A 57671-nucleotide genomic window follows, 5' to 3' on the forward strand; every position below is an offset into this window, starting at 1 on the left:
TTCTAATGCTTTCAAGTATAAATTATAAGAATCCTTTATTTGACCATTATGTCCATAAAAGTCAGCTAAATTGGTATAACTCCATGCTTTTAAATCTTTATTACTAGCTTCTTCTGCTTTTTTCATGGCCTTTTCCATAAATCGAATTGCTGAAGACAAATCTCCTTTATAATCATGCCATTTAGATACTCTTATTAAATAATCAAAGTCAGCATAGTTTTCAATTTTAGCTAAGTATTTAGAAGCTTTATCAGGTGCTCCTAACTCTAAATAAACATCAAACAACATTTTTTGAGTAGCATTTAGGTTCTCTCCATTTACCTCGGCTTTTTTTAGTAATTCTAACGACTCTTTAAATCGATGTTGAGAGATATAGTTTCTTGCTAATGATCGTAAATGTGAAGCTTTGTTATAATTTGTTTTTTGATTGATTTTTAACAGCTTTTTTTCCGCTTCTATCAAATAAGAAATATTTCCTTTTTCTGAGAAAAGTAATGTATTAGCCTTTGCTATTTTGCTTAAATATGGATATTGCGTTGGCTGATCGTTTAGTTTTTTCTGCCAAAAGTCTAGTTCTTTTTGTGCTAACGATTCTGAAATAGTTATTGTATTTTTTATATACTTATTATACTCTTCTTGATTAGCTACTTTTGTTGTTTTTGAAGTTGTACAACTCAATATACTACTACTTAAAATAGCACATATAATTATTTTAACAGTTTTCATTTTAGAAGGATTTTTAGTTAATAGTTTATTTAAAAATTGGTTGCTAAAAAGCAACCAATTTTAACCCCAGGAGGTTTAGTCTTCCCGTTCTACCAAGGACTTGCCAAATATGGGAAAGAACTTGAAAAGTCTTTATCATTTGCATCTACGTTATCATTTAACAATGTTGGGTTCTCAGAAAAATCTTCTCCTCCAAAAATCAATAATAGTTCAACGGTAATCACATCATCTGCTAATGCTCTACCTGTTAATACATTAGTTCCATCGTAAAAAGTTGTTGTACCATCTAATGAAACGGTTAATACATCGGTAGCTAAAACACTCGCAAAAGTTGCAGCGTCTAAGCCTAATGCATTCGTATCACCATCATTTGCATATGCAGGGCTTAACGCTTTTAAATTCGTTTCAAACATTGCTGCAAAATTTGCTCCTTGCTCAGACGGTATTGTTACATTAAATGCATCTTTCATATCGCTATTTACAAAAACAGTATTCACTGCTGGTCTACCCATTTGGTCTTTTTGCATGTAACTTCCTGAGAAGTCAATAGAAGCCATTGGTGGTATGTTATTATCATCATCACTACAACTTGCTAAGGCAAAGATTGATAGGATTGAGATTGCTAAGATTTTTATATTGTTAAGTTTCATGTCTTTGAATTTTAAAGTTGATTGTTTTTTACTGCTTCGTTTTAGTTTCTACCCAAGTATTAATAGTACCTGAGCCTCCAATCATAGATTTTGGCACCTCTACTACTACTGATAATACATTAGTACCTGCAAAAGTATCTGCTCCTGGATCGTTAAAACCACCTGCATTTCCTGCTATGATTTCACCGTATTGAGCAAAATCCATAAAGAAAGGATCATCTCTAGGTCCTGCAAAAAATTGCATTCCTCCTTTACTGCCAACTATAGCACTAGATCCATAAGGAGTTATAGAAACCCCATACTCTGATCCATCTTGTGGTAACGTACTAGTTAAACCTGTAGTTGATGGATTGTATGGACCAAAAAAGTACATTTTTCCATCTCTTGGAATTGCTTGAATTACTAAATCTTCAACTTTGTCATCATTGTTATCGATATTAAATTCAATCAATACATTTTCATCAAAACTTGCTGATACTGTTGCTGAAGGACTTAATAATCCTTGAATATTTGCTACAAAAACAAGATTGCTTGTATTTTCTCCTTGGAAAGCATAAAAGTCTGTAATATCACTTGAGCCTCCTGTTACGTCTGGAGCATCAATGTGATCGGCTGCTAATAAGACTAAACCTATTAATGCTAAAGCACCGGCTCCAATAATTAATTTCATTTTTTTCATGGTTGTAAATTTTAAAGTTAATTACTCATTCAACCATACTTACGAGAAAATAGCAATGACGGTTTTTATTTTTTTAACTTTTTTTTATAAAAACATGAAACCCTCCTATTTTAAAGGGATTACAGGTGATTTTTTTTATACTCTTCTTTTATCTATTCATTTCTTTAAAAATGAATGTTTATTTTTGAGTACTATGGCTACAATATTAATTACAGGCGGAACAGGATTGATTGGAAAAGAGTTAACCAAAAAATTAACTAGTAAAGGGCATGTGGTAAACATTCTTACCCGAACACCTAAAAAGAACAATGAGTTTCGCTGGAATGTAAAAGAAAGTTTTATTGATAAGGATGCTTTTAACAATGTTAGCCATATTATTCACTTAGCTGGAGCAGGTATAGCAGATAAACGATGGACTAATGAAAGAAAGAAAGAATTGATAGATAGCCGTGTAAAAACAGCTAATTTACTGTTCAATAAAGTACAAGAATACCAAGTACCTCTTGAAAAATTTATTTCTGCTTCTGGTATAGGATATTATGGAGCTGTTACTTCTGACAAAATATTTACAGAAAAAGATAGACCTGAAAATGATTTTATCTCTAAAATTTGTGTGAAATGGGAGAATGCTGCTCTTCAATTTGAACAAATAGATATTCCTGTAACCATTTTACGAACTGGTGTCGTTCTTTCAAAAAATGGAGGGGCTTTACAAAAAATGAATACTCCTTTATTTTTATCTGCCTTAGGAAACGGTAAACAATATATGCCTTGGATTCATATTGATGATTTATGTGAACTCTATTCAAAAGCAATAGAAGACAAAGACTTTAATGGTATTTTTAACGCTGTTGCTCCTGAACATCAAACCAACGAAAGTTTTACAAAATTACTTGGAAAAAGCATTAATAAACCAGTGCTTCCAATGAACGCTCCTTCGTTTATTTTAAAAACTGCTTTAGGAGAAATGGCTTATATCTTATTAAAAGGAAGTAGAGTTTCTTCAAAAAAAACAAATAGTAATTATACTTTTATTTTTCCAACCTTAAAAACTGCTTTAACTAATATTTATAATGAATAATAAGCTTGAAAATCCTGTTTGGCATTCGTTGTGTGAAACACATGAAAAATTTGCTGTTAATTATGATGGTGTGAAATTTTATAATCCTACAGTTTGTCCTTTCGGTGCTTTTACTGATGCTTCAAAAACTACAGATGCGCTGAATGAATATTCAAAACTTACAGATCAATTCTTTTTGGTTTCTGAAAATAAAACTCCTACTTACGACAAAGACAAAATTCTTCTGTACAAAAAGATTGATGGCTGTCAAATGGTTTTAGAAAACATAACAGATGTTGACATTACCGAAGAGATTATACCATTAACTGAAAAACATGTTGATGAAATTTATAACCTAGTATGGTTAGTAATGCCTGGTTATTACAGAAAAAGAACATTTGATATGGGAAAGTATTTTGGAATTTTTAAGAATAATAAACTTGTTGCTGTAACTGGACAACGCATGCAAACTGACAATTTTATTGAACTTAGTGCTGTAGTCACTCACCCTGAGCATACCAGAAAAGGATTAGCTAAACAACTTTCTCAACATGTTACTAAAGAAATTTTAAAAGATGAGAAACATCCTATTTTGCATACCAACAAAGGAAACCCTGCAATACAGCTTTATGAAAAACTGGGGTATAAACTAACAAGAGATATGAATTGGTGGTTTTTTCATAAAAAATAAGAGCTCAGAAATTCCTGAGCTCTTTTCTTTTTATTTGGTTAGTTCTGGTACTGATGTATAAATATAATCACCATGTTTACCTGTAAAATACTTACTCATTTTCTTTCCAAACTCTTTTCTTTTTGCTTCGTCAGACCAATGTTCTCTATAAAGCTCATTACTTCTTTTTCCCATTTTATCTAAATCTCCCATTGACTCTATTACATAAGCCCTGGTATACTCTGTTCTGTCAGACCCCCATGCGTGTCCGTGTTGATAAAATCCTTTTATAAATTCATTTTTTTGAATAACATTATCTAAATATTGTTTTGATAATTCATCAAATTCTTTCATTGAGCCATCTTCTGGAAATGCAAAATGCCCTTTTACCACTAACCAAATCATTTCTTTGTTTGAAGGTTGTAACATCTTTGCTCCTCCAATTGGTGCATAAATTTCATCTGAATGATGATGTGTGTAATAAGCATCCTTTTTCTTAAAATATGCAGCTCTTTCATCTTTGTCTGGCCAAGCCTCTTTTGCTAACTCACCACTTCTTTTATAAGCTTTATCTATATTATCCCAAGAAGAATACGTGGTTACAAAAATTATCTCTGTATTATCTGGTGTAAAGCGATGTAAAAACACAAACGACCTTAAGATAAACTCATTCTTTTTTACAACTTTATCTAAAAACTCTTTTTCTACAGCAATCCATTCTCCTTTATCAAAATTTTCATAGTTTAAGTTCCAGTGCCCCGTTGTGACCGTTATATACTCAGGACGTTGATTCTCTTCTTGCGAAAAGATGGTTGATGGAATAACCATAAGTAATAGAAATCCCATTAATAGCTTAAGTTTAACTGTTTTCATAATAGTTAAGTTTTAGTTATGATTGAAAAATGTAATTATGGGTTTGCTTAAGAAATAAATTATAAACTAGCCCCTTTGTGAGAAGTATAATGAGAGTTTTACAAAATTAACAAATTATAACATATTATGAATAAGTATTTTAACTGTATTTATCATAAAAAAAGCTCAGAATAAATTCTGAGCTTTCAAGTAAGTATATGATTAATATGTTTTTAACCTTTAGTAAACTTAGCTGTCATATTAGTTGTTGCATCTTGCCCTTGAATCTTCATTGTCATATTTATATTTGACTCTAAAGGCATACCTGAGTCTCTATCTATATCCATCGCTCCTGTAATATCTCCATCAGCTGCTCCCGTAACTTTTCCTGAAATATCTATTAAAACATTTTTAGAAGATATTGATTTTACTTTGTAGGTAAAACTGAAGTTCATTGCTCCGTCATTCTTAGTTTTTGTCCAAGTATCTCCTACAGCAACTGCCTCTTTAGGGTAAATTACACTACTAGATTGTTTTGTAATATCTTTTGCCCCTTGAATATTACTAGGCTCAACCTTTGTTTCTAAGATATTTCCTAGGTTATCACCTTTAGTCATAATTGTAGCTGATAACATAGGCTGCATTTTAGACTTCATCATTTTTCCTGTCTCATCTAATTCTTCATCCTTTTTAGATGAGTCATATGATATATTCACTGCTCCTTGCTTCATATCCATTACCATTTTGGTAATTTTAGAACTACTTTCATATGTATCGCCTGAAACACCTGTTATATTATATTTCATTTGAATATGCATATTATTTGTCATTATTCCAGTACCTATAACTTGAGCCATTTTCATATCCATAGTGTACTTTTGTCCTTTCTCATAGTTTAAACGAAGTAACACCTTTTCTTGTGCAAAACTCACCATTGTTACACCTAACAAAAGTGCTATTAAAATTTTTCTCATCTTTTTTTGATTTCTATTAGTAGTTAAAGTAGCTAATATAGTTAAAAATAAAAAAGGCTTAGGTGAATACCTAAGCCTTTTAAAATATTATATCGCTTTTTAAAAATCTTGATTTACGTCCCAAGATTCTAAAATTTCTTTTAATGTTTTAATAAACATACCTCCTAAAGCTCCATTTACCACTCTATGATCATAAGAATGTGATACAATCATTTTATGACGTATTCCTATAAAATCTCCTTCTGGAGTTTCAATAACAGCTGGTTTTTTAACAATAGCTCCTAAAGCTAAAATTGCAACTTGAGGTTGGTTAATTATTGGTGTACCTGTAATACTTCCAAAACTACCAACATTCGTTACTGTATAAGTTCCTCCTTGAATTTCGTCTGGTTTTAACTTATTAGCACGAGCTCTACCTGCTAAATCGTTTACTTGCTTAGTCATACCAACTAAATTTAACATATCAGCATTTTTGATTACTGGTACAATTAAATTTCCGTCAGGTAAAGCTGCTGCCATTCCTAAGTTTACATTTCCTCTTTTAATGATTTTATCACCATCAACAGAAATGTTTATCATTGGGTGCTTCTTAATTGTAGAAGCTACAGCTTGCATAAATATTGGTGTAAATGTTAACTTCTCTCCTTCTCTTTGTTGGAAAGCATTTTTAACCTTATTTCTCCAATTAACAATATTTGTTACATCAATTTCGATAAATGACTGTACGTGAGCTGATGTTTGAATAGAATCGACCATGTGTTTAGAGATTAATTTCCCCATACGACTCATTTCTATAATTTCATCTTGACCACTTAATGAAACTGGAGTTGGTGCTGGTGCTGATTGAGGTGCCGATTTTTTCTCTGTTGAAGTTGGCGCTGCAACTGTTGATTGATTTCCTCTATTATCTAAATATGATAAAATATCATTTTTAGTAACTCTTCCTTCTTTACCAGTTCCTTTTATAGTTTCTAACTCTTCAACTGATATTCCTTCTGTTTGTGCAATACTTTTTACTAATGGTGAGTAAAAACGATCACTTGATGAAGTATCAATCGTAGTAGCTACTGTTTCTTTAGCTACTTCAACTGTTTTTTCTACTGTTGCAACAGTTTCTGGTTTAACCTCTTCTTTCTTAGGTGCATCTACTGTAGCTCCCTCTTCTCCTTCTGTTTCTATAATTGCAATAGTTTCACCTACTTGCACAACAGCATCTTTTTCAAATAAGATTTCAACTAAGGTTCCTTCTACTTCACTAGGTACTTCACTATCTACTTTATCTGTAGCTACTTCAACAACGGTATCATCTATATCAATAGTTTCTCCAACTTCTTTTACCCAAGAAGTTATTGTTGCTTCTGCAACGCTTTCGCCCATTTTAGGCAACTTCAATTCGTATCTAGCCATAGTGTATAATTTTAAACGCTTGCGAAGTTACTAAAAAGCAACGATTTTTTCATGATTTTATCCGTTAAATATTTTTGTTTTCTTCTTTACTGATTAGATTATCCTCAATTCAACTATAAAAAACAACAAATAGATTATTGTTATCTCTATAAAAAACAAATATCATTACGAATAATTTAATATCTAATTAAACTTTTGTTTGTTCGCTCAAAATTCTATTTTTGAACTCTTTAACCTAATTAAAAATTGTTGAACGAAGCTATTACCAAACTTAACTTCTTATTTGACTGGAGACCTTATCAAGCAAAAGTGCTTAAAAATTTTTCAGCTCATATACAGGATGATCATTTTCATATAGTTGCGCCGCCTGGTTCTGGGAAAACAATTTTAGGAATAGAAATTATTAAAAGAATAGGTAAAAAAACATTGATTCTAGCTCCCACTTTAACCATTAGAAACCAGTGGGAAGATCGTTTACAAAACTTTTTTACTACCGATTGTAATTTTTCTCAGATTTCATTTGATATTAAACAACCTTCTGATATTACTTTTTCTACATATCAGGCCTTACACAGTTTCTATAAGTCTTTTGATACTAAGGAAGCATATTATAATTTCTTTAAAAAACATCAAATAGAAGTTTTGCTATTAGATGAAGCCCATCACTTAAAAAACGCTTGGTGGAAATGTTTGTTTGATTTAAAAGAGCAGCACATGCAAACGGTAGTGGCTTTAACCGCCACTCCACCTTACGATAGTGATAATGCTGAAATTCAAAAGTATTTTAAGCTGTGTGGAGAGATTGATGATGAAATTGTAGTTCCTGATTTAGTGAAAGAGCAAAATCTTTGTCCGCATCAAGATTTAGTTTTTCTTTCCAAACCTGAAGATCAAGAAATTAATTTTATTACTGATTTTAGGCTTAAAATTTCTCAGTTTGTTACTGACATTTTAAAAGATGAAGAATTTATTTCTTTTCTAAAACAACACAGATTTTATGCTAAAACAGAGGAAAACTTAGAAGAACTCTACAAGTATTCTGATTTCTTTTCTTCTATGTTAATCTTCTTACACGAAGCAGGAGAAACTATTCCTTTGGAAAAGCTACAAGTATTAGGTTTTGATAAAGATGAAGAGATTGATTTTCCTTCAATTGCAAATGAATGGATTCAAATTTTGTTTCAACACTTATTAGTAACTGATCGTGAAAATCTTATTGAAGATGAAGTTTATTTAGATTTCTTAGAAAAAAAACTTCGAAAATTGGCCGTTTTCAGTAAAAACAAAGTCAATTTAGTAGGAAATGAACTTTTTTATAAATCACTCAGTAATAGTCCTAGTAAGTTAAAAAGTATTACCACGATTGTTCAACAAGAACAACAAAATTTACAACACGATTTACGTTGTGTTATTTTATCAGATTATATTAGAAAAGAATACCTAAACTGTTCTTTACCTGAAATAAAAGAAATTAAAAAACTAGGAGTTATTCCTATTTTTCATCATGTTAGAACAACTACTAAAAACAAAAATAGTTTAGCTGTTCTTACAGGTAGTTTAGTAATTATTCACAGTAGTAATATTGCTAAACTTGGTTTGATTGATGCTATTGACAACTACAATTACACTCCTTTAAAATCAGATACTGAGTTTGTAATTCTTACAACTAAAAGTTCATCTAAACATAGTATTGTTGAAGTCATCACTCAACTTTTTGAACTCGGACATATCAAAGTTTTAGTAGGTACAAAATCGTTATTAGGTGAAGGTTGGGACGCTCCATCCATTAATAGCTTAATTTTGGCTTCTGTTGTAGGCTCATTCGTTACTTCAAATCAAATGCGTGGTCGTGCAATTCGAGTAGATAGCAAAAATCCTAATAAAGTAGGGTTGATTTGGCATTTGGCTTGTATTGATATTTCGGATGAGTTTGGAGGACGAGACTTTGAAATTCTTACTCGTCGTTTTAATGCTTTCTTAGGTATTTCCAATGGTAAAAAAGCTGTTATAACTAGCGGAATTGAACGTTTACAGCTTCCTGCTAATTTTATTGATGAAGATATTCAACAACAAAATGAAAAGACTTTAGAGCTTTCTAAAAACAGAAATTTAATTTCTCAACGATGGACAAATGCCATTAGCAATGGAAAAGGAATTATTAAAGAACTTACCTTTTTTAATGAAAAGAATAAACAATATCCTAAACAGAAAAAGTTGTATTATCAAGATATTGTAAAATACACGATTGGTGAAATTATTATTGGTTTATCCTTTTTTCTTCCTGAATTTATCATCAAAAACTTTAATGTTTTATTACAAAAGGGAATTATTTACTTCCTATTTGCTTTGTCTTCTGCCTTAGGACTAACTTTTGGTTATAAAATTTATAAGTCTGTTCAATTGTATGTATACTTCGGATTGATTCATAAAAAAATAGATAAAATCGCATTGGCTATTTTGGAATCTCTTTATGAGCTAAACCTTTTAACAACACCATTAAACGATATACAAGTTCAAACTCAATTATTAGCTAAAGGAAATGTTTCTTGTACTATTCACGGAGCAAACAGGTATGAAAGTACACTATTCATAAAGGCTTTGGATGAGTTGTTACAACCTATCGATAACCCCAAATATTTACTGATAAAAACGAGTTGGTTCCGCAGAAAATTAAAGTTAAATAATTTCTTTCCTGTTCCAGAAATTTTTGGTGTTCGCAAAAAAGAATGTCTGGTTTTTCAATCTAATTGGAGCAAACATCTTGGTAAATCTAAGTTAGTATACACACGAACTTTGGATGGAAGAAAACTGTTACTAAAGGCAAGTCTTTTCCATATTCATAATGTGAATAGTGAACTTACTAAGAAAAATGTTGTTTGGAAATAAGTATTAAATTACACCCAGCTTTTAGGTTTAGCCAATACCTCTAATAATTTAGCTTCTTCAGAACCTTCTTCTGGATGGTGATTGTATTTCCACTGTACCGTTGGTGGTAAACTCATTAAAATACTTTCTATACGTCCGTTCGTTTTTAAACCAAATAAGGTTCCTCTATCATGTACTAAATTAAATTCTACATAACGACCACGACGTACTTCTTGCCAGTCTTTATGTTCTTGAGTGTATGCTATATCTTTTCTTCTCTCAACAATTGGTACATATGAGTTTAAAAAGCTATTTCCTACTTCTGTAACAAAATCATATCGATCTTGCATAGAGAACTCCTCTGTTTCTTTTAAATAGTCAAAGAACAAACCTCCTAAACCACGTGCTTCATTTCTGTGTGCATTCCAAAAGTAGTTATCACAGGTTTCTTTGAACTTTGGATAAAAATCTGGATGGTGCTTATCACAAGCTTCTTTACAAACAGTGTGAAAATGTTTTGCATCTTCTTCAAATAAGTAATACGGAGTTAAATCTTGTCCACCACCAAACCATTGTGTAACAATGTTTCCATCACCATCATACATTTCAAAATAACGCCAGTTAGCGTGTACTGTAGGTACAAATGGATTCTTTGGATGGATTACTAAACTTAATCCACAAGCGAAAAAGTCTCCACTTTCCACTCCAAATTGCTTTCTTAATGCTTCAGGCAACTCACCAAAAACTTTAGATATATTTACACCTCCTTTTTCAAAAATATTTCCATTTTCAATCACACGAGTTCTACCTCCTCCACCTTCAGCACGTTCCCATAAATCTTCTTGAAACTTAGCTTTACCATCTATAGCTTCTAATTTAGATGTTATGGTATCTTGTAATTCTTGAATGTAGGCGTAAAATTGTTCTTTCATGTGTTTGTTTCTGTTGAAGTGCAAAAGTACTTATTCTGGTAATTTTTTAAGCTGTATTTTCTTAATAGTTTCTGTAGTAGCTGCGGTTACTGATAATGGTAATACGAGAATTACTCCGATTACAGGAATTAATAAAAATAGCATAAATACAACTCCATTTCCTATAGCTAACCCCTTGTTTTCTTTTACAAAATTGATACTTTCTCTGTATTTAAAATGACGTTCAAGTGTATAGTCCATATTTCCAAAACCTGCATAGTATGCTTGCATTAAAAAAAGTAACACAGTTGAAACAATACCTATTACTGGGATAAATCCAAGTAATAAAATAGGAATCGTAAAAAATAACTCTCTTGCTAAATTTCTTAGATTGATGCGAATCCCCCTTATGAGTTGTTCTTGAAAAGAAGTTATTCTATGCGTATGATCTTCTCCTCTAAGGTAATCTTCAATTTTTTCTGAAACGGGACTCATAAAAGGTGCAGATAATGCCATTACAATATGTTTGTATAATACCAAACCTATTACCACAATAAGTAATCCACTTATAAAAGTACTAATTACCTCAAAGGTTTGTTTTCCAAATTCCCATTTCCAAAAATTTGCTACATAATGACCTATGTTATCTGAAAATGTATATGCCATAAAACCAACAAATGTTGCTGTTAATAGGCTTATAAACATTGGAATGATAAAATACTTCCATAGCTTTAATTTTGAAATCATTCCAAAAGCTCCAAAATAAGCTTGAATTCCTTTTACAATATTTTGTATCATATATTTTTTTCTGTGAAAATAAAAAACCTCTTTCAATAAAGAAAGAGGCCTGTAAAATATTGTTGAATTTATTTACTTTAAAATTGGCGCTAAAAAGTCTTCAAAATTCTTTGTATTAATTTCGTTTACTTTATCCCAACCTACTTCTTTTGTTGGTGTTGCTGCTCCTCTTTTAACGTTTACAAACTGTTTGTCTTTGTTAATTAGATAAGCTGTAGGGTAATCTAACTTGTGAACAAATCCACTAATATCTAAATAACCTTTTTTAACTTTATCTATTTCTCTTGCAGGTACTAGTTTGATTCTTTTATCTAGTTTTTCAGCCATTCTTTTAACTTTAGCTTCTTTGTCCCAAAAAATCATAACAAACTCTAATTGGTCATTATATTTTTCAACCATTTTGTTTAAAGCTGGCACATCTCCCCAACAAGGAGCTGACCAAGTTGCATTGGCTATAAGCACAATTGGCTTGTTAATTTTGTCAGTACTTACCGTTTTACTATCCATCGTAGTAAAATTATAATTTAACAAATAAGAGCCTTTAATGCACTTATCAATCAAACCTTCAGCACTTTCTTCTACACAATTGTTTACTGCAAAATTGTAATACGTTTTATTTTGTGCGAAAATAACGGTTGTTAAAAAACACATCAAAACAAAATATAATTTCTTCATTTTTAATTATTTAAAGGGGGTTATCTGTCGGCTTTATACTCTTTAACCGCATCAATAAATGCCTTTGCATTATCTAGCGGAATGTTCGGTAAAATTCCGTGCCCCAAGTTAACAATATATTTGTCTTTACCAAACTCATTTATCATTTGGTGTACCATCTTTTTTATTTCAGCTGGTGGAGACAACAATCTTGAAGGATCAAAGTTACCTTGTAAGGTAATATTTCCTCCTGTTAAATAACGAGCATTTCTTGCAGAACATGTCCAATCTACTCCTAAAGCTGAGGCGTTTGATTGTGCCATTTCATGTAAGGCAAACCAACAACCTTTACCAAAAGCAATAACTGGAGCATCATCTTTCAATGCTTCTATTATTTGATTGATGTACTGCCATGAAAATTCTTGATAATCTGTTGGAGATAACATTCCTCCCCAAGAATCAAAAACTTGTACAGCGTTTACACCTGCTTTTACCTTTTCTTTTAAATATGCAATTGTGGTATCTGTAATCTTCTGAAGCAATTCGTGTGCCAAAATTGGTTGAGTGAAACAAAATTCTTTTGCTTTGTCGAAATTTTTGGACCCTTGCCCTTGTACAACGTAACATAAAATTGTCCATGGAGACCCTGCAAAACCTATCAATGGTATTTCATCGTTTAGCTTTTCTTTGGTTGCTTTAATAGCATCCATTACATACCCTAATTCTTCATGAATATCAGGTATAATTACGTTGTCTAACCCTTTTTTATCTCTTACAGGATTTGGCAAATAAGGTCCAAAGTTAGGTTTCATTTCCACTTCAATGTTCATTGCTTGTGGAATTACTAAAATATCTGAGAATAATATCGCAGCATCCATTCCGTATCTACGAATTGGTTGTACTGTAATTTCTGATGCTAATTCTGGAGTTCTACAACGTGTAAAGAAATCGTACTTTTCACGAATTTCCATAAACTCTGGTAAATATCTTCCAGCTTGACGCATCATCCATACTGGTGGACGGTCAACTGTTTCTCCTTTTAAAGCTCTTAAAAATAAATCGTTTTTTATCATGTTATAGCTGTTAATTATTAGCATTTAGCCCATGGCTATTAGCTATTAGCTTTTTATTTTGTTTATTAATGAATTTATCATCTTTGCTTCTTTTTCAAGCAATTCAAAGATAGGTTTCAATTCTTCTGAAGATATAAAACCTAACTCTCCTATAATTATAAGTTGAGTTTCTACTTCAAAAAGTGATCCCATAGAAATTTCTAAAAACCTTTTAAACTCTATTTCACTATTTCTACTAGCTCCTTCAGCAATATTAGAGGGAATAGAAATAGTAGCTCTTGTTATTTGACTTCTTAACCCAAATTTTTCTTCAGAAGGTAATTTTTCAGAAAGATTGTAAACTCGTTTTACAATCTCAATTCCTTGTTTCCAAACATTTAAGTTTCTAAAATTTCTCATTTTTCTTTCTTCTAATAGCTAAAAGCTAACCTCTACAAGCAAGCAACTGCTTCCATCGACTTATCAATGGCATTAGCTACCTTTTGAATATCATTTTCCGTTAAAGCTGATGATAAGAACCAAGCTTCAAACTGACTTGGAGGTAAAAACACACCATTTCTAGTCATCTCCCAAAAGAAAGTAGCATATTTCTTTGTATCTGAAGTTTGTGCTTCTTCAAAGTTGGTTACTTTTTTATTGGTAAAGAATGGATTTATCATCGAACCAAATCGGTTAACTGTAATTTCAACTCCATGCTTTTTTGCTGATTCTAACAAAAATACTTCAATGATCTGAGCAATCTCGTTAAACTTTTCGTAAGGATTTTGTTTCTTTAATTCTGTTAAAGTTGAAATTCCCGCTGCCATGGCAATTGGATTTCCTGATAAAGTTCCTGCTTGGTACATTCCTCCTAATGGAGCTACTGTTTGCATAATTTCATTACGTGCTCCATACGCTCCTACTGGAAAACCTCCTCCAATTACTTTTCCTAAACAAGTAATGTCAGCTTCAACACCTAATACTTCTTGTGCTCCTCCAAACTTAGAACGGAAACCTGTCATTACCTCATCAATAATCAACAAGGCTCCTTTTGAGTTTACATACTCTTTTAATTCTTTTAAGAAATCATTTTGTGGAGTTACTACTCCCATATTTCCTGCAATAGGTTCTAAAATAACTCCTGCAATATCATCATGAGCTTCAAAATGTGCTTTTACACTTTCTAAATCATTGTAGTTTGCAATCAACGTATTTTTCACAGCTCCTTCTGGCACTCCTTTACTTCCTGGTAAACTCAACGTAGCTAAACCTGAACCTGCTGCCACTAATAAGGCATCTTGGTGTCCGTGGTAGCAACCAGCAAACTTTATAATTTTGTCTTTTCCAGTAAACGCTCTCGCTAAACGAATTCCGCTTAATACCGCCTCAGTACCAGAATTTACAAAACGAACTTTGTCCATTCCTGGGAAAGCATCGCAAACAATTTTTGCTAATTTAATTTCACCTTTTGTTGATGCTCCAAAAGAATATCCTTTTTTCAAAGCTTTTCTAATGGCTTTTTCTACTTTTTTATGGCGGTGTCCTAAAATCATTGGACCGTAAGACAATACTAAATCGATGTATGAATTGTTATCTACATCAGTAATCTTGCTTCCTTTCGCTTTTTTTATGAATAAAGGATTCCCTCCTACAGAAGCAAATGCACGTACTGGTGAATTTACTGCTCCTACTAAGTTTTCTAATCCTTTGTTATATAATTCTTGTGATTTCTTAAAGCTCATTCTTCGCTAATTATTAGTTGTTAATTATGAGTTTTTAGTTGATAAACCCATTTTTAAATTATCTCGTTAAAACTCTAGCAGCTTCTTTGGCAAAATAGGTTATGATAATATCTGCTCCCGCTCTTTTCATAGAAAGTAAGCTCTCCATCATTACTTTTTCACCATCAATCCATCCTTTTTCAGCGGCTGCTTTTACCATAGAATATTCTCCACTTACATTATAGCAAGCGATTGGTCTATCAAAATTATTTTTTAAATCCCTAATGATGTCCAAATATGATAGAGCTGGTTTTACCATTAAAATATCTGCTCCTTCTTCATCATCAAAAGTTGCCTCACGTAATCCTTCATCTCTATTAGAAGGATCCATTTGATAAGTTCTTCTATCTCCAAATGATGGTGCTGAATCTACCGCTTCTCTAAAAGGACCGTAAAATCCTGATGCGTATTTTACAGAATATCCCATGATTGGTAAGTTTGTAAAACCAGTATTGTCTAACGATTCACGCATCATAGCGATTGCTCCGTCCATCATTCCTGATGGAGCTACCATATCTGCTCCTGCTTTTGCATGTGATACCGTTTGCTTTGCTAAGTTCACTAAAGTAGCATCGTTATCTACATCATTATCGTGTATAACTCCACAATGACCGTGTGAGGTATATTCACAGAAACACACATCTGTAATTACATATAAACTTGGATAGTTCTTTTTAATGAATCGGATTGCTTGTTGCATAATTCCGTTGTCATTCCAAGTTTCGGTGCCTTCATCATCTTTTTTAGATGGGATCCCAAATAATAAAACTGCTGGGATTTTTAAGGCTACAACTTCGTCTAATTCTTTAGAAATAGTGTCTAATGAATAACGGTTGATTCCTGGCATTGAAGGAATTTCTGTTTCAATACCTGTTCCTTCTTCAATAAATAAAGGATATACAAAATCATCTACCGATAGTTTGTTTTCTCGAACTAAACGACGGATATTTTCTGTTTTTCTTAGTCTGCGTGTTCTAAACATAGTTTATTCTTTTACAAAGTGAAGGTTTACCAACTCTAATACACTTTCTACGGTTGGCATCTTTGCTATTTGTACTTCTTTAAAATGTTTTTTTGCTTCATTAGCAGTACTATCTCCAATACAAAAAGCTATTTTATCAGCAGTGTTTTTTTCCATGTAGCTTTCAACTGTTGATGGACTATAAAATAATACTCCGTTTACTTTTTCATCAACTTTTGCTGGACTGTACATTGTTTTATAAGCTTCGACTTCGTTTACAACAATATCGTTCGCCTTAAGAATAAGTGGTAACGTATCTAATCGTAAATTACTACAGAAATAAGTTACCTCTTGTCCTTTTAATTCTTTAGATAAATACTCAGATAGTTTTTTAGCATTTCTTTCTGAGTGTGTTACCTTCCCGATGCGCTGTTCAATTAACTTTTTAGTTCTTCTTCCAACACAATAAATATTTTTAAATTGTAATTCATCTGAAGTAAATGAGTTTAGTAATGCTTCTACTCCATTTTTACTTGTAATAATTACATTTTCTATTTCTTCTTTTACTACTTTAGGAGCAATTCTGTTAAAACGAATTTTGATAAAATCACTATCCTGAACACTCATATGTGTCGGTAATAATTTCTTTTGTGCTTCAGATAGTTTTTTTGTCGAATAAATTGAAAATTGCTTTTCAATTCCTTCGTCTTCCATCATAATTAACTTTCCTCCTTTATCTATCACATAATTAGCGCAATCTTTTGCTACATATTTATGCTTCCCTACTTTTACTTTTTTACTAACTTCAATTTTCTTTTTACCATCTCTACTTAGTAAAACTCCTTTAAAGTTAATTTCTTCTTCTTTTTCATTTATAAAAGCTAATGCCCCAATAGGTGCTGTACACCCACCTTCTAAACGATTTAAGAACTCACGTTCTATGCCTGTACAAATCTCAGTGTCTTTGTCATTTAATTCTGTACAAATCTCTTTAATTTCTTCATTCTCATCTAAAGCAGTAATCATAATAGCTCCTTGAGCTGGTGCTGGTATCATCCATGTTAAATTAACTGCTCCTTTAGGTCGTAAACCAACTCTTTCTAGTCCTGCCGCTGCAAAAATGGCTCCGTTCCAATCGTTATCTTCTAACTTTTGTAAACGTGTATTTACGTTTCCACGTAAGCCTTCTACGGTATGTGTTGGGTAACGATTTAACCACTGAGCTTTTCTACGTAAACTCCCTGTAGCAATTACTCCATTAGGTTGTGCCATGAACTCTTCATTGTCTTTTAACAACAAAATATCGTTATAATTTGCACGTTTTAAAACAGCTGCTTGTATAATACCTTCTGGCAATACTGTAGGAACATCTTTCATAGAATGTACTGCAATATCAATATCGTCATTCAACATGGCGATATCTAAATTTTTAGTAAAAATTCCTGTGATTCCTAATTCGTAAAGGGGTTTATCTAAAACTAAATCACCCGTTGCTTTAACGGGGATTAATTGAGTTTGATGACCTAATTCTTCTAAAAGTTTTTGAACTTTTTTTGCTTGCCACATAGCCAATTGGCTATCGCGTGTACCTATTCTAATTATCTTCTGCATGGATGGATTCTAAATTTGCTCCGAACACTTTAGCCATTACTTCAATACTTGTGTTTACTGAAGTTTCTTCGTCTTTTAAGTGTTTAACAAACTGTGTGGTTATTTTTTGAATAAATCTTGATGTTAATATTTCTGCTTGTTCTTCATCAAAATTTTTAATTTTCTTCTTATGGAAGGCTATTTCTCCTTGTTGAATGTTTTGTAACGATTCTTTTAAAGCGGTAATTGCTGGGGTAAATCTTCTGTGATTTAACCATTCTTGAAATTCTTGGTTATGAGTTTCAATAATCGCTTCGGCTACTGGTACTTCTTGTTGACGTATAGCTAATGTTTCATCAGTAATTTTTGAAAGATCATCTACATTCACCATCGTTACATTATCTAAATCAGCAACTTCTTTTGATACATTCGCTGGCATTGATAAATCTAAAATCAACAATTCTTTATCTGCAGGAACATGTTCTTTTGTTATTGTTGGAAAACTAGCTCCAGTAGAAACGATTAGTACATCACTTTTATGAACTTCTTCTGCTAAATTTGCATATGATGCTTTTATTATTGAGCTATGCTCTTTTACAAACGCTGAAGTTTTTTCTTCAGTTCTATTAATTAAACTTACTGATTTATTTTGAGTATACTCTGCTAAGTTTTTACAGGTATGTTTTCCCATTTTACCTAAACCGAATACTAAAATGTTTTTTGAATTATAATCTGGTAAATTATTAATTAAATACTGAACAGCTGCATACGATACAGAAGTTGTACCTGAACTTAATTTAGTTTCATTTTTAACTCGCTTACTTGCTTGCATTACATGATTCAATAAACGCTCAAAATATGCATTTGTAGTTCCTACTTCTTTAGCTTGCTTAAATGCCTGACGTAACTGCCCAACTATTTCGTAGTCTCCTAAAATTTGGCTATCCAACCCTGTTCCCATTCTAAACAAATGGTTAATGGCTTCTTTATTTTTATATACGTTTGATACGTTGGCAAATTCTTCTACAGAACCATTTGAGTATTTACACAACATACTTATTAACTGAAAAGGGTGTTCTGCAAAACCACAAATTTCTGTTCTATTACAAGTAGACAATACAAAAATTCCGTCTACCCCTTTTTGTTTTGCTTCCTCTAAAAGTTGAATTTGATTTTCTTTAGAAATACTAAATTTCCCCCTAATCGCAGCATCAGCTTTTTTATAACTAACGCCTATGTTGTATAAATTACTATGATGTTTATTTTCTACTGTCATTGAGTCTTCTTCAAAAAAGTCGGTCAAAAATATAAATATTGAACAAAAAAAAGTATCGCTAAAAGAACTTTTAATGTCGCTATTCGTTTTTTCACTCAAAAACACCTTAAAAACTTACACAAAAGTGTATTTTTGCAGTAAAATAGACTAGGAGAAACATTTTATTTTAGAATCATTCTAAATAATAAGATTTATAAAAACCACTGAATCCATGTCAAAAAACATCGCAGAAAGTACATTTAGAGAAGTTCCTATAGAACAAGGTTTTTTTGTACTAAAATTTCAGAATAACTCTGAAGAAATAGAGTTTTTCAAAAGAGATATAGACAACTCTTACATACAACTACACTACTGTGTTAAAGGTAATTGTAAATTTCATTTTAACAATAACAGCTACACTTTTAATGTTTTAGACAAGCATTCAATTTTCTTATATAATCCACAACAAGATCTACCAATTAACTTAGAAATATTACCAAAAACCTCTTTGGTATCCGTGCTAATTTCTATTGAAAAATTCCATACATTTTTTTCAAAAGAAGCTAGCTATATCCCTTTTTTAAGTGAAAACAATAAAAACAAGAAATATTACGACAATGCAGAAATAAATGCTAATGTTCTATTGGTGCTTCAACAAATTTTAACTGCAAAAAACCAAAGTTCAATGCGAGACCTTTATATAAAAGGTAAAACATATGAATTATTGAGTTTACATTTTGACAGTGGCGAAAACACCAATGAAGAATACTGTCCTTTCTTAGTTGATGACCGTGAGGTTTTAAAAATTAGAAAAGCAAAAGATATTATTATTGCTAGAATGAGTGAACCACCAAGCTTACAAGACTTGGCAAATGAAGTAGGCTTAAACTTAAAAAAACTAAAAGAAGGTTTTAAGCAAATTTATGGTGATACGGTGTACAGCTTTTTATTTGATTATAAAATGGAACATGCTCGTAAACTATTAGAAAGCAATCAGTACAATGTAAATGAAGTTGGGTTACAAGTTGGTTATAGTACTTCTAGCCACTTTATTTCTGCCTTTAAAAAGAAATTTGGCACTACACCTAAACAATATGTAATGAGTTTGCAGTAGACAGTAGATAGTAGACAGTAGACAGTAGACAGTAGACAGTAGACAGTAGACAGTAGACAAAATTAAAAGCTTACAAAATGAAACAACTAACTCATTATGATATAGAAAATAATCAGCAAGATTTTCCAGTAACTATTGTATGTGATGCTATCCGTACTCCTGAAAACATAGGAATGTGCTTTCGTATTTCTGAAAGTTTTGGAGTATCTAAAATCTATTTACATGAAAGTTCTCCTTCTATAGATAATAGAATTGTTAAGAAAACTGCTCGAAATACTATTCAACAAATACCATATGATACCTATGGGAATTTTGAACAACTTATCCATCAATTAAAGGAAGAAGGAAACACCATTATTGGTATTGAAATTACCGATGAAAGCATAAACATTAGCGATTACGATTTTACTTCACATTCTAAAATTGTGTTACTTTTGGGTAGCGAAAGAAATGGTATAGAAAACGTTAACTTAGTAGATGCAACTGTAGCTATACCAATGTATGGGCGTAACTCTAGCATGAATGTAATTCATAGCTTAGCTATTGCTCTATACGAAACAACAAACCAATTAAATAAAAAGATTCTGAAATAAATTCAGCCAAAATATGAAAGGAGTTTTATTAGTAAACCTTGGATCACCAGAAAGTACAAACCCAAAAGACGTAAAAAAATACTTAGGAGAATTTTTAATGGATGAACGTGTTATTGATGTTCCTTATTGGTTAAGAACATTTATTGTTAAAGGTATTATTTTAAATACTCGTCCTAAAAAATCGGCAGAAGCCTATCAAAAAATTTGGTGGGAAGAAGGTTCCCCTTTAATTGTACTATCAGAACGTTTACAAAACAAAGTACAAGCAAAAACAGAACTCCCTGTTGCTTTAGCAATGCGTTATGGAAATCCATCAATTAAAAGTGGATTACAAGAATTACATGATAAGGGGGTTACTGAAGTTTTATTAGTTCCGTTATATCCTCAGTTTGCCATGGCAACTACTGAAACTATTTTGGTATTAGCTGAAGAGTTAAGAAAAGAATTCTTTCCTAACATGAAAATTACCGATGTACCTGCTTTCTATAACAAACCAGAATACATCAAAGCATTATCTAATAGCATAAAAGATTATTTATCTGATAAAGATTACGACCATATTTTATTCTCTTATCATGGAGTACCTGAGCGACACATCAGAAAATCTGACATTACAAAATCGCACTGTAACCCTGAAGCAGGAAATTTAAGTTGTTGTAACAATCCTTCTGAAGCTCATAAATATTGCTACCGTCACCAATGTTATCAAACTACCAAAAATGTGATTTCTGAATTAGGTCTAGACGAAAATAAAGTATCAACTTCATTTCAATCTCGCTTAGGTGTAGATCCTTGGCTACAACCTTATACCGACAGAACTATTGTTAACAAAGCTGAAAAAGAAGGCATAAAAAAACTAGCGATAGTAACTCCCGCTTTTATTTCTGATTGTTTAGAAACTTTAGAAGAAATAGCAATGGAGGGTAAACATGAATTTTTGGAAGCTGGTGGTGAAGAGTTTTACACTGTTCCTTGTATTAATGATAATGATGAATGGGTAGATGTTTTAGCAGGATGGATTAACGATTTCAATAAAAATTAATTATGGACTTTTTATACGTAAAGGCATTACACATCATATTTGTAATAACTTGGTTTGCTGGATTATTTTACATAGGTCGTCTGTTTATTTACCATGTAGAGGCAGAAAAAAAAGACGAGCCAGCCAAGTCTATATTACAAACCCAATACAAGTTAATGTCTAAACGTTTATGGTACATTATTACTTGGCCTTCTTTATTTTTAGCAAGTTTTTTTGCTTTTTGGATGCTATATAAAAATCCTTATTATTTAAAAATGCCGTGGATGCATGTAAAATTAGCCTTTGTATTAGCGCTGTATTTTTATCACGGATTTTGCCATAAAATATACAAAGAACTACAACGTGACGAGGTTAAATACACACCTAATAAACTTCGAATGTTTAATGAAATTCCAACTGTAATTTTATTTGCTGTTGTATTTTTAGTAGTTTTAAAAAGTGCTATTAACTGGATTTGGGGAGTTGTAGGAATTATCTTATTTGGAGTATTATTGATGATTGGTATTCGTTATTATAAAAAAGTAAGAGCTAAAAAATCTTGGGATAAATACGAACAAGAGTTGATTGAAGAAGATGATAAAAGTTAAAATCATGAATCGTAGAAAAGATTAATACTTAAAAAAACAGCCTTGGAATTCCAAAGCTGTTTTTTTTTACGTTTTGTTATAGTTTCTAAAGACCAAAATTACTGTTTGTTTATTTCTTTTTTTACACAATTAACTTTACTACTTTCGTCGACTATTATAAACTCTTAAATTATACTAAGCTATGAAAATAATTATTACACTATCAATTTTAGCAGCAAGCCTACTTTCTTGTTCTTCAAACGAGAATACTCCTTTGAGTGATGATATTATTATTGGAAAATGGCAATTAATTCGTCAGTATGGTGATGACACTGATGATTGCACAAAAAAATCAACAATAACCTTTGAAAATGATTTTGATTTAATAATTAACACTTACCTTTCTTTAACAGACGATGAATGTGTAAGCACTGGCACAACTAAAGGTAATTGGAACAAAAAAAGCGAAAACCTATATACTTTAGAAAAACAAGGGGCATCCATAGATACCTCAATTAGATTTGAAGACAACAATAATACTTTAATTTTTCTAGAAGCGGGCGAAGAAGAACTAGCTTACAGGAGAAAATAATTAGCTTAAAAAGCGGAGTTCGAAAACTTCGCTTTTTTTATCCTTTAATCGACTGTTCAAAAGGAATTCTATTCACAATACTTCGTCCAAGCGTCACCTCATCTGCATATTCTAACTCATCTCCTACCGAGATTCCTCTTGCAATAGTTGATGTTTTTACTCCGTATTGTTCTATTTGCTTATAAATATAAAAATTGGTGGTATCACCTTCCATCGTAGAACTCAAAGCAAAAATCAACTCTTTAATTTCTCCTTCTTTTACCTTTTCTACTAATGATTCAATCTGTAAATTTTGAGGACCAATTCCTTCAATAGGAGAAATCTTTCCCCCTAACACATGGTACAAACCTCTGTATTGTGCAGTATTTTCAATCGCCATCACATCACGAATATCTTCTACCACACATACAATCTCTGCATTTCGCTTCGGATTACTACAAATATCACATAACACTGTATCAGAAATATTATGACATTTTTTACACGATTTTACATCGTTACGTAAATGCGTTAAAGCCTCTGCTAAATACTTCGTATTTTCTTTCGGTTGTTTTAATAAATGTAACACCAAACGAAGTGCTGTACGCTTACCAATTCCTGGTAATCGACTTACTTCATTTACCGCATTTTCTAATAATTTTGACGAAAAATCCATGTTGCGAATTTACAATTTTTCGATAAGGATTAAGTATCTTCGTAGCTTTTAAATTAAAACTTCAATTCACATGAATTCAGAGATAAGAAACCTAGAACCAAAAGCTGTTTGGAAAAATTTTGCCGACTTAAACGCTGTACCTCGCCCTTCTAAAAAAGAAGAAAGAGTAATTCAGTTTATGGTAGATTTCGGTAAGAAATTAAATCTTGAAACCATGGTTGATAAAGTTGGGAATGTAATTATTCGCAAGCCTGCTTCAACTGGAATGGAAGACAGAAAAACAGTCGTTATGCAAAGTCATTTAGACATGGTACACCAAAAAAATGCTGATACTGTTTTTGATTTTGATACCGAAGGAATCAAAATGTTCGTAGATGGTGATTGGGTAAAAGCTGACGGAACTACGTTAGGAGCTGACAACGGTTTAGGTGTTGCTGCCATTATGGGAGTTTTAGAATCTACAGATATTGCTCACCCAGCTATTGAAGCTTTATTCACAATTGATGAGGAAACAGGTATGACTGGTGCCATGGGGCTTGAAGGTGGATTATTAGAGGGTGAAATTTTATTGAACCTTGACACTGAGGAAGATGATGAAATTGGAATGGGATGCGCTGGTGGTGTAGATGTTACTGCTACTAGAAGTTATAATGAAGAGATTACTCCTGAAAATACAATCGCCTATGAAATTTCTGTTACAGGATTAAATGGTGGTCACTCAGGAATGGATATTATTAAAGGTTTAGGAAACGCGAATAAAATTATGAACCGTTTATTATTTGACGGTTTTACTAACTTCGGATTACGTGTTGCAGAAATTAATGGAGGTAGTTTACGTAATGCTATTCCTCGCGAAAGTTTTTCTACTGTAGTTATTGATGCTGTTTCTAAAGAACCTTTCTTATTTGAAATACATGAGCTTATTAACAATATTAAAGCTGAGTTTTCAACATTAGAACCTAACCTTACTATTGAATTAAAAGAAGTTGACACTCCAGAAAATGTAATGGACTTAGGTGTTCAAGAAGGATTAATTAAAGCTGTTTACGCTGCTTTAAATGGTGTATATCGTATGAGTCCTGATATTGAAGGATTAGTAGAAACTTCAAATAATATTGCTCGTATTATTGTAAAAGACGGAGCTATTAAAATTGGATGTTTAACACGTTCTTCTTCTGAAACTAATAAATGGGATTTAGCCAACTCGTTACGTTCATCTTTTGAATTAGCTGGTTTTGATGTAGAATTTTCAGGTTCTTACCCAGGGTGGTTACCAAACGTAAATTCTGAAATATTAAAAACTGTAACTAACTTATACGAAGAATTACACAACGATAAACCTATTGTAGCTGCATGTCACGCAGGTTTAGAATGTGGTATTTTAGGCCAGAACTACCCAGAAATGGATATGGTTTCTTTCGGACCAAATATTAAAGGTGCACATTCACCAGATGAGCGCGCACAAATATCATCAACACAAAAATTCTGGAAGTTTTTATTAGAGATTTTAAAGAACACTCCTGTAAAGAATTAAAGACTTACACATAAACTTTAAAACCACAGCTTTTCAGTTGTGGTTTTTTGTTTACATTTATAAAATGAATTTTTTAGCGCATTTATACCTTTCTGAAAGCAACACCAATATTATGATTGGTAACTTCATAGCTGACCATATAAAAGGTAATAAGTTTTCTCACTTTCATGAAGACATTCAAAAAGGTATATTACTACATCGAGAAATTGACACCTATACAGATGCGCACAAAATTGTTAGAATTAGCAAACGAAGATTACACGAACGTTACCGACACTATGATGGTGTAATTATTGATATTTTTTACGATCATTATTTAGCAAAAAACTGGAGAAATTACTCAGAAATCCCATTAAACATTTATGTAAACTCGGTTTATAAATTGCTTCAAGAAAACATTGATATTCTTCCTGAGAAAACTCAGAAAATACTTCCTTATATGATACAATACAATTGGTTATATAACTACCAATTTGCTAAAGGAATTCAAGAAGTCTTAAACGGAATGAATAAGCGCACTAATGGTAAATCAAAAATGAATTTGGCTACTGGAGATTTATTAGAGCATTATCAAATTTTTGAAAATGATTTTACTACTTTTTTTGAAGATTTACGCGAATTTTCTCATCAAAAACTAAAAGAACTAAGCTAAAAACATATGAAAAAAACATTCTTATTTCTTTCAGCATTAATATTACTATGCAACTGTAAAAAAGAAAAAACTGTAGGTCTAATTACTGAAAAAGCTATGGTAGTTTCTGCTCGTAAAGAAGCTTCAAAAATTGGATCCGATATTCTACAAAAAGGAGGAAATGCTTTTGACGCTATGGTTGCCACTGAATTAGCGTTGGCTGTAGCATATCCATATGCTGGAAACCTTGGTGGTGGTGGATTTATGGTATACCGAAAAAGCACAGGAGAAATTGGCGCATTAGATTATCGTGAAAAAGCACCTCTTGCTTCTCATAAAGACATGTATTTAGATAGCTTAGGAAATGTAATTAAAAACAAAAGTACATTAGGAGCTATGGCAGTAGGAATCCCAGGAACAGTTGCTGGTGTTTTTGCTACACATAAAAAATTCGGTTCATTACCTATTCAAGAAATCTTAAAACCAGTCATTGCCTTAGCTAAAAAAGGAGTTATTGTTACTCAAAAACAAGAAGACCGTATAAAAAAATACCAACATTATTTTTTAGAAGTAAACAAAAACCCTATTCTTTTTGATAAACCTTGGAAAAAGGGTGACACTATTAAATATCCTGCTTTAGCCAAAACTTTAGAGCGTATTTCACAAAATGGTAGAGACGAATTTTACAAAGGTGAAACAGCAAAACGTCTCGTTACTTTTATGCAGGCAAATGGCGGAATTATAACTGAAGAAGATTTGGCTAAATACGAAGCTAAATGGAGAACCCCAATTACCTTTACCTACGACAATTTACGTATCATTTCTATGTCCCCACCTGCCAGTGGCGGAATTTGTTTAGCACAAATTATGAATGGAATTGAACCTTTTGACTTAGACAAGTTTGGGCATAACTCAACAAAGTCCATACAAGTTATCACAGAAGCAGAACGTAGAGCCTACGCAGATAGAAGTTTTTATTTAGGTGATCCAGACTTTGTGAAAATTCCAATTGAAACTCTCAAAAGTAAAGAATACACAAAAAATCGAATGAATGATTTTTCTTTTAAAAAAGCAACTTCTTCTACCGATGTCTCTCATGGAAGCATTACTATGATTGAGAGTGATGAAACCACCCACTACTCTATTGTTGATCAATTTGGAAATGCTGTTTCTGCTACCACAACAATTAACGGTGCTTATGGTTCTAAGCTATATTGCGCTGACCTAGGGTTCTTCTTAAACAACGAAATGGATGATTTTTCAAGCAAACCAGGTGTACCAAACATGTTCGGTTTAGTTGGAGCTGAAGCTAATAAAATAGAACCTGAAAAACGTATGTTGAGTTCTATGACTCCTACTATTGTAGAGAAAAATGGTCAACTACATATGGTTGTAGGAACTCCTGGAGGCTCAACAATTATTACTTCCGTATTACAAACCATTTTAAATGTTCATGAATTTAACATGGGAATGCAAGAAGCCGTGAATCAACCACGTTTCCATCACCAATGGTTACCTGATGTTATTAAAATGGAGCCTAAAGGTTTTAACAAACAAGTAAAAAAAGACTTACAACAATTAGGATACAAATTAGATGAAACAAACTCACCTGTTATCGGAAAAGTGGATGCTATTTTAGTACTTCCTAACGGAAAATTAGAAGGTGGTGCAGATCCTAGAGGTGATGATACTGCTATTGGTTTTTAGTTTTTTTTAGACTTTTATGTTTTAACAAATTTTTCACTTCCTTTAACAGCTAATTAAGTAGCTTTAAAGTTTAAAATTTCAAAAAAAATGAAAAAAATACTAACCTTACTTACTTTAACAGTTTGTTATACTGGTTTCTCTCAAGGAACACGTTTATTAAGACAACCTACGATATCTAATTCTGAGGTTGTTTTTGTTTATGCAAACGACCTTTGGAAGGCTCCGATTAAAGGCGGAGATGCCATACGACTTACCAGCGATGATGGTTATGAGTCAAACCCGCATTTCTCTAATGATGGTACTATGATTGCCTTTACCGCACAGTACGATGGGAATACTGATGTATATGTAATTCCTGCTACTGGTGGTGAACCCAAACGTTTAACTTATCATCCAAGTGGTGACTTTGTACAAGGCTGGACACCTGACAACAAAATTGTATTCCGTTCTTCTAGAGAAAGCAGACCTACTCAAACAAATAAGTTTTATACCGTTTCATTAAAGGGAGGCTTACCTGAAGCTGTAAAAGTTCCAAGAGCTGCTTATGGAGAGTTTTCAAAAAATGGTAAATATCTTGCCTATACTCCTATTACTAGTTGGGATGCAGAATGGAGAAACTATCGTGGTGGTCAAGCAATGCCTATTTGGATTTTGAATATGCAAAATCAAAAACTAGTTAAAACTCCTCAAAAAGATAAAGAAAGGCATTTAGATCCTGTTTGGTATAACGGTAGTGTTTACTACATTTCTGAAAGAGACTACACTAGTAATATTTGGTCATATAATTTAACAACGAAACAAGAAAAACAACTTACATTTCATAAAAAATTCGACGTAAAAAGTCTGGATGCTAATTCAAACGGGATTGTTTATGAACAAGGAGGGTACATCCACTTTTTAAACCCTAGCACCTCAGCTACCAAGCAAATACCCATAACAGTTCATGGTGATTTAAACTATGCAAGAACGCGTTGGATGGATGTAAAAGGAAGAAATTTAACGAACCCTAATATTTCTCCTAAAGGAAAAAGAGCCATTTTTGAATACCGCGGTGAAATTTTTACTGTTCCAAAAGAAAATGGTACTTGGAGAAACTTAACCAACTCTTCAGGTGTTGCTGATAGGTACCCTATTTGGTCTCCAAAAGGAGATAAAGTAGCTTGGTTTTCTGACAAAAATGGAGAATACGAGTTAGTAATTGCCGACCAAAATGGAGATAATAAATCATATATTAAAATTCCTAATCCTACTTTTTATTTCAAACCTGATTGGTCTCCTAATGGAAAATATGTATCGTTTACCGATACGCATTTTAATATTTGGGTTCTTAACTTAGAAACTAAGAAGGCTGAAAAAATAGCTACCGATAATTTTGCTCATCCGAATAGAACTATGAATCCTAAATGGTCACCTGATAGTGATTGGATTGCTTATGCTAAACAAAACGAAAATCATTTTAAGTCTATTTATGCATACCAAATCAGTTCTAAAAAAACAGTTCAAATTACAGATCCTTTAGCAGATGCTATTTCTCCTGTATGGGATGCTTCAGGAAAATATATTTATACCTTGGCTAGCACCAACTACGGGTTAGCATCTGGATGGCTAGACATGAGTTCTTACGACCCTTCAGTAACACGTAGTTTATATGCAATTGTTCTGAACAGCAAAGACAAAGCTCCTAACCTACCGAAAACTGACGAAGAGAAAGCTGAAAAAAAAGATTCTGAAGAAAAGAGCAAAGAAGAAGAAAAAAACGATAAAAAAACATCAAAAGAAGCTGATAAAATAAAAGTTGTGATTGATGAAGAAGGCATTTTCAATAGAGCTATTGCTTTAAAATTGCCTGCTAAAAATTATACAGCTTTATACAAAGCTCCAAAAAATCATGTTTTTGTAGCAGAAGCAAATGAAAACAGCCCAAGTACTACTATTCACGACTATGATATTTCAAAAGAAAAAGCGACTGAATTTACCAAAGAAGCTCGTTCAATAACAGTTTCAGAAGATAGAGAATCTGTATTATTATCAAGTAAAGGAAACTGGAGTATTGTTAGTAGTAAACCTCCAGTAAAACCTGGTAAAGGCTCTATAAAAACCAATTTAAAAATTAAGGTCGATCCAAAAGCTGAAGCTCATCAAATCTTTAAAGAAGGTTGGCGCTACATGCGAGATTTTTTATATGTTGACAATGTACACGGTGCCCCATGGGATAAAATCTACAAATGGTACGCTCCATGGATTGATCATGTAAGACACAGAACTGACTTAAACTATGTTGTAGACATTATGAGCGGTGAAGTTGCTATTGGTCATTCATACGTTTACGGAGGTGATACTCCTAAAACCAACTATGTTCCTGTTGGATTATTAGGTTGTGATTTTGAAAAAGCAAATGGTTTATACAAGTTTTCTAAAATATACAAAGGAGAGCGTTGGAATCCTTCTATTAAGGCCCCATTAGGGCTTCCTGGAATTGATATTAAAGAAGGAGATTATTTATTAGAAGTTAATGGAGTTACCCTTACTTCAGAAGACAATCTGTATAAAGCCTTAGAGCAAACAGCTGGAAGAGAAATTTATATTAAGGTAAATTCTAAACCTACAGTTAAGGGAGCAAAAACCATTTTGGTAAAACCTGTTGCCAGCGAAAGAAGTTTACGTTCTATAGACTGGGTAGAAGAAAACAGAAGAAAAGTAGATGAACTGTCTGGTGGAAAATTAGCGTATGTATATGTTCCGAACACATCAAACAACGGATTTACCTCCTTTAATCGCTATTATTTTTCTCAGCAAGATAAAAAAGGAGTTATTATAGATGAAAGAAACAATGGAGGTGGTAGCGCAGCCGATTATATGATTGATATATTATCTAGAAAACCTTTTGGATATTTTAACAGTAAGGCTAATAAAAGAAAACCATGGACAACCCCAATTGCTGGTATTTGGGGACCAAAAGTGATGATTATTAATGAACGTGCTGGCTCTGGAGGGGATCTTTTCCCTTACATGTTTAAAGAAAGAAAAATAGGGCCTTTAGTAGGAACTCGTACATGGGGAGGTTTAGTAGGAACTTGGGATACACCTGCTTTTATTGATGGTGGTAGAATGGTTGCTCCTCGTGGTGGATTTTTTGATTTAGATGGTAATTGGGCTGTTGAAGGTGAAGGTGTAGCTCCTGATATTGAAGTACACCAAGAACCAAGTAAAGTTTTAAAAGGAAAAGATCCCCAGCTCGAAAAGGCTGTTGATGAAGCTTTACGCTTACTTAAAACTAATGAATTCATTCCTAAACCTGAACCTGCTCCACCTGTTCGATGGAAAAGACCTGATGGGTATTAAAAATAAAAAAAAGGATAGTTAATTAACTATCCTCTTTTTTATCATACAACTAGTTACCATGCTAAACTATACTTAGCTTCATAATTTTCACTTTGAGAATTATATCTGTAAACTCCCCAATGTTGCTCAAAAAGACCAGCGTCAGTTGGCTTCTTATCTTCATCATACATTTCAAAAATAAAACAAGGAATTCTAACATTAGGGTTACGTGGCGTTCCGTTTCCACTTTTACAATGATTAATTAAATTTTGATTAAATGTTCGTGCATTTGCTTTTGTTGCTGTAGAGTAAGTAGCTGTAGGTCCTGTAGGCCATCCTGCTTCACCAATAACAATAGGTAAGCTTCCATATCCATTATTTACTAATGTTACATATAACGCATCATACATTGCATCAAAAATATTTTTATACGTATAACTTCCATCATGAACCCAATGCTTTTCACCTGCAGTAAACAAACAATAATCTAAATGAACATTATTCGGCTGATTTTTTTGAGTAATAAATGGATATACATTGACCATAAACACTGAATTATCTTCTTTTAAAATAGCACAAACATCTAAAATTGTATTCTTAAGACTACCATTGAAAGTTCCTGCTGAAGGCGGATATGAATTTCCCATAATAGCATAATTAAAAGGAACAGTTACTCTGGTAGTTAGCCCTTTCGCCGCAATAGCGCTTTTAATATTTTTCAAAGCATCTACAAGATCTGGTGCATAAGCATTATTCCACCAACCTCCTAGTGGTTCATTTCCTACACAAACCATCGGGATGGTGGTTGAATAATCTGATAATACTTTTATAATGGCATTTATAGTAGCTGTATCATTATTAGCACAGGCTTTTAAATCTCCATTAGGAATATCAACTAAAACTTGTAATCCTTCCTTAACAAAAGCACTAATACAATCTGTCTGATTGTAGGTAAACATTTTAACTGTTTTAACACCCGTTGCTTTTATTTGTGCGGCCGCCATTACTGCGCTTACTTGTTTCCCTGTACTTTGAAAGGTATTACTAAAGTTAACACCTATGGTTGATTCAAATATTGAATGATTCATAATTGGTTAGTTTTTGTAGTTTGATTATAAAGCTATAACATATTTAAAATCTTTTTTTAAAAACATCTTTAAACGTGTAAAAATGAGGTAAGAGAGTTTTGTTTTATAATGAAAATAGAGAATATCCTATTAATTTTTAGCCTCCTCTACGTACTATATTTTCTGAAGCCATCTTAGTTATTTCCTGCATAGTGGGCGAGTCTGCTTCAATATGTTTTGCTGTCATAAAATAGAGTAACTCATTGACTACTGTATCGTACTCTATAAAGGGGTTTGCACCGCCAAGAATATAATCTAACCTATTTTTTATATATCCTTTTAAGTTATTGGGCACTTGTTTATCATTTGTAACTGTTTTCATTAAGTTTGTAACTCTCTGATAAACAACTTCATCAATTTCTGGGTTTGCATTCATTTCCAAATTAGTGGCATTGTATATATTGGTATCGTGAGTTCTATTTGCATTTGCATTGTATAACTGATCGTTGGCTACATGTGTTTGTTCGTGTAACATAGCACTTCTAATAATATCAGGATCACTAACATGCTCCCCCGTAGGATTATTCGGATTTATGTCTATGCGATACTGTCTTCCTGCAAGAGGTCCAGCAGGGTCTGTATTTAGAGCACCGGGAGGTTTTACCAAAGCTATCTGACTTCTCCCTAAAGCATTCGGATTCAAAGCTACATTAGGATTTGCTCCTGGAGCAAACTGGTCAATTTGATTCACCATACGGTTGAGTGTATTTCTCCTTTTTATATGATGATACCCCTTATATGTGGCATACCCTGCACCTCCAAGTAACGCTGCGCCTCCTGCTAAAGCTAACAAAGGAGTAGATGTGGCCAACCCAACTCCCCCTGCAATAGCTCCTCCAACAACAGATACACCTGTTAGTTCCTTTTTCCAGAAAGGAATACGTTGTACTATTTGGTTTCCTAAGTTCTGTTGAGTACTTATTGTGTTTTCCTTTTTTTGAATACTCTGTATACTCTTTTGTTGAATACTCTTTTTAAATCGATTATCCACCAACTCAATACCCTTCTCTCTAGCACTCATTTTTTGAGCAACAGCATCAGCGACCGACTGGCTTTGATATTCCTTTGGGTTAGGTTGTTGGGTGTACATATTTTAAACTTTTTAATTAGATTTATTCAGTTGCCATAGTTTTTTGGTTTTTGTCATAGACCACTTTTATAAGCTTCTATTTGAACTTGACATTACCTGTGATTTCGAATACATCTTTAGGTGTCCTAAATTTTACTCTGCTTCACACTCAACATATCTATTCTTGCTCCTCGCTTTGAACAGGAATAATTTCCATTTCACTTCTTAATGACCATGTCTACGTCCTAAATTATGTTCTTCACGTAAATCATTTTCTGTAATACCTTGCCCCATGTCTATCGTTGTATGTTCCTCCTGATTTGTCCACCCATGATGAATAGCACCAGCATTATATTTTTGCGATTTCACATTCCGACGATTGTTGCCTTGTTTATTATGAAGAGCATGGATAAGTTCATGTGCTACGAGTATAAATGCTGGTGATGGAAGATCGTCTCCACTTGCATCTTGATTAACATTTATAGAATCTTGCAATCCATCCTGCATACCAACGAGGCTTCCAGAACCCGTACCTCTTCTTCTAAATTTTTTTGAAGCCCCTCGAATCCTGGCTAAAGCATTATTATCATAAGGATTCGCTTCAGCCCCTACAAACCCCATATTAACCAAATCTGGATGATACGCCCGAATGTCTATTGGAATATTATTTCCATCGCTATTATCCAATAGTTCACCTACCAATTGTCTACCATTTGGACGACTCATAATTCTAGCAAACATTGCTCGATTATTTTTAGCGAAGTCCGGTAAATTTACATTGCTAGTACCAGGTCCATAACTTCTAGCCAAAGAGTCAATAGTAATCGTTCCTGTACCATTTCTTATGGCATCCCAATTATTATCAAGATTAGTCGATTGCTGCTGCGTCATTCCAGCTCGATCAGGTATGTAGAGGCGTAAGTTATTCGCATGAATGTATTCTACTGTTTCTGTATGTGCCTCTTGAATATCATCTAATAATTCATGAATGACCCGTTTTTCTGTTCCTGGATTACGTGCTTGAGATTTATTTACTTTTAAATAATTATAAGCTTGGTGTTCCATATAATCCAATTCAGCCATGGCATTATCAGCATATGCCTGCTTGCCAAAAAACCATGGCTTTTTCAACCTGTGAAACCTAACAAGAGCTTGCCTAATTCGAAAAATAAACAGATTATCAGGGTTTCCATCAACATCTCGAACTCGTCTAGTTAATTCATTACTTCTTAGAAGGCATTGAACCACACCTGTTGATGATTGCAACATCTGTATCGCAGCAAGTTGATGAACTTGTGATGTATTGTTTTCCAAACGCTTAAAACCTTCCAATTGTCCAACTTGTGAGCCATTATCCGCTGCTTGAAATATCTTTTTTTGTGAAATGATATTAAATCGGTTATCCACTAACCCAACACCTTTCTTTTGAGTGTTCATTTTCTGAGCTACAATATTAGCAGTTGCTTCTCTTGTACTTTCTTTTGGGTTGGTTTGTTGGTTGTACATATCTTACACTTTTTAAATTTTTCTTTAGTAAACCTCCTATAAAGTATTTAATTATATCTAACAATTGGGTTAAAAGACGTTTTCAATAGCTTTTAGCTTCTGTTATGAGTCTCTTTTTCAATTCCCACTTTGTTGCATCGGCAAGGAAACATTTAAACTATGCTGGACCGTCAAAGTGATGCAACGCGTTTCCAGCCATACCTAAGACATCGTAATAAAATTTCTTATGAATCATTTTAGTCTTCTTTAATCTTCCTTTCTTATCAAAGCTCGTTTCCCAAATTTTGTATGAATTTGCAGTTAAATACTGCATTCCACCAGCATATGGACTCATAACTTGGTTTCCGGGTATATAATAACCACTATTAATCCTTTGCTGCATTTCACTAAGTAACTTTGCAGTTTCACTTATATCAATCGTATGACTTGCTGCAATACCTGTACCAGCTCGATTTTGTGCCATTTGACGTGCTGCAACCTGATTACCTATATGTTGCTGTATAAACATATTAGTGACGGCAGATGCAGCTGGGGAAGCGCCTACGGTAGAGAATTTTCCTTTTCCTTTTCGCTTTCTTCCAAGCTGCATAACACCTAACTTTTTAAATTGTATAAAAGGTGTTTGTTTTTGAGTAGAATAACTCACTGCCTCTTCTAGCTTTCGCTGAGCTACGGCTTCAGAGCGATTATCCTCTATTTTCAAACCTTGTTTATGAGTGTCTTTCCTCTGAACAACTGGTCGATTTTTATCCTCTTTAGGGGGGGGTTGATGTGTACATATCTTGGTGAATTACGATTTCTGATTTATTATATCAAATTACTTCGACAATGCCTTTGCTCCCATTACATCCGCCTCTTTTTCTAAACTTTTATTATCGTTTATCTGAGCACTACCAAAAGAGGTGGTAGGTTGTACTCTTCCTTGTTTTTGCTGCACTACATGCCATGCTTCATGTGCTAAATGTTTTTCCTGCCCGCTTGCTATATGAATATCCGTTCCTTGAGCATAGGCATGGGCATTGAGTTGTGCTGGTTTGTCGGAGTTGTAATGTACGTTGACATCATCCATCGAATAGCCGGACATAGTTTCGATACCCGACTTTAAGTTATCAGGCAATCCTGTATTGTTCTCTTTTTTTTGAACAGGTTTTTCATATAATTTCCTTTGTATTTCAGCTTCATTTCGATTATCTATAAGTCCTTTTTTTTGCTTAATAACACTCTTCTTTTGTACAATAGTGTTAGCCCCTTTACTATTTTCTTTTCTTTTATCTTGTTTGGTATACATACGTTATTATTATTTATTTTTAGTAAGTATTACTAACTTATTAGATTCTTTTTAAGTATTATACGGTTATTAAAGATCCTGATTCATCTCCAAAATGATCATGATCTTCCTCATCATCTTTATCTGGTTTTTTATCATCTTGAAATTCATCAATATCAAACTTACCAGCATAAAGTATTGCATATAATTCATCTAGCTCTTCATCTGTAAATTCATATCCTCTCTTTTCAAGATATTTATCAAATGCTTCTTGATCTTCTGTACTACTTAACTCCCTAGCTCGATTAGCTGCCTTGTCAAAATCTGACATTTTAGCTGTTTGTTTTGAACTGGGGTCATATTTTTTATGACCTGTTATTTTTGCTATTCTTCTAGCTTCCTTTTTTTCTGCTTTAATACTTCTTAATTCACTTGTAAAGAGTCTTGATTCTTGTTTTGTTTTGTCACTAATACCTGCTCCAGATTTTTTACTCCCATGAGCAGAAATACCTCCAGTTCTTCTTCGAGCTTCTTCTAAATCTTCTTGCGAATATCCACTTCCAATATCACCGTATGTTTCTCCTTTTTTACCTGTTCTTTTCTTTTTCTTATCTTTTTTACCTCTTTGTATAATTCCTACGTTCTGTATAACTTTATCTTTACTTTTCATTTGAAAAGCTTTTTTATCTTCTTCTAATTCTATTTTTTGGATGGTGTCCGATTTTAATTGAAACTCTTCTTCTTCATCTACCCCTCGTAATTGAACAGCTTTTTTAGATATTGATACTTTTGAACGATTATCTTTTAACTGAATAGCATTTTTACCAACTCTTTCCCTGTTATTATTCTTTTGCTGAATTATTTTTTCTTTCTTGTATTCCATAAGTTGATGTTGTTGTAGTTATTTAAAAGGTTTTTCTAAGCTAAGATGCCTGCTCCTCCACCAGCACTATCATCGTCATCTTTCTTATATCTAAAAGGAGTATGAATTCCTGAATTTTCTGGCTCCTCACTATCTGTCATATATCCTTCTTCATCATCGTCACTCTCATAATCTATATACTTTGTACTTTCGTATTTATGACTTTCATTACACTTTTTACATAAAGCTCTTAGTCTATCTTCATCATTATAATCATCTTTCATTTCTTGATCCGTAGCATTTCTACTTTCTAATTTACTTAGTCTTCCTGCCCAAGGTGGGAAATGATCTAATGTTAATGCTCTTTGACTTTTTAAATTATTATTCTTACTTGTATAAGAAAACTTAGTCAAATTCATTTTTTGCGACCCTTTATTTATATATCCTAAAGGTCTTCTACAGGCTGGACATGTATAAACTGCATCATATTTTTCTTTATCATAATGTTTTCTTTTATGAGCTGTTTTTTTGATCAGCTTAGTAGGTTTATCTGCTTTAAATGCAAATCTTTTTTGTTTTTTCGCCCATGGTGGTTGATAATCATCACCACTATCGTCATCTTCATTTTTTTTACCTCTTTGAATGGGTAGTAAATTTTGACCTCTATTATCTTCTAGAAAACTTCCTTTACCTTCTGTTCTTTGAAAAATGTTTGATTCTTTTTCTTTCTTATGTTTTATATATTCTCCCATCTTAGATAGTAGTAATTGTCTTATTCTCTTTTTTGAACTCTTTTCGAATTCCTTCTAAAAGTTCTTCTTTTGTAACGATAGTATCATTTCTAGTAATAGCGGATAGAGCGCATAAGCGTAATACGTTTATAATAGCTCCACCAGCTAACTCATATTCTTCCGCTATTTGCCATAGATCAATCTCTTTATCAAGCTTACATTTTCCTGAAAAAGCATTTTTCCATAATTGGTAACGTTCACTAATTTCTGGCATATTAAAATGAATCATTGATTGAAACCTTCTGGTAAAAGCAGCATCCATATTTCCTTTTAAATTGGAGGCTAAAATGACTACTCCGGGGAAGTCTTCTATTCGCTGTAACAAATAGGATGTTTGTTGATTGGCATGTCGATCGTTAGAACTATTGGTTTCTGTTCTTTTTCCAAATAACGCATCGGCTTCATCAAAAAATAAAATCCAATCTTTATACTGCGCGATATCGAAAATTTTTGATAGGTTTTTCTCAGTTTCTCCAATATATTTTGAAACAATCATCGATAAATCTACCCGATATACTTCTCGTTTTGACACTTTTCCTAACAGGGAAACCGTTAAGGTTTTTCCTGTACCAGGTGGACCATAAAAAAGCGCCCTGTAGCCTGGTTTAATTTTTTTAAACAACTCCCATTCCTTCATCAAAGTGTTTCCATGTTGAAGCCATGATTTTAATTCTAATACCTGATCCATTACCACATCGTTCAAAACCACATCTTTCCATTCTAAATGCGTTGTAATTTTTTGAGCGGGAAAACTACTACTATGCTCTAGTTTTGGTTTTTCTCCAGTAACAAAAAAGTGAAACCATCGTTTGCTAAAAGCTAAGACTCCATTATACTCAGGTATAAAACTTTCTGTTTCTTCAATAAATATTACCTGTTCTTTTATGAGGATGTTCTCTTTGCTAAAAATTTCTAAAACTTTATTTCTTAAATGTGGTTCTATTGCAGTAATTAAGAATAGTAATGTTTGTCCAGTAGGTAAAAAACCGCTATGATTCTTTTCTATTATTCCGCCAAACTCTGTAAAACCACGATCATAAATTTTATTCCTCCCAAAGAAAACATCTAAAATTTCAGGTTTTAATTGAGGAGCTAGTGCCAATGCTAATGCTAATCTTTGATAGCTATTTAGTTCCCATTTTAGTACAAACTGAGCATAAGTAGATTCTTCATTGGTTATATTAGGTTGTGGTATTTGTGTCCAATGAGGTCTTTCTCCTTCGTGTTCTAAATAAGTACTTATAACATTATGTATGACTTCTTGTAGCCATAAAACTTCATTATACAATACTTGTATGTTATTATTAATCTCCATAAGAAATAAATAATTTTTCTACATCATCTAAATTCGCATTTTCCCATGTAAAATATTGCAATGCTGTATTGGGATTTAACTGATTTGCTTGTAACATATCTAATACAGATATAGGCTTGTTTTTAGGTGCTGATATAGTGAATGTTTCATTATGAAAGTTACTTTTAAATAAACCATTTGCCCAATCTATTACCCCTGTTCTCTCTCTAATTAAATCACTTATAAACACTTCAAGTTTTTCTGGCTGCACTATGAGTTTTTTGGCTTTAAAAAAAGATGGTATTTTTTTATTTTCTTTGTGATAATATTCTATTTCTCTGGCTTGAATTGTTTTTGAATTTGCTTTTCCAAATAGTTCTATTACCCCTGAATCTTCCGATTCTGAAGCTATTTCCAACTCTCCTTTGTTAGAGCCTGAAATTACTAATGACCAACTTTTAGTAGCAACACTATCTGTTACTACATATACCTCTCTAAAAGAATATAAAACCTGTGTAAGTTTGATAATTAGTTCTGAAGCAATTTCATTCCAATTTAAAATTCTAACTGCTTTTGGTTGTTGGCTTGTAAAAAAGAAGCTTCCAAACTCTTGAAAAGCTAATATTTGCTTACTGTATCCAAAGTTTCCTTCAATAGGGTTTTTACCACTATCTCTACCTGAGTATGGTTTTGTTACTCCATTACTAAAATTCCAATTATATGAATTCAGCTCTATACCATATTCTAAACTTACTTCATCCACAGCTATAATGTTATTTTTAAAAATATTACCTAATACAATAACTTCTCCTTTATGTATTTGAAAAAAATCTCCTGGATATATATGTTGATTTAATGGTTTTGAAGGTATAAAACCATTAGTTCTGTTATAAAAATCGATGTAAAATTTTTTGGTGATATTTTTCATGATAATACTATTTTAAACGTAGTTGAAATACGATTATATTTCAACTACGTTATGTTATAAATTATTTAAGAAGCTAAAGCTGCTGCATTTGCTGCTGCTAATCCTGATTGTAATGAGTTTAAAACCCCTGTTTCTTTACTTAAAGCAGTCTCTGCCTCACTAAGTTGTTTCATTGCATCATTACTAGCTATTAACACTTGCTTATACCTTAATGAAGCCTTATTATATGCTTTGTATATTAACTCTTTAATACAAGCTTTTTCTGGCTCATTTACTGTAGTTTCTTCTTCTATAATGATAATCTTTCTCTTATTAAGTCTAATTTTATCTATTATATTAATCACCTTTTTTGAGGTATCATCTACAGGATCTTCTGATAAATTTTCTCCAGTAATAAATTCATACAACTTAATTGCATATAAATATTCTAAAGACATGGTTCCTTCTGACTCTACTGTTGTTGCTTGCGAAGCAAATACTGAGTTTAACGCTGTAAGAGTTAATGCTACTGCATTATTAGCATCTTTTCCTGCGTTGGTAACCATCGTTACTAATTCATCTGATATCAATGGATTTTGCACTTTTTTCCTTATGACAAGGTTTGACAGTTTATTAACTACTTCTGCTGAATAAATCAGTTTATCCATTACCTCTTTTATACTATTAGAAACATCTTTGATTCTTGAGTCTGAACACACAACTTTATCAAAAGTTCCATGGGAAGCTGTTAACAAATCAATTACATTATCTACTACTTGATCTAACAATTCTTTATTACTTAAAGCTAAATCCTTATTTGCCTTCTCAGTAGCTAACTGTGACTGTAATAACTGTGATTTTTCTGTTAGTGAGTTTACAATAGCTTGCAATTGTTCAACTTTGTCTTGTGCATATAAAACCTGATTTGTCAATGCATCTAATTCTGATTTCTTTTTTTCTGTAACTCCGTACTTATTAGGATTTGTATTTATTATATTTAATGTTGCCATGATTTATTTTTTATTTGTTAATACATTAGAAGACTTTTTTTTATAGGTAAAGTCTTTTGTGTTTTGAAAGTCTGATAAAGCTCCTACAATTTGTTTGTTTATGCCTTCTCCTTCATCTGGCATTGCTAGTACTACTGGAATATATTTATCTTCTTCATGTAATCTATTTCCAAAATTATCTGTAGTACTTGTCGTTATTTCAACTTCCCATTCACCTTCTTTATCTACTTTTTTTGCTACTGAATAAGTTTCTATGTTTAGCCCTGAAGCAATGGTATAATTAAAAAAGAATCCTGGTTGAATATGCTCAGGAGTTTCAATACTATTGATAGCTTGCTGCTTTTTACGTTCAACTATTGTTAGCTCTTTTTCTAATTTGGATAATTCTGATGAAGTATTTTTATACTCAACTTTTAATTTTTTACGTTCATCTTTTAGTTTTTTGAGCTCTTTTGCTTCTAAATCATCACTCGATTGTTCCTCTATATTTACCGATAATAAATCTTCAACCCCCCCTTTTTCTGAAGTAAGGTTATTTATTTTTGACTCTAGCTTAGCTATAATTGGATCGTATTTATCAGCTATTCTTTCTAATTTTTTAGTTTCGCTTTCAATAGTTTTTAAACCTTCTACTGTTAATAATCCTTTTACTAGCTTCTTATTATTTGGTAAAAACATACAACGATATTCTACTTCATCATCTTCATTTTCATCAATATGAAATAGCATTTTATTATCTATTACTTTAATTGTATTTGAGTCTGGAGCTGCAAGTTGTTTTGTTAAACGAAACATAGCTGACGGAGCAGATAGATAATCATCAAAAGTGCTTAAAAGCTTTTTATATTCATTATCTAGTACAGCAAAAACAAACACCACATAATTTTCTCCTAATCCCATTGATTTACCATCAACATCTTTTAATTGTGATTGATAAATATCAATTTCGTGTTTATCATCAGCTACACTAGGTAACTCTAAATACCTTTTTGAGTCTGGTTCCATTAAAATTAATGCCTCTGCATCAGAAATTGAAAAAATCTCTTTTCTATCATTCTTCACTAAAAAAATGTAGTACTTTTTTACTGGATACCCTCTTTTTCTTCCTTTATTAAAAGGACTTTTATAACTATTGAAACTAACTTTATAATTACTTCGCTCTCCAATTACATCTGGTACTTTTACTAATAAGTTTAGATTTAACTCCTTATTATATAAACTATAAGCTTGCATTTCAGAGTTATAAACTGTATTTATATTTTCTAAAGTTCCTTCTTTTGCTTTTTCTTTAGAGTTTGTATCTGCTAATGAAGCTGACTCTGTTGCCACATTCGCTGAAGCTGTATTAAAATTAGTAGTAACTGCCTCTAACAAACTTTTAATAGATGTGTCTGTTGTTTGTGCTTTTTTAGATAGTGTATTGGAAGGTACTTCTGCTATTAAAGTTGATGCTTCCATACTATACTGCGATGTTTTTTCAGCTAAATAAGCGGTCTCATTCATTAACTCATAAGCTTCTTTACTTTGATCATAAATTTCTGTACCATAATCGGCTGCATTAACCATACTAAAAATGCTTCCTGTATCACTTGCTAATTTTAAAATAGCATTAGATGCTATTTGTACATTTGCAGCTGCAACCGAGGTATTTGTTACTGATTTTGCTACTAACTCATTTCCTAAATTAGCAGAAGCTAATACATTAGTAGACAAATCACTGTCAATAACTGCTTGTTCTTTTACTAATTGCTGAAAGCTAAATTGTTCATTAGCTTTGTGAAGATTTTCAGCAGCTGTTATTCTAGCTCCTTCAGCATAGTATAGAGAAAACATTGAAGCATCTAAAGTAGCTTTCGTTTTCTGTAATTTTAATTCCTGCTCATTTAGTGCCGATACAACACTTGAGTGCAGGTTTTCATTGTAAGAATTCATAAAATTTGGTTTAGGTTATTATTTGTTTTTATCACTCTACTGAGTGTTTAATTAATCTTATACTTCTTTTAAAAAGGCCACGTTACATGAAGTGGTTTTGGCATCCATGGTAACTTTATAATTGAAAAAGAAAAAGGAGATTTTAACATCAAAACATCATATGGTCTTTTTTCAACTGTTAAACTCCAACGGTCTTCCTCTTCTCTTAAAATTCCGTTACGCACTAACCAATTTCCTCTAAATCCTTGTATTGAGGTAGCTCCAATAGCATTCCAATAATCAATTGCTGCTTCTAAAAGTCCTTCTATCAACTTCTTATCTTTATTAGACATTTGTATTTCATCATGTATAGGTTGAGACAATGGAACATTACAGAACACTTTATTAAGTGCTAGTAACGATTCTTCTGTTTTTGTCATTCCTGTTACTATATATTGTAAATAGTGGATGGCATCTAAACGCTTTTCTTCTGAAATAAAATTGTTGTCTTTTACTAAGTTTAATCGTTCAAATAGTATTAAAAAATAACTATTTAACAACACTATCCCTGCATTTGGGACAGTTATCCCAACAGCTAGTTTATCATTATTTTGTTCGTTCATACTTTCTTGTTTTCTGATTTTGTTTTGAGTTGTGTTTTCTATCCTTTTCAATTTCTCTAACTCATTATAACTCAATTGTAGTTGCGTAGGAAGTTGCGTTTTAACATCATCTAAAGCTTCTAAAAATTGACGCTCTTCTATATTTTTCTTAGTACATACTTCCCATAAAAGTTCTTTCCATATTGAAGTAGCTCCTATAAGTTTCCAATTAGAAGTTATCCAACTTTTCAACACTTTTATAAGTAGTACTTGCTGAACTTCTTCTACATTTATACTTTTTGTTGAAATGTGTCCTATTGCTTTATATAATTTTTCAATTGTATTTAGTTGAATTTGTTGATTAGGATACAGCTCCCTTAATGATTTAATTAAAGTTTCAACTTTTATTTTATCTGCTAGTTTACTAAGCTGAGTATCTGAAACTATATTTTTTCTTAATACTGACACTACTATTAATGGGGTATCTCTTAAAACTTCGTTTATTAACCCCTTAATTGTAACTGGTGTTAAATGCAAAAACCAAGATGGTATTTTGTCTTCTATACATAGAGATTCTATTAATCTTTCTAAAGTTTTTCTCTTATAGTTTGGAGTAATAATTTTAGGAGTATTGTTTTCTTTATCTAACTCCTCTAACAGCTCAAAAGTTGAGCTTCTTTTTACCAATAGTTGTTTTAAAGTACTCGGTAGTTTTATATCTTTATCTTTAATAACACGTACAATATCTAATGCTCTTATTTCTTTAACCGAAAGTTCTTCCAAAACTATTTTAATGAACCCTTTTAATTCTCTAGTTTTTTTATGATTTCTAATTAACTGAATAGTTTCTCTCCAGAACTCTTTTTCTATTTTAGTTGAGCTATCGACAAACTCTTGAACCAAAGAAAACAAGATTGAAATATCTTTGTATACAGCTCTTAATCCTCCCTTAGCTATGAGTATAATAAACTGTTGAAAAGGTATAACTGACTGTAGACCTTTAATTTGTTTTTCTGTAATAGTTTTATCTCTAAGTAAGTCATGTATTTGTGTTGGATATTCCTCTAAAAGGAAAAAAAACACTTCTTTAAAACCTAAAGATTTTCCTTTAATTTCAATCTTTAAAACTCCATTCTTAATAGCTTTTTTAATATGATATAAAATTTCTTTTACTAAAAAAGTTTGCCCTTTTAACTTTATGCTATTTCTTATTCTCTCCTCTCTAAATAACTTTTTTGATTTTCCTCCTTTATCTATTTCATTTTTTACTCCCCCTAAAAACTCTAAAATAGAAGTCTTAAAAAATGTTGTAAACTTTATTTTATCTCCTTTATAAACTTGGTAATCTGCAATACTTTGCCAATATATTTCTGTTATAATCTTCTTTATTTCTACTGCTGAATAAATTCTACTAAATTGATCTTTTTGTTTCTGATATTCTTTTATAAAATTCTCTTGAAGAGTGTAACCATCCTTTAGTAAATATTGACTTATTTTTTTTTCATACTGCTTAAATTCCTTGGAACTTACCATTTTCTCGCGAACCAAAACAATTAACATTACTGCTACTTCTTTTTGCTTGTTATTATGCTCTTCAATGTATTTTTTAACCCTTTCTAAAACAGACACTTTAACTATTGTATTAACAAATACTTTTAGTTCTTTTTTTTGTGTTTCAGAAAACTCTTCATTTTTTTTAAAAAAAGACTCTACAACACACATAACTCCTTCTTCATACAACTTACTATTCAATTGTTGTTCTTGAAAAATTAATAATTCTAAAACTAATTTTATAAAAGATGTAGTGTTTAACTTTTGATTACTTATAAGTACTCTTGATGCTTTAATTAGTAGTTCTTTTTTTATACTTTTTAAACTTTTAAGCAATGCCTGATTACTACTTACAACCTCATCGATACTGAGTTCTAACCTTTTTAATATTCGATATTGTTTAGGGAATACATTTTTTAATACTGGAATAACAACCCTTGTGTCACTGAGTAATTCAAAAAGTAATTCTTTAATAAATTTTTGATTTTTATAAACTGTAAACACTTTCCAAACAACTTTTGATTTTTCTCTAAGCCACACATGAAGAATTGCATAATATTGTTCTGTAAATCTTGATTGCTTGTCTTTTGTTGAGGTCTTTTCTAACTCGTTTAGAATCTTTACTAGTTGTTTTTTTGAAAAAGTAGGTATTTCTTTTGAAAGCTCTAATGTATAGAGCTGTTTTAACCCTTTAAAAACATCCAGGTTTTCTGTATTTTTATGTGTTGTTAAAAGTGGTGTGTTTAATATTCTTTCAAAGATTTTTATTTTTGGTGTTTTTTGAGTTTTATTTACTTCATTTATTATGTAATTAGAAAACTCTTTACACGAAAAACTTCCTTTTTTTTCTTTTAAATATAAAACTCCTTTACCAAACAACCACTTTTTAGAAAGCTTAAAATGTTTTTCTAACTCCAATTTACCTAAAAACGTTATCTGACTTATTAACTTTACTCCATTAGTAGGAGACAATGCTTTACATAATATACTTAAAGACTCCTCAGATATATTTTCACTTAACGCCAGTGTATTAAAAGAGTGATTATCTAAAAAAGATATTGTTTCTTTAAACCTAAATGAGTTTATAGTTGATAAATAGTGTATGAGTTCTTCTAATCTTTTTTTCTGATATACTGTACTACAATTATTAGGTGATTGTAAAAAATACTCTAATAACTGCCATTGCTTTTCTATCTGTCTTTCAGTTGAAGGGTACTTGTAAAAATTATTTTGTTGTTTTTGAGAGAGGATAGACAGAATTAAAATAAAATTATTTTTAACATACGAGTGTTCATGTACATTATCTACAGCATCTTCAATCAAAGCAAAAAGTTCATAATACTCCATATTAAAGTGCCTTGCCATTTGTTGAATATTGCTTTGTACAAACTCTATCTTATTAAACATTGTACCTCTTTCAGCAAACAAATAATTAAGAATCCAAAACAGTAAATTCTTTTTAAAATCTTGAAGATTAGTTTTAACAATTGATTCTTGTTCTTGAATTTTTACAAACTCTTCAGAAAACTCAATAATGTAATTATCATTACTTCTCTCTATGTTTTTAATAATTTCTTTTATATGCTCCTCTTTTAGTTGCCATGCAATACGTTTACGTACATATTCTTTAACTCCAACCTCCTCAATCATAAGCATCATCTCTTGTTTATTATGTTGTAATTGATGTTCAAAAATCTCGTTAACTGAGCCTTTTATTTTTTGATAATTCCATGGCATCACCCCTTTTAATAAAAAATATTTTAACGTAGTTAAATGAGTGTTTTCTTCCGTTACAACCTCAATACTTTGTGAGTATTTACTTGGATACATTAAAATATCATTAAGCTTCAATAACAATTGAGCCTTTAATTTTAGGTATAAACTTTCTTCTAAGTTTTCATAATTTATAATGCCTAAATTGAGTTCTAAACTTTTAATTTTAAGTGTTTGTTCCTCTGGACATACAACATCAAAAACACTGTTTATCTCTCTAGGCATGTGATGCTCGCTCCAATAACTAATTGTATTTTGTAGTTCTGTTCCCTTATCTTTATTATCAAAAGAAGTATTCCAATGGCAACGTGCTACGATATGATTGTTGTTTTTAAGCATCACTTAATCGGTTTAATTCAAAAAGTATCCTAACCAACTCTTTCGCACTACTTCTCAAACCTACTCCATGCATAGCACCATTCTCTTGATTAAAGCGTAAACTATTATACCAATTAGCATACGCCAAGATTAACTCTTTCAAGAAGTCATCTTTTATAAAAAGACTTTTTGCCATTACTTGTACTGGTAGTTCACTTTCTAAAAAATAAGACAATCTGTTTTTAAAATCTGATATTTTAAAATTTGAAGTGCCTTCAAAAAATTCAGGAAAAATCAAAAGGAGTTCGTTCTCAAAAAATAAATCTATTATCGACAATGCTCCCTCTTCTAAAGGTATTTTAACTGACCATTTATATGAAGAGTTTTCTATACTAGTAAAATCACTCTCTTCATAAATTTTATATTCCTCTTTTACTAGTAAATATTTGCTGCGTAATTCTATAAAATCAACTTGCCTTCTTAACAAACACTCTAACTCTATGAGTTCATTATAAGTTAGTTTTCGTGGTAGTTTCCAATATAATTCACCCTTAAAACCTTCAGTAATTACTATTTCATAATCCACCGATTCTTTTAATAAATTAGTTTCAATACATAAAAAACCTTTTCGCTGAGTAATTAACCAATATGCAAAGGCATCATTATTATTTACTAAATAATCTTGATAATATATATTTAAAGCAAAGAGTAGGTTTAATTTTAATTCTACTGCTGAAAAATCTGTAAAATCTAGATTGGTTATTTTTTGCTCCTCATCTACCTTAAGTGTATCAAAAATGAAGTTTTTCTGATTTCCTTGAATTAGTTTTTTTTGCAACTCTTGATATTCTTTTTCTGGTAATTTACTAGAGCTTTCAATATGTTTAGTTGTTAATTTGGTAGCTCCAATAAAATTATATGCTTTGGCTCTATAGTATGATAAAAGCCCTAAGTTTTGTAAATACAAACTTTTAATAATCACTTTATCTTTTTGTGAGTTTCCTGAATACACAGTTCCTTCAATAATAATATCAAGAAGCATTGGGGATTCACCATGTCTCGCTAATAAATGGTTGAGTATTTTGTTTCTCCTTTCTAAGTTTATGTCTTCATCTTCCATAAAAGCCATCAATCCCCACATATAAGAATTGTATGGATCTGTTTGATACTTTTTCCAGCTATTGTTTACCACTTGTGCAATAGGTTGAATTTCATAACTGAACTCATGCTTTTTAAAGTTACGCAGTAGGGGGTGTATGTGTGGTACTTCTTTATATAGTGATTGATAGTAATATGTTGGTGAAAAACAAACATAGGGAGATGGATATTCTGGATGTTCATTTTCAAAAGCGGTTTGAACACTATAAAACTGTTCTTGGTCTGATGGAGCTCCTGTTACTGAGTTTTCAAAAGAAAAAAGTTTATCAAGACTTGCCAATTGCATAAACTGATTAGTTAGCACTTGATCAAATAGTGTTAAATATCCTTTTAACTGTCTAGATTGTGCTATCTGAAAAGCGGTTGCATTAGCACTTACACCTTCACTACCTACTGTATATGCGTCTGGAAATGTATTTTGAATAGAGTAATAACTACTAATATCTCTATAAGTTCCTTCAGGCAATTCTGGAGCCATTCTTACTGTTGAAACTTTACTTATTTGACTATTAGTGTCATCTAAACCTGATAGTTCTTTTATAACTGAAGTATTTATACTAGTACTTATATCTTTTCCTTTTGTAAAAACTTGTAGACCATTACTATTTTCCTCTGACAAATCAATAAAGTTAAATACTAGTATTTCATCTTCAGATGAGGATACTTCGTACATTTCTTCAACATTACCAAATGATACGTTTGAAATTGATAACACCCCTTTTATCGATTGAATAATCTCTGTTAATTCATAAGCTTGAATTTTATTTTTTTTGGGAGCCATATTACTTTCTGCAACCCACCCATTTGCTAATTTTGGCCCATTAAAAATTGTATTCGTCGTCTCTTCTTCCTTTAACTCATTATATCCAGCTTGGGTTAACTTAGGGAAAACATAATTATTTATTGCTGTCTCTATTTCTATTAAAACAGTGTTTATATTGTATCCGCTTTCTATTTCTAACTGTCCATATACTCGGTACTTTTTAGCTACAAGAGAAGTTGGATATAAAAACAATTCTCCCAGGTTTCTACAAGAATTCAGAACAAAAAAAGTATTTTCTAAAATCATTTCTTCTTGACTCTTTACAGTTACTTTTTTTTCTTGATTATTAAACGTAACTGTTTCAACAAGCTTCTTTTTATCTATTCTTCTGTTTAATAACACTTCTACCTTGTAAACATTAGCCTGACTTTTTACAGCTGTTATTTGTAAATTGATTACTTCTTTTACTTTATCAACTACATACTTTCTAAAATCGTTAATTGTAATAGGAGAAGTTGTTAATATATCTTCAGGAAGGTAAAACTGATTTTTAACTATTAATTTTCCTTGCTTATTGGTTAAAATATCTTTTATCAAAAAGTTATTACAATATCCTAACTCTGTAAAAGCGAAACACAATTGGTCTAAAATAGTAACTCCAGGATCGCTAGGGTTTAAGTTCGTCCAAGTATTATCATTATTTTTTTGAATATAAGCAAGTCCTAGTTCTTTGAGTTCATCAAAGTTAAGCTCTATAGGTAATATGGTATTTTCTATGTGATTTAATTCTTCCATTACATATAGATTATTTCGGCATTATTTAATGATGGCACTAACAAATCTGACGACTTTATATCTAAGAGACTTATTGTATGATAGGGTTGTTTTTTATATATAGTTTTTCCTGAACTTTGTTCTTTTTTTCCTAAATACAATTCGAGAAATACGATACTTTCAACTTCTTTAAAACTCTTAATAAACTCAGAGACTTGTGCAACACTTACTCCTTTATTAATGGTAATTTGTTTTTGTGAAGTCGTTATCCAAGGAGATAAAAAAACGTTAATTTTTTTATTTATTTTTCGAGCTACTCCTTTAGGTTCGTAGCCAGAAACTATTTTTACTTTCCCCTTTATTTTGATATAAATAAGCTCAAAATTGTTCACCTGAATATTAGCAAACCTTGAAGCTCTTTTTTCTAAATACTTCCCAATTTTTTCTTGATAGCATTGATTTACTAAAGGTTTAAACGCCATTGAGCTTGTGCATTTCTGAACCTTTTTAACCACATATACTACTGTTTTTTTTATTTTTTTATCATATGTTGCTTTTACATAATAAATTTCTGGGAATACTTCTATGACTTCTCTGTAATAATCTTGACTTGTTACTATTCTATCTTTTGTTTTTAAGCGTACACTCACTCGCTTATTCATTTGTTCTTCTGTTTCAGACATTTTTCCTCCAAAGGAAGAAAATGGTTGTGTAACAGCTGCAATTTCTGGAATGGCAGTATGTGGTCCTTCTATTGCATTTGGTTTTATTACTGGTTTTTTCGAAGTGTTTTTATATTGACTTCCTGTTCTTTGTAATTCAAACCCATTTGTTTTTAAAAAAGTCGTTTCACCATAAGCATCAGGATCACTCTTTACACCAATACACAACCAATACTCACCATTAGGCATCGTGTTATGTATAGTTGTTATCCTTGACGGAATATTACAAGTAATAATACCTGAACAACCTAATTTATCTGTTGTATCTGAAAATAAAGGCAACTCTTTCCAGCTACTTTTCGCCAAGTACTTGTAGTTAATTTCTTGTTTCTCTTGATTTAAAGCAGAATAATCTTGTGCCAATTCAAAGTAAAAACTTACTGCCGAAGGAGCTATTACTTTTTCTAGTGCTAAAAACAAATTCCCTTTGTTTTCAACTTTTGGTAACAATTCAGGAAAACCATTTTGTATCACTGTATTTTTTTTCTTCGTTAAGCTTGTATCATATACTTTGTAATTTTTAAATACATCATAATAAAAACACTGTATAGGATATTGATTCTCTTCACCTAAAAAATTATATGTTATGCTACTTGTATACTTTCCTTTAAATAAACCTACAATAGGTGTATAAGGCTCATTGGCTGGTTTTGCTAAGGGATATTCAACCTTCTTTTCATTAAAATTTAAAGCAATCCCATCAGCATTATATAAGGCAATAGCACTTACTATTTTTGAATACAATGATGTTCCAAATCCATAGTTTGGTTCTACTAATTGCATACGAATAAACCCTGTAGAAGTTTCCTCTGTAAATTCTAAAAGTGTGTTTTGAATAGCTGGATTTATATTTTTTTGAACTTCTGAAATTTTTGTAGATCCAAAAACACTATCTTTTTTAAGTTTATTAATTTGAATTGTAGCATTTTTTTCAATTACCTGAGTATTTATACTAACTATTTCTCGAAAAGACAGCTCTTCTTGAATCTTTATTATACTCTCTAGACTAATATCTTCTTCAAATTGCAACTTTCCATAAATACTCAAATTAGTACTATTTTTCAGTTCGTCTTTTAAAACTAAACTTCCTTCACAATTTATTAATGTACTTGAGTCTCCTAAATATAGGTTTAATAAATTATTTAAGGTTACGTCGTTTTTTAACTTTATAACTTCATTTCCTCTAGCTGTTAGCAAATCATTAACCACTAAGTCTTTATTGATTTCAAAAATATCTTCAATCTTTAAAGAAGTGTTAATAGAGAATTGATTTTTAACTTCTAAGTCTAATGATATAACTCTATGATTTTTATATAACGTTATTCCTGTTTTCTTTAGATGTTCTTGAATCGTTAATGTATTATCTACACTTAATTTTTCGTTTAACAGAAAAACATCACTTACTTTTAAGTCTTGATTTAACTCAAAAAGCTCAATTACTTTAACTTTTTCTTGATTTTTTGTTAAGTAATTAATGCTTAGTTCATCTTTTACTTTTAAAATATCACTTATAACTAATCGTTCTTCTATACTTAATAATCCTTTTATTTTTAGTTTATCTACTAGAGTTAGTTCTTCATTTATATTTAAACTGGCTGTAATTTTAAAAACATCTTTAATTGTAAATAACTCACTAACTTCATGCTGTTTTTTTATGGTTAATACGTCGCTAACTTTTATACTAGCATTAGTATAAAGTACTTTTTGGAAAAGTTCTCTTTTGTAGGTACTTTTCAACTCTTTACTAATTAAACTATCTAAAAAAGAATAACTTACATCCATTTTAACAGGAAACCATTGCTTGTTTTGTAGTAATTGAAAAATTACCTTAAAGCACTCATTACTATAAGGTTTATCATAAACTGGTACTACTTTTATTTCTTTCTTTTTACTAAAAGGCCATATTCTACTAAAAAAAGAAGTCTCCTTTTTTTCTCTAGCTTTAATAATACTAGGCAGCATATTATAATAGCCAGCCAAATACTTATTGTACTGTTGATAGTAACTTGTAAAATTACTAGGTAGATTATTCCAATTTAATTGAACAGAAAAATTTTTTACTGGTTTACTAAAAATTTCAGAACTACCAATCATAAAACTTTGATCTTTTTCTGGTGTAGGTCCTAAAGGTTGAAAAGGTTTCTCTGTTTCTAACAATCCATAATCATTATATAACTGAAATGAATTTATTCCTTTTACAGCCACTTTTATTTCTAATGATTTTATTTTAGGTGGGTTCGTTATATCTACGAACTCATCATAACTCATCTTAAACATTGGCCATGTACTAGTAACACCATCTGGGTTTTCTTGAAAAGAAACTATTGCTGGGACTGTTTTATCTAGAATTATTTTAAAATGAATCTTATGCTTGTTTTTGGCATTTCTAGTTATTTCAATATTCTCTTTTGAAAGCATGTACCACCCTTCTTCCGTACTTAAAAAATATTGTCCTTTTTTAAAAAAACTTAGATTTTTAATTTTGGTTAAAAAAGTAAAATTTAAATTCAACTCTCTACTACCTTCTTTTAGTTGTAGCATTGGGGAAGCTATTGCAAATCCTAATGGTACTTCTTTCCCTTCTGGTTTATTCTGCGAACCAAAAGTTTTCCAGCTTTGAATGTTTCCTTCTTCATTTGTTTTTACTATTCCTACATCTTCAATTTGTTTTTTATGTAGTTTAGAAAAACCATTCTTTTTTATTTTTTGAGTAACTGTGTATGCTTTTGTAATACTCGCTGGACTCAATGAAACATTATTTGTTGTTTTAAATAAAATAGTTGATTCATCAGCATACTGTCCTGCATTAAACAGTGTATTTTTTTTTAATAAGAAAGGAGTATTAATTTCAGATAAATTTGCGCAAGCAAACACGGAATCAGCTTTGGCTAATTGTTTTTTTTGACGTAAGATGTCTTTATAATAGAACCTTAAATGTTTTTCTGTTAGTCCGTTCAACTGACTTTTATAAATCTTCATCAATTCAGTGAATGTTTGAAGTAGTAAAGTATCAGGAAATAAACTTTTCTCCTTTTTTATATTTTTAAATTCTACAAATGAATATTCTATAATACTGTTGAAGAATGAGAAAATAGTTTCTCCAGTTGTTTTTAATGAATTGAAAAAATCACATTCTGTATTTTCTTTTAATGGATATTTTAGTTCTAATAATTCCAAATAAGAAAGCTTTACATCACTTTGTTTCCATATTTTTGGATTAAATGATTTATAAAAATACTTATTTACTGAATTTATTCCTTTTATTTGTTTACCAACATGCAATTGTTCCTTCAACCTAAGAAGTGCCCATAAAAATTGACTATACTTCTCTTTTACTTGATTAATTGTATAGTCTTTTAAATTATAAGCAAGAGGTGATTCTAGCATAAAATGAATCCACCTTTCCACTAAATGAAATATGCCTATTAATTGATTAAATAGCTGATTAAAACAATTTGTAATGCTTTTACCCTCTTTATTTACTTCTGAAGTATTTTTTTTACACGCTAATAACTCCTCAAGAGTTATGCAAGTTTGCACAAACAAAGAATGTATTTTTGTATACGGTGTTTTTGCTATTGAAGCGATTAAGAAAACTGGATCTTTCAATAAAAAGGGACTCCAATCTCCATTTATTGAATTTGTTTTGTCATAAAAGTTAAGTAACGATGCAAAATTAACCAAAAAATTCAAATCATCTTTCTCTGTTCGACTATCAATCAAACGAGTGTGATTCTCTAGCGCTAATTCTAGCGAGTTAAGCATTTTATTTTGATCAATTACATTCATTTATTACAAATTGGTTCCTTCTTTTAAATAGAAAGGATATACATAGTTATGTCTTGTGTTTGTTTGATTGTATTCGTAGTCAATCGTAACTTCTACTAAGCCTTCTAAAACATCAGCATAATCTACCTCAACATTTAAAACACTTATTCTAGGCTCGTTGTTTAACAAGCTATTTGTTACAGTGTCTTTTATTTCAGCTTTAAGCGTTTCATTCATTTCTTGAAAAAAATATTGTTGAAGTCCTGATCCAAATTGTGGATTCATAGGTCGCTCTCCAAAGTTGGTTTGCATTATTATGTCTATAGAATCTTTGATATTATTCTCGTACCTAGTGACTTCAAGTTGATAATTTCCAACCGAAAATGTTATAGGAAAAGACCAACCCGCGCCTAAAAATTCTTTTTTTCTATTTATATTAACACTACCCACCTATCATTACATTAAAAGCTCCTAATACTATTTTTCCTCCATGTGCTGTTGCATCTCCCATTCTAGCCGCTGGCATTCCTCCTATTTTTACAGTTGCAGACCCTTTTACTATTGTATCTGGTGGTCCTACACATACTAACATATCTCCAACTTTCGCTGCTGGTAATCCTCCTATTAATACATTAGGTTGCCCTGGACCTATTATAGGACCTCCAACATGTGGTATAGGTGAAGGTACTGCCGGTGTTTGCATAGGACATTGGTGAAAATCTGTTAATCTTGCTGCTGGTGGCATATTTTTTAGTTTTTAGTTTATCATAACCATAGCTCCCTTGATAGTAGTTTGAGCTCCTGCTTGTAATTCAGCTTGTGCATTTCCTTTTGCTGAAAATTTAACGTTGGCTGTTTGTTTAATATTGGTTCCTTTTACAGTAACATCTCCAGGAGAACTATCTACGGTTACTCCTTGTTTTCCTTTAATTGTTACTTTTTGGTTTGCTTCTATTGAAATATTTTTCGCACTTTTAATAGCTATCCCGCTAGAAGACATTACAATACTGTTACTGTTTTGATCTTTTATGGTAATTTCTTTTGTTTTATCGTTAAAAACAGCCGTATTCTTACTTGGGGTTTCTATGGTAAACACCTTATTTTCATCATCAAACTCAATAAAAATTCCTTGTTTAGAAACAATTGCCTTTTTAGTATTTTTCTGATTAGGAGTTAAGCCTTTAAAAGGTTTGTTTTTAGCACTACTGTATAAGCTTCCTAAAATTATTGGGTATCGAGGATCTTCATTTAAAAACCCAACCACTACCTCATCTCCTACTTCAGGCATAAAGAATACTCCTGCCCCTGATGTTGCATAAAAATTAGCTAAACGAGCCCATATACCTTGACCTTTTGAGTCAAATAATGGTATATCGACCAATATTCTATATTGATTATCTGGATCTTCGTACATCTTTTTTATAGTTGCATTGAAAAGCCCTTGAACACCTGGTAATAGTCCTGAAGCGGGAGGAGCCATTACATCCGGTTCTTCTGTAAACCAACTAGGTGATAACCCTACTGTTACCTCCGTTATCCAGTTTCCATCTGCAACAGTGTGTGTTACATTAGATATAAAATGATCTCCGTTAAATCGATCTCCTAAACCATCTAACGTTATATATTTTCCTGGATTTACTTTGTTACTTCCCTGAAACTTAACTTCTCCTCTAATTTTTGAAAGCTCACTTTTAATCAATGTTGCTTTTGACCAATTTGTTAAATCTGTCGTTTCCAAAGGCGCGGTGGTTTGCACTTTAAACTCTTTTAACCCCACTACTTCTGATAACTTTTTGCTAGATAAATTTCCTGCTCCTGCATAACTATTACTTGCTGAACTTGACGTTACTTTTTGATTAGGAAATCCCCATGACTCCCCTTTTACAGAACCTAGCTGAGTAACTGCATCTAAATCTGCATTAAACTCTAACAAGTTATCTCCATATTCTATTTCAAGTACTGATTTTTTGTCTTCATCTGGTGGAAAAACAGCTACTTTACCATTAAGAGTTGTCACTACCATTCCATTTACTTCTGCTCTAGCCATTATAAAATCCCAATCTGTAGTGTAATACTGTACTTGTTCTGGCCACTTTGTTTTTGTTGCTGTTACATCAGCTGATAAGCCTGAATATGTTCCTATAATCGATGAGATTATTTCACTGTCTTTTTTCTTTGTGAAGGTGAGACTTTTACGTCCTACAATCATACGAATGGCTTCATCTCTACACTCAACTTCTAATGTAGGACCAGAATTTCCCTGTACTTTTATATTTTGTTTTGTTATTATTCCTTCAAAGATGGTTTCGTTTACAGAATCATATCCTGCTGTTATTTGTACTTTATTTCCAGGGATAAAAGTTTTAGAAGAGCTTACTGAAAAGCCTTCAGTAGCTGGGTTACCATCTAGAATTACTATAGTGGCTCTTGCTATTCTGTTAACAGATTTCTCAACAATAATACGTTCTATCTCAACAACATCTGGAATTACCTTACCGTCAACTTTTATATTAAAAGTTACTAATCCTCCACTTTTTATGTCTGTTGTTCCACTCATGATATTATAGGTTTAATAATTGGAGGAAAAATTAATTCTTGTCCTCCTTTTAATTTCCTAAACTTATTTAAACCATTATACTGTGCTACTTGTATATAATGATTAGGAGAATTCCATACTTTGTTACATAATTGTGGTAAACTTTCTCCTTCAATTACTTCTACTAAATGCGTAACATCTGGTGATTCTTTTTTTTCTTTCTTTTTTTTCTTTTTTTCAGATACATATTCTCCAAAACTCAATGAAATTTTTGCCCTAAGCGGGCTTCCATCTGGTCTAAATAATGTGTATGTAGTATTAAATTTTTTTAAGACACTATTAAACGATAAGTTTGCTCCCCATTGAATTTTAACATAATTAGGGCGATGAATTTTACCGTTATAGGTGTACACAATGTCTTCTAAGGCTTTAATTTCTTTCGCCATATCTATTCTTTTTGAAAATACAACTCCTGTACAGTCAATTACTATTTCAAAACTTAGTTCATCACTTGGTGTGTTTTTGTATTTCTGAGAAGGTTTACTAGAATCTATTGGTTGCTGCTCATTGTATTGAATCCTTCTGTTCCATTTTATAGAATTTGGATTAATCATTACTTTATAAGGCTCTCCTGGAACAGGTGTGCTAAAGTTTTCATCAGTATACCCTGTTATTTTCAAAAATTCTAGTCCCATAAATTATCGTCTATAATTTGTTTTTTTTATTCCTTCAGAAAGCATACGCTTACATATGTTTATTAACTCCTCTTTCAATACATTAAAATCTTGTTCTTCAAAAGATGTCGATTTTTCAGTTTCGGTTCTGATTTCTGTTTTTATAACTAACTCTCTAATTTCTACAGGCATTTTTTTAGTTTTTAATACTACTTTTATGATGTCGTAAAGTGAATGTAGGCTAACTCAATCGTATCTATCAAAACTTCACTTTCTTGTGATTTTAGATCTGAAATAGAGTACTTAATTGGATAAGCTTTATAAAAGTTCCATTTCATGGATACTTGGCCTTCATTATTCAATAGGTTTACTGAAACTGTTTTTGTTTGTATTGGTTTTGCTAATCCACCATCTATAGTTTCTTTACACCATTTGGTCAATGCATCACCTTTAGGTACCAGTGCTCTTTTAAGTACCAAATTCTTACTAATCGAAACAGCGGGGAGGCGGTATTTAAACCTATTCTCTCCGCCTCCTACTACTTCTTCTACAGTTTGTTCTTTGGTTAAACCTGATACTTGTTGAAAAGGTAATCCTTCACTACTATCAAATGAAACAGAGAAATAAAAGCCTACAGGAAACTTACCT

General features: G+C 31.7%; 48 protein-coding genes (2 of these 48 cut by a window edge). 12 read left to right on the top strand and 36 right to left on the bottom strand.

Features of this window, described 5'->3' with window-relative positions; genetic code table 11:
• From LCI24_RS09015 to LCI24_RS09025, 3 genes are all read right to left on the bottom strand, one after another.
• Nucleotides 1-726, bottom strand: partial view of a tetratricopeptide repeat protein gene (locus LCI24_RS09015; protein WP_274640082.1) — the 5' portion only. Its footprint begins 570 nt before the window's first position; the window shows 726 of its 1296 coding nt (coding positions 1-726); the start codon lies at nt 724-726; the stop codon falls past the left edge of the window.
• Nucleotides 727-815: 89 nt separating this feature from the next.
• Nucleotides 816-1376 (bottom strand): DUF4331 family protein, encoded by a 561-nt coding sequence (locus LCI24_RS09020; protein WP_274640083.1) that lies wholly within the window; start codon nt 1374-1376, stop codon nt 816-818.
• 28 nt (nt 1377-1404) lie between these two features.
• A complete protein-coding gene (locus tag LCI24_RS09025; protein WP_274640084.1) occupies nt 1405-2055 on the bottom strand; it encodes a DUF4331 family protein in 651 nt (216 codons plus the stop codon).
• Nucleotides 2056-2248: 193 nt separating this feature from the next.
• On the opposite strand from LCI24_RS09025, the gene LCI24_RS09030 reads away from it, so the two are divergent.
• Entirely contained in the window at nt 2249-3136 is an 888-nt protein-coding gene (locus LCI24_RS09030; RefSeq protein ID WP_274640085.1) for a TIGR01777 family oxidoreductase, read from the top strand.
• A complete protein-coding gene (locus LCI24_RS09035) occupies nt 3129-3806 on the top strand; it encodes a GNAT family N-acetyltransferase (RefSeq protein WP_274640086.1) in 678 nt (225 codons plus the stop codon). The genes LCI24_RS09030 and LCI24_RS09035 overlap by 8 nt, the downstream gene beginning before the upstream one ends.
• 30 nt (nt 3807-3836) lie before the next feature.
• On the opposite strand, the gene LCI24_RS09040 is transcribed toward LCI24_RS09035, so the two are convergent.
• The 3 genes from LCI24_RS09040 to LCI24_RS09050 all read right to left on the bottom strand — a co-directional run bounded on the left by LCI24_RS09040 (nt 3837) and on the right by LCI24_RS09050 (nt 7018).
• Nucleotides 3837-4658, bottom strand: coding sequence for a hypothetical protein (locus LCI24_RS09040; protein WP_274640087.1), 822 nt, complete (start codon nt 4656-4658; stop codon nt 3837-3839).
• 212 nt (nt 4659-4870) lie between these two features.
• Complete coding sequence (locus LCI24_RS09045) at nt 4871-5611, bottom strand: DUF6263 family protein (RefSeq protein ID WP_274640088.1); 741 nt, start codon at nt 5609-5611, stop codon at nt 4871-4873.
• A 99-nt stretch (nt 5612-5710) separates the two neighbouring features.
• A complete protein-coding gene (locus LCI24_RS09050; protein WP_274640089.1) occupies nt 5711-7018 on the bottom strand; it encodes a dihydrolipoamide acetyltransferase family protein in 1308 nt (435 codons plus the stop codon).
• Between the two features lie 249 nt (nt 7019-7267).
• Here LCI24_RS09050 and LCI24_RS09055 point away from each other — a divergent pair, with 249 nt between their 5' ends.
• Nucleotides 7268-9904 (top strand): DEAD/DEAH box helicase family protein, encoded by a 2637-nt coding sequence (locus tag LCI24_RS09055; protein ID WP_274640090.1) that lies wholly within the window; start codon nt 7268-7270, stop codon nt 9902-9904.
• Between the two features lie 8 nt (nt 9905-9912).
• On the opposite strand, the gene hemF is transcribed toward LCI24_RS09055, so the two are convergent.
• From hemF to hemA, 9 genes are all read right to left on the bottom strand, one after another.
• Entirely contained in the window at nt 9913-10815 is a 903-nt protein-coding gene (gene hemF / locus LCI24_RS09060; RefSeq protein WP_274640091.1) for an oxygen-dependent coproporphyrinogen oxidase, read from the bottom strand.
• 30 nt (nt 10816-10845) lie between these two features.
• The gene (locus LCI24_RS09065; RefSeq protein WP_274640092.1) at nt 10846-11592 is read right to left on the bottom strand and encodes an EI24 domain-containing protein; all 747 of its coding nucleotides are present in this window, start codon (nt 11590-11592) and stop codon (nt 10846-10848) included.
• A 72-nt stretch (nt 11593-11664) separates the two neighbouring features.
• Complete coding sequence (locus tag LCI24_RS09070) at nt 11665-12267, bottom strand: TlpA family protein disulfide reductase (protein ID WP_274640093.1); 603 nt, start codon at nt 12265-12267, stop codon at nt 11665-11667.
• Nucleotides 12268-12287: 20 nt separating this feature from the next.
• Nucleotides 12288-13319 carry a uroporphyrinogen decarboxylase gene (gene hemE / locus LCI24_RS09075; protein WP_121147524.1) on the bottom strand — a complete coding sequence of 344 codons (1032 nt, stop codon included), beginning with the start codon at nt 13317-13319 and terminating at the stop codon, nt 12288-12290.
• 45 nt (nt 13320-13364) lie between these two features.
• Nucleotides 13365-13718 carry a four helix bundle protein gene (locus LCI24_RS09080; protein ID WP_274640094.1) on the bottom strand — a complete coding sequence of 118 codons (354 nt, stop codon included), beginning with the start codon at nt 13716-13718 and terminating at the stop codon, nt 13365-13367.
• Nucleotides 13719-13750: 32 nt separating this feature from the next.
• Nucleotides 13751-15040 (bottom strand): glutamate-1-semialdehyde 2,1-aminomutase, encoded by a 1290-nt coding sequence (hemL, locus tag LCI24_RS09085; protein WP_274640095.1) that lies wholly within the window; start codon nt 15038-15040, stop codon nt 13751-13753.
• Between the two features lie 58 nt (nt 15041-15098).
• Nucleotides 15099-16061: a porphobilinogen synthase gene (hemB, locus tag LCI24_RS09090; protein WP_274640096.1), complete on the bottom strand. Its 963-nt coding sequence runs from the start codon at nt 16059-16061 to the stop codon at nt 15099-15101.
• Nucleotides 16062-16064: 3 nt separating this feature from the next.
• Nucleotides 16065-17651 carry a hydroxymethylbilane synthase gene (hemC, locus tag LCI24_RS09095; protein WP_274640097.1) on the bottom strand — a complete coding sequence of 529 codons (1587 nt, stop codon included), beginning with the start codon at nt 17649-17651 and terminating at the stop codon, nt 16065-16067.
• On the bottom strand, nt 17635-18906 hold the full coding sequence (hemA, locus tag LCI24_RS09100; protein WP_274640239.1) for a glutamyl-tRNA reductase: 1272 nt from the start codon (nt 18904-18906) through the stop codon (nt 17635-17637). Before hemA ends, hemC begins: the two co-directional genes overlap by 17 nt.
• Before the next feature lie 211 nt (nt 18907-19117).
• Between hemA and LCI24_RS09105 the strand changes: the two genes are divergently transcribed.
• The 5 genes from LCI24_RS09105 to LCI24_RS09125 all read left to right on the top strand — a co-directional run bounded on the left by LCI24_RS09105 (nt 19118) and on the right by LCI24_RS09125 (nt 22792).
• Entirely contained in the window at nt 19118-19999 is an 882-nt protein-coding gene (locus LCI24_RS09105) for a helix-turn-helix transcriptional regulator (protein ID WP_274640098.1), read from the top strand.
• Nucleotides 20000-20076: 77 nt separating this feature from the next.
• Nucleotides 20077-20592 carry a TrmH family RNA methyltransferase gene (locus LCI24_RS09110; protein WP_099213773.1) on the top strand — a complete coding sequence of 172 codons (516 nt, stop codon included), beginning with the start codon at nt 20077-20079 and terminating at the stop codon, nt 20590-20592.
• Between the two features lie 13 nt (nt 20593-20605).
• Nucleotides 20606-21634 (top strand): ferrochelatase, encoded by a 1029-nt coding sequence (gene hemH, locus LCI24_RS09115; RefSeq protein WP_099213774.1) that lies wholly within the window; start codon nt 20606-20608, stop codon nt 21632-21634.
• 2 nt (nt 21635-21636) lie between these two features.
• The gene (locus LCI24_RS09120; RefSeq protein ID WP_274640099.1) at nt 21637-22221 is read left to right on the top strand and encodes a CopD family protein; all 585 of its coding nucleotides are present in this window, start codon (nt 21637-21639) and stop codon (nt 22219-22221) included.
• 181 nt (nt 22222-22402) lie between these two features.
• Nucleotides 22403-22792, top strand: coding sequence for a lipocalin-like domain-containing protein (locus LCI24_RS09125; RefSeq protein WP_274640100.1), 390 nt, complete (start codon nt 22403-22405; stop codon nt 22790-22792).
• A 37-nt stretch (nt 22793-22829) separates the two neighbouring features.
• Here the strand turns inward: LCI24_RS09125 and recR are convergent, their stop codons facing one another.
• The gene (gene recR / locus LCI24_RS09130; RefSeq protein WP_274640101.1) at nt 22830-23447 is read right to left on the bottom strand and encodes a recombination mediator RecR; all 618 of its coding nucleotides are present in this window, start codon (nt 23445-23447) and stop codon (nt 22830-22832) included.
• A 70-nt stretch (nt 23448-23517) separates the two neighbouring features.
• Here recR and LCI24_RS09135 point away from each other — a divergent pair, with 70 nt between their 5' ends.
• From LCI24_RS09135 to LCI24_RS09150, 4 genes are all read left to right on the top strand, one after another.
• A complete protein-coding gene (locus tag LCI24_RS09135) occupies nt 23518-24981 on the top strand; it encodes an aminoacyl-histidine dipeptidase (RefSeq protein WP_274640102.1) in 1464 nt (487 codons plus the stop codon).
• A 64-nt stretch (nt 24982-25045) separates the two neighbouring features.
• Nucleotides 25046-25633 (top strand): acyl carrier protein phosphodiesterase, encoded by a 588-nt coding sequence (locus LCI24_RS09140; RefSeq protein ID WP_274640103.1) that lies wholly within the window; start codon nt 25046-25048, stop codon nt 25631-25633.
• A gap of 6 nt (nt 25634-25639) precedes the next feature.
• A complete protein-coding gene (gene ggt / locus LCI24_RS09145) occupies nt 25640-27319 on the top strand; it encodes a gamma-glutamyltransferase (RefSeq protein ID WP_274640104.1) in 1680 nt (559 codons plus the stop codon).
• A gap of 87 nt (nt 27320-27406) precedes the next feature.
• The gene (locus LCI24_RS09150; protein WP_274640105.1) at nt 27407-30661 is read left to right on the top strand and encodes a S41 family peptidase; all 3255 of its coding nucleotides are present in this window, start codon (nt 27407-27409) and stop codon (nt 30659-30661) included.
• A 53-nt stretch (nt 30662-30714) separates the two neighbouring features.
• On the opposite strand, the gene LCI24_RS09155 is transcribed toward LCI24_RS09150, so the two are convergent.
• From LCI24_RS09155 to LCI24_RS09250, 20 genes are all read right to left on the bottom strand, one after another.
• Nucleotides 30715-31728, bottom strand: coding sequence for a glycosyl hydrolase family 17 protein (locus LCI24_RS09155; protein WP_274640106.1), 1014 nt, complete (start codon nt 31726-31728; stop codon nt 30715-30717).
• Nucleotides 31729-31864: 136 nt separating this feature from the next.
• Nucleotides 31865-32857 (bottom strand): hypothetical protein, encoded by a 993-nt coding sequence (locus tag LCI24_RS09160; protein ID WP_274640107.1) that lies wholly within the window; start codon nt 32855-32857, stop codon nt 31865-31867.
• Nucleotides 32858-33061: 204 nt separating this feature from the next.
• The gene (locus LCI24_RS09165) at nt 33062-34342 is read right to left on the bottom strand and encodes a M91 family zinc metallopeptidase (RefSeq protein WP_274640108.1); all 1281 of its coding nucleotides are present in this window, start codon (nt 34340-34342) and stop codon (nt 33062-33064) included.
• 157 nt (nt 34343-34499) lie between these two features.
• The gene (locus LCI24_RS09170; RefSeq protein WP_274640109.1) at nt 34500-35045 is read right to left on the bottom strand and encodes a hypothetical protein; all 546 of its coding nucleotides are present in this window, start codon (nt 35043-35045) and stop codon (nt 34500-34502) included.
• Nucleotides 35046-35159: 114 nt separating this feature from the next.
• Nucleotides 35160-35630 (bottom strand): eCIS core domain-containing protein, encoded by a 471-nt coding sequence (locus LCI24_RS09175; protein ID WP_274640110.1) that lies wholly within the window; start codon nt 35628-35630, stop codon nt 35160-35162.
• 58 nt (nt 35631-35688) lie between these two features.
• Entirely contained in the window at nt 35689-36492 is an 804-nt protein-coding gene (locus LCI24_RS09180) for a hypothetical protein (RefSeq protein WP_274640111.1), read from the bottom strand.
• A gap of 35 nt (nt 36493-36527) precedes the next feature.
• Complete coding sequence (locus tag LCI24_RS09185; protein WP_274640112.1) at nt 36528-37223, bottom strand: GH-E family nuclease; 696 nt, start codon at nt 37221-37223, stop codon at nt 36528-36530.
• A gap of 1 nt (nt 37224) precedes the next feature.
• Entirely contained in the window at nt 37225-38577 is a 1353-nt protein-coding gene (locus tag LCI24_RS09190; RefSeq protein WP_274640113.1) for an ATP-binding protein, read from the bottom strand.
• Complete coding sequence (locus LCI24_RS09195) at nt 38567-39484, bottom strand: hypothetical protein (protein WP_274640114.1); 918 nt, start codon at nt 39482-39484, stop codon at nt 38567-38569. The genes LCI24_RS09190 and LCI24_RS09195 overlap by 11 nt, the downstream gene beginning before the upstream one ends.
• Before the next feature lie 65 nt (nt 39485-39549).
• Complete coding sequence (locus LCI24_RS09200; protein WP_274640115.1) at nt 39550-40473, bottom strand: hypothetical protein; 924 nt, start codon at nt 40471-40473, stop codon at nt 39550-39552.
• Nucleotides 40474-40476: 3 nt separating this feature from the next.
• Nucleotides 40477-42405 (bottom strand): hypothetical protein, encoded by a 1929-nt coding sequence (locus tag LCI24_RS09205; protein WP_274640116.1) that lies wholly within the window; start codon nt 42403-42405, stop codon nt 40477-40479.
• 68 nt (nt 42406-42473) lie between these two features.
• Nucleotides 42474-46649, bottom strand: coding sequence for a contractile injection system tape measure protein (locus LCI24_RS09210; protein ID WP_274640117.1), 4176 nt, complete (start codon nt 46647-46649; stop codon nt 42474-42476).
• A complete protein-coding gene (locus LCI24_RS09215; protein ID WP_274640118.1) occupies nt 46642-49344 on the bottom strand; it encodes a hypothetical protein in 2703 nt (900 codons plus the stop codon). Before LCI24_RS09215 ends, LCI24_RS09210 begins: the two co-directional genes overlap by 8 nt.
• Complete coding sequence (locus LCI24_RS09220) at nt 49344-53834, bottom strand: hypothetical protein (RefSeq protein WP_274640119.1); 4491 nt, start codon at nt 53832-53834, stop codon at nt 49344-49346. Before LCI24_RS09220 ends, LCI24_RS09215 begins: the two co-directional genes overlap by 1 nt.
• 3 nt (nt 53835-53837) lie before the next feature.
• Complete coding sequence (locus LCI24_RS09225; RefSeq protein ID WP_274640120.1) at nt 53838-54263, bottom strand: GPW/gp25 family protein; 426 nt, start codon at nt 54261-54263, stop codon at nt 53838-53840.
• On the bottom strand, nt 54256-54558 hold the full coding sequence (locus LCI24_RS09230) for a PAAR domain-containing protein (protein WP_274640121.1): 303 nt from the start codon (nt 54556-54558) through the stop codon (nt 54256-54258). Before LCI24_RS09230 ends, LCI24_RS09225 begins: the two co-directional genes overlap by 8 nt.
• A gap of 12 nt (nt 54559-54570) precedes the next feature.
• A complete protein-coding gene (vgrG, locus tag LCI24_RS09235) occupies nt 54571-56370 on the bottom strand; it encodes a type VI secretion system tip protein VgrG (protein WP_274640122.1) in 1800 nt (599 codons plus the stop codon).
• Nucleotides 56367-57044, bottom strand: coding sequence for a CIS tube protein (locus LCI24_RS09240; RefSeq protein WP_274640123.1), 678 nt, complete (start codon nt 57042-57044; stop codon nt 56367-56369). The genes vgrG and LCI24_RS09240 overlap by 4 nt, the downstream gene beginning before the upstream one ends.
• A gap of 3 nt (nt 57045-57047) precedes the next feature.
• Nucleotides 57048-57215 carry a DUF5908 family protein gene (locus LCI24_RS09245; protein WP_274640124.1) on the bottom strand — a complete coding sequence of 56 codons (168 nt, stop codon included), beginning with the start codon at nt 57213-57215 and terminating at the stop codon, nt 57048-57050.
• A gap of 23 nt (nt 57216-57238) precedes the next feature.
• Nucleotides 57239-57671 carry the 3' portion of a phage tail protein gene (locus tag LCI24_RS09250; protein WP_274640125.1) on the bottom strand. 38 nt of this gene lie beyond the right edge of the window, so the window shows 433 of its 471 coding nt (coding positions 39-471); the start codon falls outside the window, past its right edge; the stop codon is at nt 57239-57241.

This window comes from Tenacibaculum larymnensis (genome assembly GCF_028829235.1).
In the GTDB taxonomy this organism is placed as follows: domain Bacteria; phylum Bacteroidota; class Bacteroidia; order Flavobacteriales; family Flavobacteriaceae; genus Polaribacter; species Polaribacter larymnensis.

What these genes read in the sequence shown, in the direction of transcription:
- LCI24_RS09020 (WP_274640083.1), bottom strand. Translation starts at nt 1,376, where the DNA reads ATGAAACTTAACAATATAAAAATCTTAGCAATCTCAATCCTATCAATC.
- LCI24_RS09025 (WP_274640084.1), bottom strand. Translation starts at nt 2,055, where the DNA reads ATGAAAAAAATGAAATTAATTATTGGAGCCGGTGCTTTAGCATTAATA.
- LCI24_RS09030 (WP_274640085.1), top strand. Translation starts at nt 2,249, where the DNA reads ATGGCTACAATATTAATTACAGGCGGAACAGGATTGATTGGAAAAGAG.
- LCI24_RS09035 (WP_274640086.1), top strand. Translation starts at nt 3,129, where the DNA reads ATGAATAATAAGCTTGAAAATCCTGTTTGGCATTCGTTGTGTGAAACA.
- LCI24_RS09040 (WP_274640087.1), bottom strand. Translation starts at nt 4,658, where the DNA reads ATGAAAACAGTTAAACTTAAGCTATTAATGGGATTTCTATTACTTATG.
- LCI24_RS09045 (WP_274640088.1), bottom strand. Translation starts at nt 5,611, where the DNA reads ATGAGAAAAATTTTAATAGCACTTTTGTTAGGTGTAACAATGGTGAGT.
- LCI24_RS09050 (WP_274640089.1), bottom strand. Translation starts at nt 7,018, where the DNA reads ATGGCTAGATACGAATTGAAGTTGCCTAAAATGGGCGAAAGCGTTGCA.
- hemF (WP_274640091.1), bottom strand. Translation starts at nt 10,815, where the DNA reads ATGAAAGAACAATTTTACGCCTACATTCAAGAATTACAAGATACCATA.
- LCI24_RS09065 (WP_274640092.1), bottom strand. Translation starts at nt 11,592, where the DNA reads ATGATACAAAATATTGTAAAAGGAATTCAAGCTTATTTTGGAGCTTTT.
- LCI24_RS09070 (WP_274640093.1), bottom strand. Translation starts at nt 12,267, where the DNA reads ATGAAGAAATTATATTTTGTTTTGATGTGTTTTTTAACAACCGTTATT.
- hemE (WP_121147524.1), bottom strand. Translation starts at nt 13,319, where the DNA reads ATGATAAAAAACGATTTATTTTTAAGAGCTTTAAAAGGAGAAACAGTT.
- LCI24_RS09080 (WP_274640094.1), bottom strand. Translation starts at nt 13,718, where the DNA reads ATGAGAAATTTTAGAAACTTAAATGTTTGGAAACAAGGAATTGAGATT.
- hemL (WP_274640095.1), bottom strand. Translation starts at nt 15,040, where the DNA reads ATGAGCTTTAAGAAATCACAAGAATTATATAACAAAGGATTAGAAAAC.
- hemB (WP_274640096.1), bottom strand. Translation starts at nt 16,061, where the DNA reads ATGTTTAGAACACGCAGACTAAGAAAAACAGAAAATATCCGTCGTTTA.
- hemC (WP_274640097.1), bottom strand. Translation starts at nt 17,651, where the DNA reads ATGCAGAAGATAATTAGAATAGGTACACGCGATAGCCAATTGGCTATG.
- hemA (WP_274640239.1), bottom strand. Translation starts at nt 18,906, where the DNA reads ATGACAGTAGAAAATAAACATCATAGTAATTTATACAACATAGGCGTT.
- LCI24_RS09105 (WP_274640098.1), top strand. Translation starts at nt 19,118, where the DNA reads ATGTCAAAAAACATCGCAGAAAGTACATTTAGAGAAGTTCCTATAGAA.
- LCI24_RS09110 (WP_099213773.1), top strand. Translation starts at nt 20,077, where the DNA reads ATGAAACAACTAACTCATTATGATATAGAAAATAATCAGCAAGATTTT.
- hemH (WP_099213774.1), top strand. Translation starts at nt 20,606, where the DNA reads ATGAAAGGAGTTTTATTAGTAAACCTTGGATCACCAGAAAGTACAAAC.
- LCI24_RS09120 (WP_274640099.1), top strand. Translation starts at nt 21,637, where the DNA reads ATGGACTTTTTATACGTAAAGGCATTACACATCATATTTGTAATAACT.
- LCI24_RS09125 (WP_274640100.1), top strand. Translation starts at nt 22,403, where the DNA reads ATGAAAATAATTATTACACTATCAATTTTAGCAGCAAGCCTACTTTCT.
- recR (WP_274640101.1), bottom strand. Translation starts at nt 23,447, where the DNA reads ATGGATTTTTCGTCAAAATTATTAGAAAATGCGGTAAATGAAGTAAGT.
- LCI24_RS09135 (WP_274640102.1), top strand. Translation starts at nt 23,518, where the DNA reads ATGAATTCAGAGATAAGAAACCTAGAACCAAAAGCTGTTTGGAAAAAT.
- LCI24_RS09140 (WP_274640103.1), top strand. Translation starts at nt 25,046, where the DNA reads ATGAATTTTTTAGCGCATTTATACCTTTCTGAAAGCAACACCAATATT.
- ggt (WP_274640104.1), top strand. Translation starts at nt 25,640, where the DNA reads ATGAAAAAAACATTCTTATTTCTTTCAGCATTAATATTACTATGCAAC.
- LCI24_RS09150 (WP_274640105.1), top strand. Translation starts at nt 27,407, where the DNA reads ATGAAAAAAATACTAACCTTACTTACTTTAACAGTTTGTTATACTGGT.
- LCI24_RS09155 (WP_274640106.1), bottom strand. Translation starts at nt 31,728, where the DNA reads ATGAATCATTCAATATTTGAATCAACCATAGGTGTTAACTTTAGTAAT.
- LCI24_RS09160 (WP_274640107.1), bottom strand. Translation starts at nt 32,857, where the DNA reads ATGTACACCCAACAACCTAACCCAAAGGAATATCAAAGCCAGTCGGTC.
- LCI24_RS09165 (WP_274640108.1), bottom strand. Translation starts at nt 34,342, where the DNA reads ATGTACAACCAACAAACCAACCCAAAAGAAAGTACAAGAGAAGCAACT.
- LCI24_RS09175 (WP_274640110.1), bottom strand. Translation starts at nt 35,630, where the DNA reads ATGTATACCAAACAAGATAAAAGAAAAGAAAATAGTAAAGGGGCTAAC.
- LCI24_RS09180 (WP_274640111.1), bottom strand. Translation starts at nt 36,492, where the DNA reads ATGGAATACAAGAAAGAAAAAATAATTCAGCAAAAGAATAATAACAGG.
- LCI24_RS09185 (WP_274640112.1), bottom strand. Translation starts at nt 37,223, where the DNA reads ATGGGAGAATATATAAAACATAAGAAAGAAAAAGAATCAAACATTTTT.
- LCI24_RS09190 (WP_274640113.1), bottom strand. Translation starts at nt 38,577, where the DNA reads ATGGAGATTAATAATAACATACAAGTATTGTATAATGAAGTTTTATGG.
- LCI24_RS09195 (WP_274640114.1), bottom strand. Translation starts at nt 39,484, where the DNA reads ATGAAAAATATCACCAAAAAATTTTACATCGATTTTTATAACAGAACT.
- LCI24_RS09200 (WP_274640115.1), bottom strand. Translation starts at nt 40,473, where the DNA reads ATGGCAACATTAAATATAATAAATACAAATCCTAATAAGTACGGAGTT.
- LCI24_RS09205 (WP_274640116.1), bottom strand. Translation starts at nt 42,405, where the DNA reads ATGAATTCTTACAATGAAAACCTGCACTCAAGTGTTGTATCGGCACTA.
- LCI24_RS09210 (WP_274640117.1), bottom strand. Translation starts at nt 46,649, where the DNA reads ATGCTTAAAAACAACAATCATATCGTAGCACGTTGCCATTGGAATACT.
- LCI24_RS09215 (WP_274640118.1), bottom strand. Translation starts at nt 49,344, where the DNA reads ATGGAAGAATTAAATCACATAGAAAATACCATATTACCTATAGAGCTT.
- LCI24_RS09220 (WP_274640119.1), bottom strand. Translation starts at nt 53,834, where the DNA reads ATGAATGTAATTGATCAAAATAAAATGCTTAACTCGCTAGAATTAGCG.
- LCI24_RS09230 (WP_274640121.1), bottom strand. Translation starts at nt 54,558, where the DNA reads ATGCCACCAGCAGCAAGATTAACAGATTTTCACCAATGTCCTATGCAA.
- vgrG (WP_274640122.1), bottom strand. Translation starts at nt 56,370, where the DNA reads ATGAGTGGAACAACAGACATAAAAAGTGGAGGATTAGTAACTTTTAAT.
- LCI24_RS09240 (WP_274640123.1), bottom strand. Translation starts at nt 57,044, where the DNA reads ATGGGACTAGAATTTTTGAAAATAACAGGGTATACTGATGAAAACTTT.
- LCI24_RS09245 (WP_274640124.1), bottom strand. Translation starts at nt 57,215, where the DNA reads ATGCCTGTAGAAATTAGAGAGTTAGTTATAAAAACAGAAATCAGAACC.